37 protein-coding genes, 1 tRNA gene, 2 rRNA genes and 2 pseudogenes (1 of these 42 cut by a window edge) are annotated in these 46,515 nt (G+C 60.4%); 19 read left to right on the forward strand and 23 right to left on the reverse strand.

Features of this window, described 5'->3' with window-relative positions; genetic code table 11:
* Positions 1-13 precede the first annotated feature (13 nt).
* The 4 genes from ACST81_RS01640 to ACST81_RS01655 form a co-directional block, all read right to left on the reverse strand.
* On the reverse strand, positions 14-1,450 hold the full coding sequence (locus tag ACST81_RS01640; protein ID WP_438751068.1) for a GntP family permease: 1,437 nt from the start codon (positions 1,448-1,450) through the stop codon (positions 14-16).
* A 348-nt stretch (positions 1,451-1,798) separates the two neighbouring features.
* Positions 1,799-2,440: a ThuA domain-containing protein gene (locus ACST81_RS01645; protein ID WP_438751069.1), complete on the reverse strand. Its 642-nt coding sequence runs from the start codon at positions 2,438-2,440 to the stop codon at positions 1,799-1,801.
* Between the two features lie 23 nt (positions 2,441-2,463).
* Positions 2,464-3,564 carry a Gfo/Idh/MocA family protein gene (locus tag ACST81_RS01650; protein ID WP_438751070.1) on the reverse strand — a complete coding sequence of 367 codons (1,101 nt, stop codon included), beginning with the start codon at positions 3,562-3,564 and terminating at the stop codon, positions 2,464-2,466.
* 41 nt (positions 3,565-3,605) lie between these two features.
* Positions 3,606-4,811: an ROK family protein gene (locus ACST81_RS01655; RefSeq protein ID WP_438751071.1), complete on the reverse strand. Its 1,206-nt coding sequence runs from the start codon at positions 4,809-4,811 to the stop codon at positions 3,606-3,608.
* A 205-nt stretch (positions 4,812-5,016) separates the two neighbouring features.
* Here ACST81_RS01655 and ACST81_RS01660 point away from each other — a divergent pair, with 205 nt between their 5' ends.
* The 4 genes from ACST81_RS01660 to ACST81_RS01675 all read left to right on the forward strand — a co-directional run bounded on the left by ACST81_RS01660 (position 5,017) and on the right by ACST81_RS01675 (position 9,261).
* Positions 5,017-6,321, forward strand: coding sequence for an ABC transporter substrate-binding protein (locus ACST81_RS01660; protein WP_438751072.1), 1,305 nt, complete (start codon positions 5,017-5,019; stop codon positions 6,319-6,321).
* Positions 6,322-6,433: 112 nt separating this feature from the next.
* Entirely contained in the window at positions 6,434-7,333 is a 900-nt protein-coding gene (locus tag ACST81_RS01665; RefSeq protein WP_438753322.1) for a carbohydrate ABC transporter permease, read from the forward strand.
* Positions 7,326-8,174, forward strand: a complete 849-nt coding sequence (locus ACST81_RS01670; RefSeq protein WP_438751073.1) for a carbohydrate ABC transporter permease — start codon at positions 7,326-7,328, stop codon at positions 8,172-8,174. The genes ACST81_RS01665 and ACST81_RS01670 overlap by 8 nt, the downstream gene beginning before the upstream one ends.
* A gap of 19 nt (positions 8,175-8,193) precedes the next feature.
* Positions 8,194-9,261, forward strand: coding sequence for an ABC transporter ATP-binding protein (locus ACST81_RS01675; protein WP_438751075.1), 1,068 nt, complete (start codon positions 8,194-8,196; stop codon positions 9,259-9,261).
* 429 nt (positions 9,262-9,690) lie between these two features.
* On the opposite strand, the gene ACST81_RS01680 is transcribed toward ACST81_RS01675, so the two are convergent.
* The gene (locus ACST81_RS01680; RefSeq protein ID WP_438751076.1) at positions 9,691-10,737 is read right to left on the reverse strand and encodes an NAD(P)-dependent alcohol dehydrogenase; all 1,047 of its coding nucleotides are present in this window, start codon (positions 10,735-10,737) and stop codon (positions 9,691-9,693) included.
* Between the two features lie 471 nt (positions 10,738-11,208).
* Here ACST81_RS01680 and ACST81_RS01685 point away from each other — a divergent pair, with 471 nt between their 5' ends.
* From ACST81_RS01685 to dhaL (ACST81_RS01720), 8 genes are all read left to right on the forward strand, one after another.
* Complete coding sequence (locus ACST81_RS01685) at positions 11,209-12,687, forward strand: sugar ABC transporter ATP-binding protein (protein WP_438751077.1); 1,479 nt, start codon at positions 11,209-11,211, stop codon at positions 12,685-12,687.
* A gap of 54 nt (positions 12,688-12,741) precedes the next feature.
* Positions 12,742-13,746 carry an ABC transporter permease gene (locus ACST81_RS01690; RefSeq protein ID WP_438751078.1) on the forward strand — a complete coding sequence of 335 codons (1,005 nt, stop codon included), beginning with the start codon at positions 12,742-12,744 and terminating at the stop codon, positions 13,744-13,746.
* 84 nt (positions 13,747-13,830) lie between these two features.
* Positions 13,831-14,820, forward strand: a complete 990-nt coding sequence (locus tag ACST81_RS01695) for a substrate-binding domain-containing protein (protein WP_438751079.1) — start codon at positions 13,831-13,833, stop codon at positions 14,818-14,820.
* Positions 14,821-14,880: 60 nt separating this feature from the next.
* The gene (locus tag ACST81_RS01700) at positions 14,881-15,654 is read left to right on the forward strand and encodes an SDR family oxidoreductase (protein ID WP_438751081.1); all 774 of its coding nucleotides are present in this window, start codon (positions 14,881-14,883) and stop codon (positions 15,652-15,654) included.
* A 32-nt stretch (positions 15,655-15,686) separates the two neighbouring features.
* Positions 15,687-16,679, forward strand: a complete 993-nt coding sequence (locus ACST81_RS01705) for a dihydroxyacetone kinase subunit DhaK (RefSeq protein ID WP_438751082.1) — start codon at positions 15,687-15,689, stop codon at positions 16,677-16,679.
* A gap of 12 nt (positions 16,680-16,691) precedes the next feature.
* Positions 16,692-17,333 (forward strand): dihydroxyacetone kinase subunit DhaL, encoded by a 642-nt coding sequence (gene dhaL / locus ACST81_RS01710; protein ID WP_438751083.1) that lies wholly within the window; start codon positions 16,692-16,694, stop codon positions 17,331-17,333.
* Between the two features lie 168 nt (positions 17,334-17,501).
* Complete coding sequence (locus tag ACST81_RS01715) at positions 17,502-19,601, forward strand: bifunctional sugar-binding transcriptional regulator/dihydroxyacetone kinase subunit DhaK (RefSeq protein WP_438751084.1); 2,100 nt, start codon at positions 17,502-17,504, stop codon at positions 19,599-19,601.
* A 42-nt stretch (positions 19,602-19,643) separates the two neighbouring features.
* Positions 19,644-20,297: a dihydroxyacetone kinase subunit DhaL gene (gene dhaL, locus ACST81_RS01720; protein WP_438751085.1), complete on the forward strand. Its 654-nt coding sequence runs from the start codon at positions 19,644-19,646 to the stop codon at positions 20,295-20,297.
* Between the two features lie 63 nt (positions 20,298-20,360).
* Here dhaL (ACST81_RS01720) and ACST81_RS01725 read toward each other — a convergent pair whose 3' ends face one another.
* From ACST81_RS01725 to ACST81_RS01755, 7 genes are all read right to left on the reverse strand, one after another.
* On the reverse strand, positions 20,361-21,350 hold the full coding sequence (locus ACST81_RS01725; RefSeq protein ID WP_438751086.1) for an FAD:protein FMN transferase: 990 nt from the start codon (positions 21,348-21,350) through the stop codon (positions 20,361-20,363).
* The gene (locus tag ACST81_RS01730; protein ID WP_438751087.1) at positions 21,343-21,912 is read right to left on the reverse strand and encodes a nitrous oxide reductase accessory protein NosL; all 570 of its coding nucleotides are present in this window, start codon (positions 21,910-21,912) and stop codon (positions 21,343-21,345) included. Before ACST81_RS01730 ends, ACST81_RS01725 begins: the two co-directional genes overlap by 8 nt.
* Complete coding sequence (locus ACST81_RS01735; protein ID WP_438751088.1) at positions 21,909-22,736, reverse strand: ABC transporter permease; 828 nt, start codon at positions 22,734-22,736, stop codon at positions 21,909-21,911. Before ACST81_RS01735 ends, ACST81_RS01730 begins: the two co-directional genes overlap by 4 nt.
* On the reverse strand, positions 22,733-23,653 hold the full coding sequence (locus tag ACST81_RS01740) for an ABC transporter ATP-binding protein (protein WP_438751089.1): 921 nt from the start codon (positions 23,651-23,653) through the stop codon (positions 22,733-22,735). The genes ACST81_RS01735 and ACST81_RS01740 overlap by 4 nt, the downstream gene beginning before the upstream one ends.
* Positions 23,650-25,020 (reverse strand): nitrous oxide reductase family maturation protein NosD, encoded by a 1,371-nt coding sequence (locus tag ACST81_RS01745; RefSeq protein WP_438751090.1) that lies wholly within the window; start codon positions 25,018-25,020, stop codon positions 23,650-23,652. Before ACST81_RS01745 ends, ACST81_RS01740 begins: the two co-directional genes overlap by 4 nt.
* Complete coding sequence (nosZ, locus tag ACST81_RS01750; RefSeq protein ID WP_438751091.1) at positions 25,020-26,936, reverse strand: TAT-dependent nitrous-oxide reductase; 1,917 nt, start codon at positions 26,934-26,936, stop codon at positions 25,020-25,022. The genes ACST81_RS01745 and nosZ overlap by 1 nt, the downstream gene beginning before the upstream one ends.
* Positions 26,937-27,009: 73 nt before the next feature.
* The gene (locus ACST81_RS01755; protein ID WP_438751092.1) at positions 27,010-29,271 is read right to left on the reverse strand and encodes a 4Fe-4S binding protein; all 2,262 of its coding nucleotides are present in this window, start codon (positions 29,269-29,271) and stop codon (positions 27,010-27,012) included.
* 140 nt (positions 29,272-29,411) lie between these two features.
* On the opposite strand from ACST81_RS01755, the gene ACST81_RS01760 reads away from it, so the two are divergent.
* The 6 genes and pseudogenes from ACST81_RS01760 to ACST81_RS01785 all read left to right on the forward strand — a co-directional run bounded on the left by ACST81_RS01760 (position 29,412) and on the right by ACST81_RS01785 (position 35,999).
* Entirely contained in the window at positions 29,412-30,260 is an 849-nt protein-coding gene (locus tag ACST81_RS01760) for a ferritin-like domain-containing protein (RefSeq protein ID WP_438751093.1), read from the forward strand.
* Positions 30,261-30,453: 193 nt separating this feature from the next.
* Positions 30,454-31,200, forward strand: a complete 747-nt coding sequence (locus ACST81_RS01765; RefSeq protein ID WP_438751095.1) for a GntR family transcriptional regulator — start codon at positions 30,454-30,456, stop codon at positions 31,198-31,200.
* A 138-nt stretch (positions 31,201-31,338) separates the two neighbouring features.
* Positions 31,339-32,828 (forward strand): annotated as a pseudogene (locus ACST81_RS01770) (putative N-acetylmannosamine-6-phosphate 2-epimerase).
* Positions 32,825-34,153, forward strand: coding sequence for an ABC transporter substrate-binding protein (locus tag ACST81_RS01775; RefSeq protein WP_438751097.1), 1,329 nt, complete (start codon positions 32,825-32,827; stop codon positions 34,151-34,153). The pseudogene ACST81_RS01770 and the gene ACST81_RS01775 overlap by 4 nt, the downstream one beginning before the upstream one ends.
* Before the next feature lie 146 nt (positions 34,154-34,299).
* A complete protein-coding gene (locus ACST81_RS01780; protein ID WP_438751098.1) occupies positions 34,300-35,181 on the forward strand; it encodes a carbohydrate ABC transporter permease in 882 nt (293 codons plus the stop codon).
* A complete protein-coding gene (locus ACST81_RS01785) occupies positions 35,178-35,999 on the forward strand; it encodes a carbohydrate ABC transporter permease (RefSeq protein ID WP_438751099.1) in 822 nt (273 codons plus the stop codon). Before ACST81_RS01780 ends, ACST81_RS01785 begins: the two co-directional genes overlap by 4 nt.
* Positions 36,000-36,073: 74 nt before the next feature.
* Here the strand turns inward: ACST81_RS01785 and ACST81_RS01790 are convergent, their stop codons facing one another.
* From ACST81_RS01790 to gdhA, 4 genes are all read right to left on the reverse strand, one after another.
* Positions 36,074-36,604, reverse strand: coding sequence for a transcription elongation factor GreAB (locus ACST81_RS01790; RefSeq protein WP_438751100.1), 531 nt, complete (start codon positions 36,602-36,604; stop codon positions 36,074-36,076).
* 410 nt (positions 36,605-37,014) lie between these two features.
* Positions 37,015-37,311, reverse strand: a complete 297-nt coding sequence (locus ACST81_RS01795) for a hypothetical protein (protein ID WP_438751101.1) — start codon at positions 37,309-37,311, stop codon at positions 37,015-37,017.
* 184 nt (positions 37,312-37,495) lie between these two features.
* Complete coding sequence (locus tag ACST81_RS01800; protein ID WP_438751102.1) at positions 37,496-37,897, reverse strand: GreA/GreB family elongation factor; 402 nt, start codon at positions 37,895-37,897, stop codon at positions 37,496-37,498.
* A gap of 310 nt (positions 37,898-38,207) precedes the next feature.
* Positions 38,208-39,554, reverse strand: a complete 1,347-nt coding sequence (gdhA, locus tag ACST81_RS01805; protein WP_438751103.1) for an NADP-specific glutamate dehydrogenase — start codon at positions 39,552-39,554, stop codon at positions 38,208-38,210.
* 360 nt (positions 39,555-39,914) lie between these two features.
* Here gdhA and ACST81_RS01810 point away from each other — a divergent pair, with 360 nt between their 5' ends.
* Positions 39,915-41,039: a Fic family protein gene (locus ACST81_RS01810; RefSeq protein ID WP_438751104.1), complete on the forward strand. Its 1,125-nt coding sequence runs from the start codon at positions 39,915-39,917 to the stop codon at positions 41,037-41,039.
* An 88-nt stretch (positions 41,040-41,127) separates the two neighbouring features.
* Here ACST81_RS01810 and ACST81_RS01815 read toward each other — a convergent pair whose 3' ends face one another.
* The 7 genes and pseudogenes from ACST81_RS01815 to ACST81_RS01845 all read right to left on the reverse strand — a co-directional run.
* Complete coding sequence (locus ACST81_RS01815; protein WP_438751105.1) at positions 41,128-41,643, reverse strand: hypothetical protein; 516 nt, start codon at positions 41,641-41,643, stop codon at positions 41,128-41,130.
* 181 nt (positions 41,644-41,824) lie between these two features.
* Positions 41,825-42,962 (reverse strand): annotated as a pseudogene (locus ACST81_RS01820) (IS3 family transposase).
* Positions 42,963-43,197: 235 nt separating this feature from the next.
* Positions 43,198-43,545 carry an IS66 family insertion sequence element accessory protein TnpB gene (tnpB, locus tag ACST81_RS01825; RefSeq protein ID WP_438751106.1) on the reverse strand — a complete coding sequence of 116 codons (348 nt, stop codon included), beginning with the start codon at positions 43,543-43,545 and terminating at the stop codon, positions 43,198-43,200.
* A gap of 157 nt (positions 43,546-43,702) precedes the next feature.
* Entirely contained in the window at positions 43,703-43,951 is a 249-nt protein-coding gene (locus ACST81_RS01830) for a transposase (RefSeq protein WP_438751107.1), read from the reverse strand.
* 185 nt (positions 43,952-44,136) lie between these two features.
* Positions 44,137-44,213, reverse strand: a tRNA-Met gene (locus ACST81_RS01835).
* A gap of 389 nt (positions 44,214-44,602) precedes the next feature.
* Positions 44,603-44,717 (reverse strand): 5S ribosomal RNA (gene rrf, locus ACST81_RS01840).
* 273 nt (positions 44,718-44,990) lie between these two features.
* Positions 44,991-46,515: ribosomal RNA gene (locus ACST81_RS01845) — 23S ribosomal RNA — on the reverse strand; it runs 1,360 nt beyond the window's last position.

Consider the following 46,515-nt stretch of genomic DNA (forward strand, 5'->3'; position numbering starts at 1 on the left):
CGCTGCAGCCAGTTCAGAACGAACCGAACATCGACCCCAGCACAAAGACCGCGACCAGAGAGATGATGACGCTGACGATGACCGTCATCACCATGTCGAAATAGCTTCCGGCATGCGTCTGTTTGCTGATCTGCAGGAGCAGGAGCACCGTGCCGTTGTGCGGCAGGGCATCGAGCGTACCGGCGCTGATGGTCGTCAGGCGGTGCATCAGCGCGGGATCGATGCCGTATTGCGCGGCAAGGCTCATATATTCGGCACCGAGCGCATTGAGCGCGATCGCCATGCCACCCGAAGCAGTTCCCGTGAGGGCGGCCAGTGCGTTCATTGCGACGACCAGCGAGACGAGAGGGCCGCCCGGCATCTGCAGCACGGCATCCCGGACGACGTTGAAGGCCGGCATGGCCGCGACGACCGCACCGAAGCCGACGAGGCTTGCCACGGTCAGGATTGGCAGGACGGAGGAATTGGCGCCCGCATCGAGGGTTTCGCGCAGTTTCCCGAACCGGCCGTAATTGACGGCGATAACGGTGACGATTGCCGCTGCCAAGGCAAGCAAAACAGCCCAAACGCCGATCGCCGAGGCTATGTTGATGCCAAGCGCGGCTTCGGCGGCGGAAAAATCGATACGGGGCAGCACCACCAGCGCCATCAGGAAATTGACCGAGATGACGACGATCAACGGCAGGACCGCAAAAAGGAAGGATGGACCGCTGTCGCTGCGTTTTCCATGGTTCAGTTCATTCGGATCAAAATCGCCGGAGGTCGTTGCCTGTTCGCGCACCTTTTCGGTAAGGACGACGGCGGCATCGTCATCCGTGTACCCTTCCCCGGCAGCGCGCGCCTTCGCCTCGATGCGCGCCAGCCACCACATTCCGAAAGCGAAGGTGATGATCGACGCGATAATGCCGAGGCCCGGGGCGGCGAAGGTGGTCGTGCCGAAATACGGCATCGGAATGGCATTGTTGGTCGAGGGTGTACCCGGCATCGCCGACATGGTGAAGGTGAATGCGCCAAGACCGATCGCGGCGGGCATCAGCCGCGCCGGGATGTTCGCCGCGCGGAACATTTCCCGCGCCATGGGCACCAGTACGAAGAATGCAACGAAGACGCTGACGCCGCCATAGGTGACGACGGCGGAGGCAAGAACGACCGAGAGCATGGTCCGCTTGGTGCCCAGCCGTTCCGTGAGGAAGCGGGCGATCGAGGTGATGGAACCACTGTCATCCATCATCTTGCCGAAGATGCCGCCTAGCAGGAACAGGGGGAACCACTGCCCGACGAAACGCGCAGTGCCGTTCATGAAGGTCGAGGTCCAATGCGGCAGGAGCGGCTCACCCGAGATGCTGGCGGCGATGAGGGCGGCCGCAGGTGCCAGGAGCAACACGCTCCACCCGCGATAGGCGAACCACATCAGCAGGCCAAGCCCCAGCAGAATCCCAAACAGCCCCATGCCCGCACCTCACCCTGATCTGTTCAGCTGTGCTTCAAGTACGACCGCATGAAACCCAGCCGAGAAAGACCGAAGCGGCGAGCCATGCCATCCCGGCCTCTTACCGTTTTCATGAACCACGCCTGACGACTAGTCGACCGGCCGCGCGTGCAAAATCTTTGGGAAGCATGAGAAATGGACGCAGTGCCCATTTCTGGGATTCCTTGACTTGATTTGGAGCGCAAGGCCCAAGTGACACACCAGATGACGATGGCCACGGTGAGGATTGCAGTTCTGAACTTTGCGACCAAGACATAAATTTCGGATGGGTCCAGGCACTCTATCAAAGGGGCGGCCGACGCGGGTGAATCACCGCGCTGCCCAGTTGGCGCCACGGCGGAAGATCGTGCGCATCTGCGGCACGTCGAATTCCTTGGCAACGTGGCCGAGCGACGAGTAGAAAACGCGACCCTTGCCGTAGTTGCGCTTCCAGACCACCGGCATCACCACGCCATCGATCCAGTAGGCGTGGTCGCCGGTGAACGTCGTCGTCGCCAGCACCTCGTTGGAAGGGTCGACATGCATGTAATACTGCTCGGACGTGTAGGGAAAATCGACGATGCCTTCCATCACCGCATCGTCGGGACGTGTGACATTGACCGTGTAGTCGATAATGTTGCCCGGATGGGCGACCCATTGTCCGCCGATGATGAACTGGTATTCGACGCATTCCCGGAAGGCGTCACCAGCGCCGCCGTGATAGCCGGCGATGCCGACGCCGGTCTCGACGGCGGCAGCCAGGTTTTTCGCCTCCTCCTTCTCGATCTTCGACATGGTCATGATCGGCACGATCAGCGACAGGTCGTGGATCGACGGGTCGGCGAAGGCTTCCGTGGTGTTCTCCAGATAGACCTTGAACCCCTCCTCCTGGAGAATGTCCTTTATGATGTGGGCGCATTCCTGCGGCTCGTGGCCGCTCCAGCCGCCCCATACGATCAAAGCTTCGCGCATGTCAGTCTCCTCTGAAATCTCTTCTAGCGGGCCAGACGGCCGTCGATCAGCGATTGCGAGAGCGGCGCCGGCCGCTCCGGCCTGGTGGCGATGGTGACCGTTTGCCCCGTTTCCGCCGCGGTGCCGAAGGCTTCCATCACCTCGAGCACGTGCAGAGCGAGGTCTCCATTGGCCCGATGCGGACGGTTCGATAAAATGGCATGTGCCATGTCGGCAACGCCGAGCGAGCGGTAATTGCCGTCGGCATAGGGTTCCGTGGTCGGCTGCGGCTCGAAAACGCCGCCCTTCTTCAGGAGCGCGATGTCGCCGCCGAAATGGTTCGGATCGGGCACGATCAGCGTGCCCTCCGTGCCGTAGACTTCCAGCGGAACGTGCTTGTGGCCAGCGACGTCGAAGCTCATGCCGATCTGCACGACGGCGCCGTTGTGGAAAGCCATCACGCCCGAGACATGCGTCGGAATGTGAACGGGGATCGTCTGGCCATTGCGCGGTTCGCTGGTGATGATGCGCTCGTTGCGCGGCGTCATCGCGAAGCCGGCGACCTTCGCCACCGGTCCGAGCAGGTTGACGAGATCGGTGATGTAATACGGGCCCATGTCGAGCATCGGCCCGCCACCGGCCTGATAGTAGAAGTCCGGATTGGGGTGCCAGCGCTCGTGCCCTGGGCACATGAAGGTGGCGGTGCCACCGACCGGTGTGCCCAGCACGCCGGTATCGATGATCGATCGCGCCGTCTGATGTGCCCCGCCCAGGAAGGTATCGGGTGCCGCGCCGATGCGCAGGCCACTCGCCTTGGCGGTTTCGGCAAGCTTGCGGCCCTCGGCGAAGGTAACGCCGAGCGGCTTTTCCGAATAGGTGTGCTTGCCCTTGGCCAGCGCCTGCAGGCCCACCTCGACATGCGCCTTGGGCACCGTCAGATTGACGACCAGCTGGATGCCCGCATCGCCGAGCAGTTCGTCGATGCCGCGGGCGGCGAGATTGAATTCGCCGGCCCTCTGTTCGGCCAGCCCGCGGTTGAGATCGGCGATGCCGCGGATGTCGAGAACCGGAAACGAGGCCATCGCCTTCAAATAGGCCGATGAGATGTTGCCGCATCCGATGATGCCGATACCGAGCTTGTCCATGGTTCTCCTCCAAGACCGAATGATGTCAGATGGCCGCGCCGCTAGAGGCTCGAGGCCGGGCCCGTGGTTCCCCAGGGCGATTCATAGAGTTCGCGCAGCGCCACAACCGCCGCCCCTTGCGCCCAGGCCTCGTCCGGCGATGGATCGAACACCAGTTCGGCGACCTCGCGGATCGAGCGGGGAATGGCGCGGGCATAGGATTGTCGCAGGCTGTCGATGAAGACGGCACCCAGCAACAGCGTCGATCCGACGATGATGACGCGCGGCGGCCCGAACAGGGTGACGATGTTGGCGACCGCCAGGCCGACTGCCTCACCGGCCCGCATGGCGGTGGCCGACAGCGGGTTGTCGTCGGCGGAGATCAGCGTTTGCGCATGCGCCATGCCCCGCCCGACGCGGACGGCTTCGGCGAAATGGCCGACCAGCTGCTGCTCGCCGAAGATCGCCGTCTCGCCGGCGATCTCCGACAGGCGGACCGTCTGGTCCGAGACGTTTCCAAGCACCAGGTCGCCGAGATTGTGGCTGAGGCCGCCGGCGCCGCGAAACAGCTGGCCGTTGTGAAGAAGCCCGAGCCCCAGCGTCTGCTCCAGCGAAACGACGACGAAATCGTCCAGGTCGCGGGCATGGCCGAACCAGTGATGCGCCAGCGCGATGGCATGCGCGTCGCTTTCCACGATGGTCGGGAGATTGAGCCGGCTGGTCATCTCTTCGGCGAAATTGACGTCGGTCTCCCGGAAGACGGGGCTGGAGCGAACCCTTCCGGTCCGATGCTCGACGACGCCGGGAAGCCCCAGGCAGACGGTGTCGATATCGCTCAGCGACAGGCCGGCATCGACAACGCAGCGGCGCACGCCATCCTCTACCAGATCGCTGATCACGCCGATCGGCAGGCGATCGACGCGCACGGGAATGGTGAGCTTGGAGAGCACCTCGCCGCAGAAGTTCGTGAGCGCGAAGACGATGCGGTTGGTGGCGATCTTGGCGCCGACGACGCGGGCAGCGTCCGGGTTCAGCTCCAGCATGACGCGCGGCCGCCCGCGGGCCGCGGTATTGCGTATATCGCCCTCGTGGCGGGTGAGGATCAGTCCATCGTCGAGCAGTGACCCGGTGATGGCGGAGACCGTGGTGGTTGACAGCTGGGAGCGCTCGCTGATCTCGACGCGCGATATCGGCCCGCGTCGACGGATCTTGTCGAGCACGGTAAAGCGGTTGATTGCGCGCATCAATTCTGGGTCTGCAGTCTTCATGGAGGGCCGTATGTTCGCAATCTGTCGGGCAGGTTGAAGCCCTGATTTAAGCCGGGCAGCGAATTAAATAACGGCGATACCGACCCCATTGTCAAGCGGATGTGCCGAGAAAATCAACAATTACGGTTGACAACGCGGAGAATGTCGTTTGAATTAATCCGCATAAGGGAAAAATTGAGGATTGTTCCCTTTGGAGGAGGAACAAATGACCGATCATGACAAGACGACGTCCCTGTGGGGCGTCCGGCTCACTGCGCTTGCCGCTGCCACGGCGCTGACTTCACTTCTCGGGGTCCAGACGGCGGCGGCTCAGACCGTCGTCAAGTGGATGCATGTGGAAACGGTTCCGGCTTACATCGAGGCCTGGGAAGGCATAGCCAAGGACTATGAGACACAGCACCCGGATGTCGATATCCAGCTGCAGTTTCTCGAAAACGAGGCGTTCAAGGCGAAGCTGCCGACGCTGCTCCAATCCGATGCGGCGCCTGATTTCTTCTACAGCTGGGGCGGCGGCGTGCTGCGTCAGCAGGCACAGACGGGCGCACTGATGGATCTGACCGCGGCGATGAATGCCGACAACGGCGCCTGGGCGAAGACCTACAAGCCGGCTGCGGTCGCAGGCCTGACCTTCGATGGCAAGATCCACGCCGTTCCTTACCGCATGGGCACGGTCAGCTTCTTCTACAACAAGGATCTTTTTGCCAAGGCCGGCGTCAAGGCCGACGATATCAAGACCTGGAACGACTTCCTCGGCGCCGTAAAAACGCTGAAGGCGGCCGACATCACGCCGATCGCCGGCGGCGGCGGCGACAAGTGGCCGCTGCACTTCTACTGGAGCTACCTGGTGATGCGCAATGGCGGCCAGCAGGTGTTCGAAGCGGCCAAGAACAAGCAGGGCGAAGGCTTCATGGACCCGGCGGTGATCAAGGCTGGCGAGGAACTGGCCGAACTCGGTAAGCTGGAGCCGTTTCAGAACGGCTATCTCGGAGCAAACTGGTCGCAGACGCTCGGCACGTTCGGTGATGGCAAGGCAGCCATGCTGCTCGGCTTCGAAAACACCGAACCGAACCAGCGCAAGAACGCGGGCGACGGCAAAGGCCTCGCCTCCGATCAGATCGGCCGTTTCGCGTTTCCCATCGTCGAAGGCGGCGCCGGCAAGGTGACCGATACCCTCGGCGGCCTGAACGGCTGGGGGGTGACCAAAGGCGCCTCTCCGGCAGCACTGGATTTTCTGCGTTTCCTGACCAGCCAGGAAACCGAGCGGGAGCTGGCGGCCAAAGGCATGATTATTCCTGCCGCGGCAAACGCCGAGGAAGGCCTGAAAGATCGGCTGATGCGTGAAGCGGCGGACCAGCTTGCCGCATCCACCTGGCACCAGAACTTCTTCGACCAGGATCTCGGCCCGTCGGTCGGACGCGTCGTCAACGACATCTCCGTGGACATCCTGTCCGGCCAAATGTCACCCGAGGAAGGTGCGCAGGCGATCCAGGACGCCATCGAACTCGAGTAAGCCCAAGGGCCGGTGGCAATCCGCCACCGGCCGACCGGCCGCTGCCGGTTGCGCGTCGACGATGAACCATGGGATGAGCCATATGACTGCCAGCGTTGGTGACGCATCCAGCATGGATGCCGTGAGGAAAATCCGCTACAAGAGCCCGACCGCGCGCGGCCGTTTGCCGGCGCTGATCATCTTCCTGCCGCCTGCCATCCTTCTGTTCACGTTGTTCGTCATCCTGCCGATGGGCGAAGCTGCCTGGTACAGCCTCTACCGCTGGAACGGCTATGGCACGCCCACCGAATTCGTCGGGGTCCGCAATTTCGAGGTGCTGTTCAACAACGCCGCCTTCTCGCGGGCGCTGGTCAACAACGGCCTGATCATCGTCGTGTCGCTTCTGTTGCAGATTCCCCTGGCGATCTGGCTGGCGGTGATGCTCAGCCGCAAGATGGCCGGGGTGGTGGCCTTCCGCCTGGTGTTTTTCCTCCCCTACGTGCTGGCCGACGTCGCGGCCGGCCTCATCTGGCGCTTCGTCTATGACGGCGACTACGGGCTGTTTGCCGCGATCGCCGGCTTCTTCGGCGTCGCGACACCCTACGTGTTGGCGGACAGGGACCTGGCCATCTATGCGGTGCTCGCGGTCATCATCTGGAAATATTTCGGCTTCCACATGATGCTGTTCATCGCCGGGCTGCAATCGCTCGACAAGAGCATCATGGAAGCCGCCGAGATCGATGGCGCGACCGGCTGGCAGCGGTTTCGCTACGTGACCCTGCCGCTGCTCGGCTCGACGGTGCGGCTGTCGGTGTTCTTCGCCATCATCGGCTCGCTGCAACTGTTCGACCTGATCATGCCGCTGACCGGTGGAGGGCCTTCCAACTCGACGCAGACAATGGTCACCTTCCTTTACACCTACGGCGTCACCCGCATGCAGGTCGGGCTCGGCAGCGCCGTCGGCGTGATACTGTTCGTCATCTGCGTGACGATTGCCTTCGGCTACAAACGGATTTTCATGCGCCATGACTGAAACATCCTCTTCCGTCCGCGCCTCGGCCGGCACGCGCATCTATCTCTATCTTTCGCTGTCGCTGGTGGCGGCGGTTGTGCTGGTGCCGCTGGTGACCACGGCGCTCGGTGGCTTCAAGACGCTGGGCGACTTGCGGCTCAATCCATTCGGGCTGCCCAGCGAATGGGTGTGGTCGAACTACGTCGATATCCTGCTGGGCGAACGCTACTGGCATCAGATGATGAACTCGCTGATCATCGCCGCCGCCACAGTGTTCCTGACACTGGTCGTGTCGTCGATGGCGGCCTTCTGCTTTGCCCATATCCGCTTCTTCGGCGCCAACCAGCTGCTCAATTATTTCCTCATCGGACTGATGTTTCCGGCAGCGACCGCCATCCTGCCGCTGTTCATCCGTATCCGCGACCTGGGCCTGCTGGACAGCCACTGGGGGGTGATCCTGCCGCAGGTCGCCTTCGGGCTGGGCATGAGCATCCTGCTGTTTCGCAACTATTTCCGCAACCTTCCGGAAGAGCTGTTCCAGGCGGCCTTCGTCGACGGCTGCGGCTATATCCGTTTCTTCTGGTATATCTCGCTGCCGCTTTCGCGACCGATCGTGGCGACCGTCGGCATCGTCACCTTCGTCAGCAGCTGGAACAGCTACATCCTGCCGCTGATCATGCTGAACACCGAAAGCAAGTATCCCTGGCCGCTCGGCATCATGGTCTATCGCGGCGAGTTTGGCACCGATTGGCAGCTGGTGCTGGCCTTTATCACGCTGACCATCCTGCCGACGATTGTCGTGTTTTTTCTCGCCCAGAAACATATCATTGCAGGTTTGACGGCCGGCGCCGTCAAGTCCTGATCTCCAAGGAGCAACCATCATGGCATCGGTCGGTCTTCGTCACATCCGCAAGAGCTACGGCGCGCTGCAAGTGGTGCACGACGTGTCGCTCACCGTCGAAGATGGCGAATTCATCGCGCTGGTCGGCCCCTCCGGCTGCGGCAAGTCGACGCTTTTGCGGATGATCGCCGGGCTGGAGGACATAACCGATGGTCAGGTGACGATCGGCGGCACGGTGGTCAACGCTATGACGCCCCGCGAGCGTAACATCGCGATGGTCTTCCAGTCCTACGCGCTCTACCCGCACATGACGGTGGGCGAGAACATGGGCTTCAACCTGAAGCTTGCCGGCGTCGCGAAGTCCGAGATCGCCAGCCGCGTCGGCGAAGCTGCCCGCATGTTGGCGCTCGAGCAGCTGCTCGACCGCAAGCCGAGCCAGCTTTCGGGCGGGCAGCGGCAGCGCGTCGCCATGGGTCGCGCCATCGTGCGCGATCCTGCCGTCTTCCTGTTCGACGAACCCCTTTCAAACCTCGACGCGAAGCTGCGGGTACAGATGCGCACCGAGATCAAGTCGCTCCACCAAAAGGTCGGCACAACCTCCATCTATGTGACGCATGACCAGATCGAGGCAATGACGCTGGCCGACCGTATCGTGGTCCTCAATGCGGGCCGCATCGAACAGGTCGGCACGCCGATGGAGCTCTACAGGACGCCCGCAAACCTGTTCGTCGCCGGCTTTATCGGTTCCCCGGCGATGAACCTGATTGAGGGAACGGTCGATGGAGAGACCGACAATCCAGTGGTGCGCTTGGGAGAGGGTGCTGCTATCGCCATCTCACCCGATCGTAAAGTGCGCCGGGGCCAGAGCGTCAAGATCGGGTTGCGCCCCGAGCACTTGACGGCCGGCGGCGACGACAGCATCACAGGGCAGACATTGCTGGTGGAACCGACGGGAGCGCAGACGCATGTGCTGTTCGAATTCGCCGGGCAGCAGATGACCGCCGTCGTCGATGGCGATCATCCAGCCCGTCACGGCACGCCGTTTCGCGCCGGCATCGATCACAACCTGGTCTACGTGTTCGACAGGGAAAGTGGTAAGAGCCTGTAGATCCGCTGCGGCGTACACCGATCGCTCTCATCTGAGACAAGGTTGCGACCGGCGATGGTCATCGGTTTTTCCACGGAGAAACCGGTTCGGTCGCGCCGCACGTCGTGCAGGATAACCGGAGACATTTTTGCGCAGCTCTTTTCGGGTACTTAGAGCATCGTTCCCTTAATACGCCCCATTCTGCTGGAAGGAATTTTGGCCAGAAGCAAGGCGGCTGGCGAAAAGCGCAGCAAAAGCTGCGGTTGAGACGGCCACCGCCGGTCGTGGCCAAAATTCATCCAGCCCTTCGGGTTGGCTGAAAACGGTCGCCCACTGCGGCGGATGGCTGGACCGATGGATGTCGCATCGCTCTGCGCCATCCTTCTTGTGGATCGGCCGTTTTGAGCCAACAGAATGAATCGTATTAAGGGAACGATGCTCTAAAATCCGTCACCCGTCCAATACGATCTGCAGCTTGACATCGGAGGGCCGCGCCTCGACTGCACGGTCGAACGCCGCAATCGAATTCTCAAACGTGAAAGTTTCCGAGATCAGCGGGTTGAGATCCACTCGACCCGAGGCAAGCAGCGCGATCGAACGCTCGTACTGGTGGGCGTAGCGAAATACCGTCTCGATCCGCAGTTCCTTGGTGGTGGCGGTCGAAACATCGAAGGCGACCGGATTGACGGGAAGGCCCACGGCGACGATCGTCCCACCTGGGCGAACGAGCTGCATGAGCGTCTCCCAAGCCTTCGGCGAACCGGAGCACTCGAAGATCACGTCCGCGCCCCAGTCATCGGTCAATCGGTTGACTTCGGCGGCGAGGTTCGTCTCGCTGATGTTGACGGGAATGACGCCCTGGTACCGGGCGGCGATATCAAGTTTCGGCTGGGCAAGGTCCGCCACGATCGCACGTGCGCAACCTCCGGCGAGAGCGGCGATCGCCACCATGGTCCCGATCGGTCCGGCACCCAGGATGACAGCCGTATCGCCGGGCGCGATCTTTGCCTTGGTGGCCGCCTGCATGCCGACAGCAAAGGGCTCGACCATCGCGCCCTGAGCAAAGCTGACATTGTCAGGCAGCTTGAAAGTGTAGTTGGCCGGATGAACGACTTCGGGTGTCAGCACCCCGTGGACAGGTGGCGTCGCCCAGAAGGCGACGGCAGGGTCGATATTGTACATTCCAAGCCGGCTCGCCTTGGAATTCGGATCGGGAATACCCGGCTCCATACATACGCGATCACCGACTTTCAGGTGGGTGACACCCTCCCCCACCTCGATGACCGTGCCAGCGGCCTCGTGTCCGAGCACCATGGGCCCGTTGACGACAAAGGGGCCGATCTTGCCATGGGTGTAATAGTGAACGTCCGATCCACACACGCCAACGGTATGGATCTTGATTTTCACCTGGCCCGGCCCGGTGTTTGCCGGCAGGTCGATATCACGAAGTGCCAGTTCGTGCTGACGCTCTAGAACAAGTGCACGCTGCATTGCCATTTTCATCTATCCATTGATCTGTATCTGCTTCCAAACCCGAGGATCTCCCCCGGATTGCGACAAGGCCAAAATCGGCCGTAGGCATCGTCGACCATCGCCGTAAGCAACAAGACGATGGAGTTTTGACAACTTACATGGCTCGGAGAAGCATTCGGCCGTGATCGGCCGCGATGAAAACACCATCGATCCCGCTCCGGGATTTGCAAGCCCGGCTGACCATGGAAACTCCATAAACGGCTAACACACGGCGATCGCCCTCATTCATGCGCATTTCCTTCAAGCCCGATCATCGATGCGTATCAAGCGAACGTTCGCGACCAAATCATCCTCGGATATCCTTACCAGATCAAACCATATTGACAAGTGTCGACATCTAACTGAATAATGTAAGAAACGATATCTGGTCGGAGCTGGGACGCTGCATCATCCGGACCTCGAAAAGAGACCACTGGTCAGCAGGGAGGGCGACACATGAATTATCTTCTCGATGTCGAGGGTTTGAAAAAGTCTTTCAGCGGCGTCTCGGCGCTCAAGGACGGTCGCTTTCAGCTGACAGCCGGCTCTGTTCATGCACTGTGTGGCGGCAATGGCGCCGGAAAGTCGACTTTCCTCAAAATTCTGATGGGTATCCACAAGCGGGACGCCGGCGCCATTCGTCGCAACGGTCTTGACGTTGATTTTTCTAGCCCCGGCGATGCGTTGGCATCTGGTATCGCCATCATCGAGCAAGAACTCAGCCCTGTTCCCCATATGACCGTCGCCGAGAACATCTATCTGGGTCGCGAGCCGTCGGGGCGGTTTGGCGGCATCGATTTCAAGACCATGAACCAGAACGCGCAGCTGCTGCTCGATCAGCTCGAATTCGACATCCGCGCCAACCAGTACATGATGAACCTCTCGGTGGCGCAGATGCAGCTGGTCGAGATTGCCAAGGCGCTCAGCCATGATGCCGAGGTCATCTTCATGGACGAGCCGACATCCGCGATCGGCGAAAAGGAAGCACAACAGCTTTTCAAGACCATCGTTCGTCTGAAGGCCGCAGGAAAGGGTGTCGTCTACGTCTCGCACCGGCTCTCGGAAATCTTCCAGATCGCCGACGCCTATACGGTGTTTCGCGATGGCAGCTATGTCGGCAGTGGCGAGCTCGCCCAGATCGACCGGCAGAACCTGATCCGAATGATCGTCGGCCGTGACCTCGGCGAAGAATACATCAAGACCAACGTGCCCACCGACGACATCGGCTTTGAAGTCTCGGGGCTGACTGCATCCGGCAAGATCGAAGACATCTCCTTTTCTGCCAGAAAGGGGGAGATATTCGGGATTTACGGGCTCATGGGCTCGGGGCGCACGGAAATCTTCAATTGCCTGTTTGGCCTCGACAAGCCCGACACCGTTTCGCTGCGGTTGCATGGTGAGCCGATCACCGTTTCCAAGCCGGCCGAAGCCATGAAACATGGCATCGCCTTCGTGACCGAGGATCGCAAACTCACCGGCCTCAATCTCGATGACAGCGTGCGCGGCAATATCGCCATGGCGAGCCTGCCGGAGATGAGCCCCAATTTCGTGATGCGCCGACGCGAGGAGCAGGCGGCAAGCACGCGCATGGTTTCCCATTTCGGCATCAAGGCAGCCCGGGACACGATGCCCGTTTCGGGCCTGTCAGGCGGCAACCAACAAAAGGTCGTGCTTGGAAAATGGTTTCTGCGCGATCCGAAAGTCCTCCTGCTCGACGAGCCGACACGGGGCGTCGATGTCGGCGCGAAACGCGAAATTTACCGGATCATCTGCGATTTTGCGGCCGCGGGCGGCACGGTCATCATGATTTCATCCGAAATCGATGAGGTTCTCGGAATGTCCGACCGCATTCTCGTGATGCGTGACGGTCGCTCCACCGGTATCTGCGAGCGCGCTGAGGCCAATGCCGAAACGCTTGTCCACATGTCCACATAGATCGCGTCCCAGGCAAACCAGCGCAGTCGATCGGTCCGTTAAAAGGTAAGAAAAGTGTCCCTCTCAGATAACAAGACAGCCACCAGCTGGTTCAGCTCGGACCGCCGCAGATTGCTCATCCAGGAATACGGCATTTTTCTAGCCTTTCTCCTCTTGTCCTTCATTCTGTCGCTATCGAACGAATACTTTCTGACATCCGGAAACATATCGAACATTCTTCTGCAGACTTCGATCAACGGCGTGCTTGCCATCGGCATGACATTCGTCATCCTGACACGCGGCATCGACCTTTCCGTCGGCTCGGTCGTGGCGCTGGCCGGGATCGTCAGCGGCAGCCTCGCAACGACCTCTGCGACAGCCGGCGTGTTCGGCGCACCCTACCCCGCGCCCGTCGCTCTTGCCGCCGGCATTCTCGTCGGTCTCGCCTGCGGCACGATCGTCGGCATCATCGTCTCGCGTTTCGCGGTGCCTGCCTTCGTCGCGACGCTCGGAATGCTGTCGGCCGCCCGCGGCATGACCCTGATCTACGGTGGCGGCAAGCCGGTTCCAGGCCTGATACCCGATTTCCGCTGGATCGGCACCGGCAACATCATCGGCATTCCGATGCCCGTCATCATCCTCGCCGTCGTGTTCTTCGTATCCTGGTGGGTGCTCAACCGGACCCGGTTCGGACGCTACATCTATGCCGTCGGCGGCAACCCGCATGCGGCAAAGACCTCCGGCATCAACGTTACCCGCATCCGTTTCCTGGTCTACACGATATCCGGCTCTCTTTCCGGGCTTGCAGGCATGATGCTGTCGGCCCGCACGGGATCGGCACTGCCGCAAGCCGGTGTCGCCTACGAACTCGATGCGATCGCAGCCGTCGTCATCGGTGGAACCAGCCTGTCCGGCGGCGTCGGGCGCGTGACCGGTACTTTGATCGGCGCGCTGATCATCGGCGTGATGAACAATGGCCTCGATCTGCTTGGTATCCAGTCCTACTACCAGCAGGTCCTCAAGGGCGCACTGATCGTCGGCGCCGTGATGCTCGATCAAAAACGAAATCATGGTCAGTGACCTTAAAATTCGGGCTGCAGACGCAGCTCGCAATGAAGCGGCGCACCATAATGGTGGCCGGAACTCTCAATGGAGGAGAACGAGATGAAGAAACTGCTGATTGGCCTGCTTGCAAGCGCTGCGATTCTCGCTGCACCGGCGGCAATGGCGCAGGACAAGAAACTCAAGATCGGTGCCACGACCTACGGTCTCAATGCCGAATTCATGCAGCTCTGGTCGGCCGCGCTGAAGGAACATCCCGCCGTCAAGAACGGCGATGTCGAACTGACCGTCTTCGACGGCCGCTACGACGCGCTTGTTCAGCAGGAACAGTTCAACACGATGATCACGCAGAAGTTCGATGCGATCATCTTCGTGCCGATGGACGTCGAAGCCGGTGCAGCAGCCGTCCAGGCAGCCCATGACGCAGGCATTCCCGTCGTCGGCTCGAACGCCCGTGTCAACTCCGACCTGCTCACCTCCTATGTCGGCTCGAACGACGTTCTGGCCGGCGAAATGGAAGCCAAGGCCGTTCTGGACAAGATGGGTTGCAAGGGTAACCTCGTCATCCTCGAAGGACCGATCGGCCAGTCCGGCCAGATCCAGCGCCTTGAGGGCAACCAGATTGCACTGAAGGCCTGCCCGGACGTCAAGGTTCTCGAAACGCAGACGGCGAACTGGTCGCGTGCGGAAGCACAGACGCTGATGGAAAACTGGCTGACGGCTCACCCCGGCCAGATCAACGGCGTCATCGGCCAGAACGACGAAATGGCACTGGGCGCGATCGAAGCCATCAAGGCTGCGAACCTGAACGTATCCGACTTCGCCATCGCCGGCGTGGACGGCGTGACGGACGCGATCAATGCCGTCAAGGAAGGCCAGATGGCATCCGTTCTTCAGGACGGTATCGCCCAGGCTCAGGGCGCGCTCGACGTCGCGATCAAGGCCGCCAAGCCGGACTACGAACCGGTATCGACAGTCTGGACGCAATATCCGGAAATGAAATGGGCCGACGGCAAGGAAAAGATCTATCTCGTTCCGTGGACGCAGGTCACGACGGAAAATGCAGACAAGCTGCTGGAAACGCGTAAGTAAAGACGAGCTGACGGGGGCGGCGATGCCGCCCCCGATCTCGACAGTCCCAGAGTGGAAAAGATGACAGACACAGCTCCCCAGATTGACCTCAATTTCCCGCTGACGGGCCAGATCGCACTTGTGACCGGCGGCGCTTCCGGTATCGGCGCAGCCATAGCCGAAGCCTTCGCTTCGAAGGGCGCCACCGTTGCGGTTCTCGATATCAATGCCGATGTCGCGAAGCTGAAAGCCGACGCGCTGGGCAACGGAGCCAAGCCCTTCGTATGTGACGTTTCCAATGTGGACTCCGTCAACAAGGCAGTGGCGGATGTTCTCGCTGCCTTCGGCCGTATCGATATTGCCGTTAACAGCGCCGGTGTCGTCTATCTGGCCCCGGCTGAAGATCTGTCGCTCGATTATTGGGACAGAACGATCAATATCAACCTGAAAGGAAGCTTCCTTGTGACCCAGGCCGTCGGGCGCGCGATGATCGCTGCCGGCAAGGGTGGCAAGATCGTCAACATGGCCTCCCAGGCCGGCACGGTTGCGATCGAGGAGCATGTTGCCTACTGCGCTTCAAAGTTCGGCGTTATCGGCATGTCCAAAACCTTTGCCGCCGAATGGGGCAAATACGGAATCTGCGTCAACACCATATCGCCGACCGTGGTGCTTACGGAACTGGGCAAGAAAGCCTGGGCCGGCGAAAAGGGCGAAGCTGCGAAAAAGAGAATTCCGACCGGTCGGTTCGCATATCCGGAGGAAGTCGCGGCCGCCGCCGTTTTTCTGGCTTCGGCTGGCGCGAACATGATCAACGGCGCTGATCTGCTCATCGACGGCGGCTATACCATTCTCTGAGCGACGACGCCTCGGATTTCCAAGGAGACATTATGCAACGTTTTATCAACGATCCGGATCTCGTCGTCGAAGACACCGTGAAAGGTTTCGTCAAGGCGCATTCCGATATCCTTCGCCTGGGCAAGAATCCGCGGGTCATCGTCGCCAAGGACGCGCCGGTCGCCGGCAAGGTCGGTGTCGTCACCGGCGGTGGCTCCGGTCACGAGCCCGGTTTCATGGGATATACCGGCAAGAACATGCTCGATGCGGTCGCCGTCGGTGAACTGTTTTCCTCCCCGACTGCGAAGAGCTTTCACGACGCGATTCATGAGGCCGATGGCGGCGCTGGCGTCGTCTGCCTTTACGGCAATTATGCCGGCGACAACATGAACGTCAAAATGGCGGTCAGGCTCGCTGCCAAGGACGGCATCGAAGTCGCAACCGTTGTCGCCAACGATGACGTATGTTCGGCACCACCGCACGAAAGAGAGAAGCGGCGCGGTGTCGCCGGCGAAATATTCATGTGGAAGATCGGCAGTGCCAAGGCATCGCTGGGCGGTAACCTCGAAGAGGTCAGGGCCGCCGCCCAGAAGGCAATCGACAATTGCCGCTCGGTGGGTGTCGGCCTCGGCCCCTGCACCCTGCCCGCGGTCGGACACCCAAATTTCCAAATTGAGCCCGGCACGATGGAAGTCGGTATCGGTCATCATGGAGAGCCGGGTGTGCGTGTCGAGCCGCTAAAGACAGCCGACGCTATTGCCAAGGACATGTGTCAGATCGTGCTGGACGACCACGACCTGGCTGCCGGGACAGAGGTTGCCGTTCTGGTATCGGGTCTCGGCGCCACGCCCCTCAATGAACTCTATATCCTGCACGACACGATCGAGGCGGAGATCGTCGCTCGCGGCCTGATCATTCACAAGACGTATATCGGCAATTATTTCACCTCGCTTGAGATGGTTGGTGCGACACTGACGGTTTTCGCGCTCGACGAAGAAACGAAAGCGCTTCTCGAAGTCGAAACCGACTGCACTGTGAAGCTTTGAGAGGAGCCGGTCATGCAAACATTCAAGAATACCGCGGCCGCGCCGATCGTTCTCCAGATCGCCGACCGCATCGTTGAAAATCGCGCTTACCTGAGCGAGATCGACGGCAAGATCGGCGACGGAGACCACGGCGTCAACATGGCGAAGGGTTTCGGTATCGCCGCGGAGCGGTTGAAAGGCCAGGATATGACCCTGGGAAAATCTTTCGACCTTCTTGGCTCCGTCCTCATGAACGAAATCGGTGGCTCCATGGGGCCGCTCTACGGCGTCATGTTCACTGAATTTGGCGAGAAACTGGAAGGGCAGGACGACATCGGCCCGGACACGTTCAGCGCCATGCTGCATGCCGGCCTCGAAGGCATCCAGTCCATCGGCTCCGCAAAAGTCGGCGACAAGACCCTTCTCGATGCTCTGGTGCCCGCGATCGAGGCATTCGACGGTACGATCGCATCGGGCGCATCCTTCGGCGAAGCGCTCGACAAACTTGTCGAGGCCGCAGAAACGGGTCGGGATTCGACGCTCAATCTGGTCGCAAAAATCGGCCGTTCGGCGCGTCTCGGCGATCGCTCGCTCGGTGTTCTCGATGCCGGCGCAACGTCGTGCGCGATCATTCTGAAAGAGCTGTCTCTCGCGACGAAAGACAGGCTGCACTGATCTGATATTGAAGGATTTGGAAAGATCCTCAGTTGCTCCCAAGGCCGGGCGATCGGATTCCTCACGGGCCGATCGCCCGCCGCACTGCCGAGATGGGTGGCGGCTCTTGCAAAGTGCTGATATTGCTTCCATCCTCGCGATCAGACAGTGGGGCGACGGCGCGTTTAGATGACGGTGAAACCATCACAGCAACGAAAGAACGCAGCAGGCAAGAACAACCTGTCCGAAACGTTTGACGCAATGCCGTTGCGTTACGGTGACGATCCTTATGTCTGGGCTTGCTGGCTGTATTATGAAGACGGCATGACGCAAGGCGACATCGCCGATGCCATGGGCATCTCGCGCGCCACGGTCAACAGCTACCTTGCGGAAGCCCGGGAAAGAGGCATCGTCAATATTTCCATAGAACCGGCGCGACTGGCCTCGTTGACCGTTGCGCAGGAGCTCAAACGTCACTTCAATCTGGTGGACTGCCTTGTCGTCCCAAGCGACGACAACGCCCGTCCGCTGATTGAACGCCTGGGCGGCGCTGGCGCACAGGCACTCCAGCGTCTTCTCAAATCGGGAGATACGATCGCGGTCGCTTGGGGCCGTACGGTACTTGCCGTCGGGGAGCGCACGATCGCTGCAGGCCTGCAGGATGTGACAGTGGTTCAGGCGACCGGCGGCACGCGGGCAAGTTTCGTCTATACACCAGAGCTCTGCGCATCCTCGATCGCCGATGCCGTCACAGGCAAGTTGATCAACATTTCGGCACCGGCCATCGTATCGTCGGCCGATATCCGCGACATGCTTCTGCGCGAACCGTTGATCGAAAGTCAGTTCGAGATCCTGTCACGGGCAAACAAGGCGCTCTTCGGCATCTCGTCGCTCCGTCCCAACTCAACCATCCATACAAGCGGATTTTTCGAGTCCGTTTCCCTGCAGGACTATCTCGCCAGAAACGCCGTCGGGGTTGTCGCCGGCCGTTTCATCGATGGCCACGGCCGCCCCATTTCCGGACCTCTCGATGACCGGACCATCGGCATTTCCCTGGATATGCTCAAGAACATCAAGCTGCGTATCGCGGTCGCGGGCGGTTTCGACAAGGTCCCGGCAATCCTTGCAGCGCTTCGCGGTGGATATGCCAATGTGCTGATTACCGATGCAGCGACCGCGCGCGGCATTCTCAATGCCGATGGGGCGCCCGAAGTTGATCGGAGAAGCGTGCATCGTGCGAAAGCCGACGATCAATCGGTCACCCCGCCGGCCATCCACCGGACCCATGTCAAGAAGTTCCTCAACATTCCGGACAACGTCGTCGATGAAATGCTTGACGGGATCGTCAAGGCGCACGCGCATCATCTCCATCCGATCGATAAATCTCGTCGCGCCCTGGTTGCTCGCAACGGACCAAGACCGGGCAAAGTCGGCCTCGTGATCGGTGGTGGCGCCGGCCACGAACCCGGGTTCTACGGTTACGTCGGAAAGGGCCTGGCCGATGCAGTCGCCATCGGGAATATTTTCTCGTCGCCACCGCCGGGCCCTATTCTGCGATGCACGGAAGCGGTCTCCGGCGGAGAAGGCGTGCTTTTCGTCTATGGGAACTATGCAGGCGACGTCATGAACTTCGAGATGGCGGCCGAAATGGCGGAAGCCAAGGGCATTCCGGTCCGAACGGTGCTCACAACCGATGACATCGCCTCATCATCGCTGGAGGATCGCGAGGGTAGGCGCGGTGTCGCCGGCAACCTTTTCGTCTTCAAGATTGCCGGTGCTGCCTGCGATCTCGGATTCCCGCTCGCCAAATGCGAGACTCTGACCCGCAAGGCCAATGCACGCACCTACACTGTCGGGGTTGCTCTCGAACCATGCTCGATGCCGCAGACCCGACTGCAGAATTTCGCCATCGGTCCGGACGAGATCGAGTTTGGCATGGGTATTCATGGTGAACCCGGCGTCGTTCGCGAGAAGATGATGACAGCGGATGCCATCACGGACAGGGTCATCGATCGCATCTTTTCCGAAATGAAACCGGTCACGGGCGATCGCGTCGCGGTCCTCGTCAACTCCTTCGGAGCCACGCCGCTCATGGAACTCTATATTCTATTCAGGAGAGTGGAGCAGCGACTAGGCGCGAAGGGCATCACCATCGATGCGAACTGGGTGGGACATTATTGTACTTCGCTCGACATGGCGGGTGCATCGATCTCGATATTGCATCTCGATGACGAATTGACCACGCTTCTGAACCATCCCTGCGATGGTGCCACGCTTAAAATCAATTGATCAGGGGATCGGGTGAAATACATCTGGTCCAGGGAGGATGTCATGACGGTAGATGCGGCGCGTGTTCTAAGTCGAATGTTCAGCGATATCTCCGTCGCAATTGATGCGGAGAAGGATCGCCTGACGGCTCTGGACGGCGCGATCGGCGATGCGGACCATGGAATCACGATGTCGCTCGGGTTCAATGCCGTGAAAACCGAATTATCGGGCATGGACCTCGACATTGCGACGGCTTCTTCCGTGTTTACGTGCGCCGCTTCGGCATTCCTGAACGCAGTGGGCGCATCAACCGGTCCTCTTTATGCAAGCGCTTTTCTAAAGGCAGCGAAAATTATGGAAGCCGATCAGTCGCTGTCGCTGGCAAACCAGGTTGCCGTGATTGAAGCAATGACAGCCGGCATACAGGAACGCGGAAAAGGACAGCGTGGCGACAAGACCATGCTGGATGCATGGTTTCCGGCAACCGAGGCGGCTATGAAAGCACAATCGGGCGGCGCGGATGCTCTCACCATGTGGACCGATCTTACGGATGCAGCGGCGGCCGGCGCCAGTGCAACACGTTCGATGGTCGCGGCGAGAGGAAGAGCAGCCCGGCTTGGCGAACGCTCGCTCGGTCACATGGATCCGGGAGCAGCGTCTGCGGTGATCATCCTGCAGGCCATGATGAAAAGCCTCGTCGATGCCTCTTCTCGCTAAAGCATGTCGCGCAATGTGTGCAGCGGCGTGTCGATCATCGACGCTTGAATCAATGCCGGACGCTCAACTCCCGTATCGTCTGTGCTCGCCTGACGCCAGAACGAGGTCCACCATGATATCGGGCTTTCCGTCAAGGCTTGAACGGATGCTCTCTGGATCCTCAAGGCTGAAGACGGTCGAAAGCGCGTCCGCCGTCGTGGCATCCGGCGCAACCACCGTCAGGCGCCGATAGGACGCGCTGGCATGGCCGTTGCGCGGGTCGAGAATATGGCTGAACCGGCGGGCGGTATCGAAATGGAAGCCGGCCGGGCTGGATGTTGCGACCGCCCGGTCGATGAGAGCAAGGACACTGTCGGGCCGCTCGGCGTCCTGGAGATCGGCAAGACCGATGCGCCACGGCGTGCCATCGGCCCGCCGGCCGATCGCCCGACCTTCCCCCATGTCCACCATGCTGCTGGTGATACCCGCATCCCGCAACATGGAAACCACGCGGTCTGTGACATAGCCTTGGGCGATGCCGTTCAGCGTCAGCGCCATGCCGGGCCGCGTGAACACGATGCGGCCGCGGTTGAAGCGGACCGCATCGAAGCCGACCCGCCCGACCGCCTGCGCGATTTGTTCGGGCGGGGGGCCGTCGGGATCCGCTCCCGGCGCCGAGAAGTGATCGCGATAAAGCGCCCAGAGCGGCTGTATGGTCGGGTCGAAAGCGCCGCCGCTCCGACGCCAATGGTGGCGGCAGGCTTCGAGCAGTGCCACCAGGTCGCCGGGTGGTGCGGCCAGCCCGCCGACCCGGTTCAGCTCGCTGATAGCGGATGTGCTCCTGTAAAGGCTGAAAACCTCTTCCAGCCGCGACACTTCCGTTACGACGCGGTCGATCAGCAGACGAGCCTTGTCCCTGTCCTCGCAATGCAGGGTCAGCGTCGCGGGCGCACCCAGCGCCTGTCCTTTCCAGGTGACCGCATGGGTCGCCGCCCGCGCGGGCCGTATCAGGGGTAGGCCGGCGGCCGCGGCGAATATCGCAATGGCGCGGCGGCGGGTGACGACACTAGCCATTTGCCTGTCCTTTCCCGGGTTCTTCCACATCTGCCGGCGTGCTCTGTATCTCGGGATCGTCCGTCGACGAACCCAGCACATAATCGCGTGGGACCTCATCGAAGCTGACAACGCGGCCGCCATGCTCACCGGCGAATTTGTCGGCGGCCTCGCGCGTCGAGAACGGCACCGCTTCGTCCGTGCCCATGCCGCCGCGCAGCCCGCTGCCGATCACGAAGAGGGCCGTGCGCGCATCGATCCAGTTGTCCGCTCCAGGCTCTTCCCATGTGGTTGCCTTGGCCATGTCCGATACATAGATGGCCGCGATATCCTTGGGTTCCTCCGGCAGCATCGTGAAGGCGAGCGTATCTCGCGCCGAACTGAACCAGATGGGCTCTGGGATTTGGGACATGATGACCTGACCCTTGGGGCCGGGATGTTCCAAAACATTCATGCCACAATAACGACCCATCGCCTCCTCGGTGAGCGCGTAGGGCGCTGGTGGCGCTGCGTCCTTTTCTTCATTGCAGCCCGATACGAGAAGGCCACAGAGAAAGAGTGCGATGATGGGAGCGGTCTTCATAGCTCTCTCCTTGAGAATATCCTGAGCGTCAGCGCCAGCGGCGCGGCGATCCAGGCGACGAGAGCGGCAACCAGCATCGGCCCATTGAGCCCCGTATGTCCGGCGATGCCGCCGAGACCCGAAAGCGCGCCCGCCTCTCCCGCGCCCAGATTGAGCAGTCGGTAGGCATCGGTCGGGTTGAGGACGAGCAGGCCGTCGAGAAGACCCGTCGGCAGTGCCCGGCCCTCGGCCGCCACCAGCACCGCGAGCAGGGCCATGTCGTAGATCAGCACGAAGAACAGCCAGACGCCGATCGCGATGCCGCCGGCCGTGCTCCGCTCGCTGGAAAGCGCGCTCGTTACATAACCGATGGCGATGAACACCATGCCGAGCAGGATCGATGAAGCGATCATCGCCAGGAAGGCCCACCAACTGGCCAGGCCGATCTCGGTTCCGGTCATCGCCAGTGCCGCAGCCGCCGTGCCATAGCCGAACAGGGTGGCGAAGGCGAGGATCGCCAGATGGCCGAGAAACTTGCCGAAGATGATCTGTCGCCGGCCGATCGGGTAGCTGATCAGCAGCAGCATCGTGCCGCGTTCTATTTCGCCGACGATCGCATCGTGCGCCAGCAGCAGTGCAATCAGCGGCACCAGGAATATGGTCAGGCTCGACAGGCTGACGATGACGACATCGAGCTGGTTGACGCCGACATTGCCGGTCGGCGCGCTGCCGAGGAAGGACAGGGTGAGCGCCAGCGCCGCCAGCAGCAGCGTCGTGGCCAGCACCCAGCGGTTCCGCAGGCCTTCCTGGATTTCCTTGCGCGCCACGATCAATATATTGTTCATCGCATCATCCCCCGCCCGCCGAGGAAATGGGCGTAGAGTTCATCCAGCGTCGGCTCCACCACATGCAGCGCCGCAACTGCGGCGGGATCGGCTGTGACGTCCCGGAGGATCGAGATCTTGTTTTCGGGCGCGACCTCCGCCTCGAAGGTCCGGTCCCTGACCGCCTTCCAGGCGACCTGCCCGCCGTTCGGGGTGGCTGTCCCCGCGCCGTCCGTCAGCGTGACGCTGATCCGGGTCGGCAGGCGGGCGATGCCCCGCAGTTTCTCCAGCGTGCCGTCGGCGATCGCCACGCCCTCGTTGACGATGATCACCCGGTCGGTGCGATCTTCGAGTTCCGTCAGCGCATGCGAGGAAAGCAGGATCGTTGTACCTGCCGAGCGCAGGCCGGACACCAGTTCATAAAAATTTCGTCTCAACGCCGGATCAAGGCCGCTGGTGGGCTCGTCGAGCAGCAGCACGCGCGGTGCGCCGAGCAGTGCCTGGGCCAGCCCGAGCCGTTGCCGCATGCCCTTGGAATAGGTCCGCACCGCGCGGTCGGCGGCAGCCGGCGCAAGCCCGACGCGCTCGAACAGGCTCGCCATGTCAGACACATCCACACGTTTCAGCCGTGCATAGAAGGCAAGCGTCTCCCGTCCCGTCAGCGCCATGTGGAAGGAGACGCTCTCCGGCAGGTAACCGAGCCGCTGGCGCACGGCGAAATCGCCCCGGGCTGGGTCTTCGCCCAGCACCTGCACTGTGCCTCGCGTCGGCCGGATGAGGCCGAGCATCAGCTTGATCAGTGTCGTCTTGCCCGCGCCGTTGTGGCCGACGAGGGCTACAGTCTGTCCTTGTTCAAGTTCGAAGGAGACATTCTTGACCGCCTCGATCCGGCCGTAGCGTTTCGCCACGCCTGATAATGTGACCGTGGGTGCCGTCATTGCAAACCATCCTTCTGTCTTGTCGGTGCCATCAACGGACGGCTGTCCACCACGCCGCCCGGCAACAGCGCCGGAAACTGGACCTGCGCCCAGCGGATGATCTGCACGGCCGGGCTCGATGTGAGTATCTTGGCCTGCGGCGAGGTCCACAGGACCTTGTCCATCAGGTCGTTCGGGCGATAGGCACTGTCGCCGATTCCGTCGCCATCAAGGTCAAAAGCCGGGTTGTCGCTCCAGTAGTTGCCGCGCCCATTCACCGACCAGTCGAGATAGCGGGTGCCGACATATTTCACCTGGTTGCGATTGTCGATGAAGGCATTGCCGGTCATCGTATTGCCTTCCGATCCGGCGGTGAAATGGATGCCGATGGCGCAACCCCGGAATTCGTTGCCGCGCAGCTTGTTCCGGTTGGCATTGTAGATGAAGACGCATTTCTCGGGCCCGAGCCGCATGCCGCCCTCGACGGCGCCCGTCGTCCCGGCATCATCCTTCACGCCATGACCGGAATCCTGGATTCCCGCCATCGTCCAGCGGTCCGCCGGTTGCAGCCGTCCGCGTACGATGTTGCCGGATATCGTTGAACCGTTGGCCGAATTCAACAGCAGGCCGTGGTCGCGATCGCCGTCGGAGATATTGTCGATGATCTTCAGCCGGTTGGAGAACATGATGGCGTAGCCGACGGAATTGCCGGTCGAGACATTGCCGCTGATCACGCTGTCATTGGTATACATATAATGGATGGCGAAGCGCAGGTCGCGGAAGCGATTGCCGCTGAAGACATTCTTCTTGCTGGCCATCGTGGCGATACCGTCGCGGCCGAAGCTGATGTCGTTGTCGATAACCTTGCCGCCCGGCGCATTCCACACCGATATGCCGCTGCCGAACTCGCTCATCCGGCCATCCTTGAGGCCGACGATCACATTCTCCCGGGCCAGCGAGTCCTTCGCGCCGTGGAGATAGATGCCAAACAGATTGCCGGTGAGGGTATTGTTCTCGATGATCGCGCCGGTCGCCGTCCGGGCTGCGAAGATGCCGGAATCCAGCGTCGACAGGTTCATGCCCGATCCGGTGACTGCGATGCCGCGCACGGCAACCTGCGCCGCCTTGATGGTGACGACGCTGCCCTTGCCGTTGCCGACGATGCTGGCTCCGTCCTCGCCGTCCAGCGTCACCGGCTTGTCGATGACCAAAGGTCCGTCGTGCCGGCCCGCCTTGAGGCGTATCTGGTCACCCGGAGCCGCCGCTTCGAGAACGGCCGACAGCGCCGGCCCGTCGGAGGGTGTGACGATCCATTCCGCGGCCAGCGCAGCCGAAGGAATGGCGGCCAGCAGGACCGCCATCCAGAGTTTTGCCAGTCTGTACCGCATCAGGCCGATTTAGGCTCCACCAGCATGCGGCCCTTCATTTCCATGTGCATGGCATGGCAGAACCACGAGCAATAGTACCAGTAGACGCCGGGCCGGTCGGCCTTGAACGTCACCGAGGCGGTCGCCTGCGGCCCGATCTCCATGTTGATGCCGTAGTTGACGATGCAGAAGCCGTGGGTCAGGTCCTCCACTTCGTCGATATTGGTCACATACACCGTGACTTCGTCGCCCTGCTTGACCGTGAAGGACTCGAGCCCGAACGCCGGCGCCGCCGAAGTCATGTAGACGCGCACCTTGTCGCCGTCGCGAATGATCTCCGAGTCGATGAGCAGGTCGATATTGTCCTTCTTGGCCTGTTCCACGGCATCGGCGAAGAAGACATCGTCACGGCTCCAGATGCTGACCGGGTTGATCTTCGAGGCATGGACGATCGTCGCGTCATGCGGTTCGGCGAAGGTCGGATTGTCATGGACAAGCACCATCTGGTCGCCGGAAATGTCGATCAACTGGTCGCATTCGGGCTTCAGCGGGCCGACGTTGAGGAACCGGTCCTTCGAGAACTTGTTCAGCGATATCAGCCACTTGCCATCTGCTTCCTTGGTCTGGCCCATGGAGGTATGGTTGTGGCCCGGCTGGTAGTGGACGTCGAGCTTCTGGCGGATCGGGTCGACCTTCTCGCCGGCAAATGCGCGTTTGGCGTCCTCAATGTTCCACTTGCAGATCTGGCTGTCGATGAACAGCGTCGTATAGGCGTTGCCCTTGTCGTCATAAGCCGTGTGCAACGGACCGAGGCCAAGTTCCGGCTCGGCGACCACCACATCGCGCGGCTTGATCTTGTCGTCGAAGAGATCGTCGAACTTGCGCACGTCGAACACCGTGACGGTCGGGGACAGCTTGCCGGCGGCAACGACATGGATGCCGTCGGGGGCGGTGTTCATGCCGTGCGGGCCGTTGGAAACCGGGACATAGCGGGTGTAGACGGATCCCGCCCGACCGTCGATCACCGGTACGCCGTTCATTTCCTTGAAATCGCCCTTGGCGACGGCTTCCTCGATCCGTTTGATGTTGAAGATGACGACCCAGTCCTGCTCCTTCGACATCATCTCCTCGAGCGTGACGCCCTTTTCGGAATTGTAGCAGGTCGCAAAGCAGTATTTGCCCTGGTAGTCGGCATCGACATTGTCGAGGTTGCCATCGACGATCACCTGCCATGCAACCGTCATGGTCTCGCCGTCGACCGCGGAGAAGATCGAGAAATATTCGCTGGGCTTGTCGAGGATCTTGCCGTCGTTCGGCAGCGGCACGCCGTCCTCGCCGTTGCAGAACACATAGCCGGTCTTGGGATATTTCTGCACGCGCAGGCCATGCACGGTGTGCTGGTTCGGCAGTTCGATGATCTTGTCGCATTTCATGACGTCGAGGCGGATGCGGCAGACGCGGGTATTGGACTTGTCGTTCGCATAGAGATAACGGCCGTCATAGGTGCCATCGGTGAAGGACAGATGCGGGTGGTGCAGGTCGCCGTTGTGGTAGACGCCGCCCTTGTCCTTGAGATACTCGACCGTTTCGGGACGCAGCCCTTCGGTCATCACCTTCAGGCTTTCGTTGGTCTGGCCCCAGCCGGTGGCGCTGCATCGGTTGAACACCGGAATGCGCATGAATTCGCGCATCGACGGCAGGCCGACGATGCGGACTTCGCCGCTCTGGCCGCTGGAGAAGAACGTGTAATATTCGTCCAGTTCGCCCGGCTTGACTTCATAGGGCAATCCGCCGTCGGTGGCGGCCTTTGCCGGCGTGGCGCTGCCGGCAAAGGTCAGCGCACCACCGGCGGTGGCGGCACCTGCCGCCGCGACGGCGGCGGTTGATCCCAGAAGCTGGCGTCTGTTCAGCCGCGGCTGCGTATCGTCCTTGGACATGGTGTCTTCCCTTGTTGTTTGTATTGCTGGGTTGCTGGTGTTGCTGGCGTGGGCAGGCTGCCCGGTGCCGAATTCATGTTTTCTTTATGGCTTCGCCATTGTGGGTGACGACGGTCCTGGGCGGGCTTTCGCCGCGCGAGGCCGGGGTCGACAGAGCCATGAACTTCTCGCGTTTCAGGCGGACCTGGATCATGTGCGGGCAGCGATGGTCATCGTGATAGAGTTCCTGGCAATGCATGCAGTAGATGCACTCGTTGACGTTGATCTGGCCTTCCGGATGAATGGACTGCACCGGACATTCCTTGGCGCAACGCTGGCATGGCGTGCCGCATTCGGGCCAGCGCTTCAGCCATTCGAACATGCGGATCCGGCCGGGAATGGCCAGAGCCGCGCCAAGCGGGCAGAGATAGCGGCAGTAGAAACGCTCGATGAACAGGCCGGCGGCCAGAAGCGTCAAGGCGAACAGGACGAACGGCCATTCGCGGGCGAACTTCAGGATGATCGCCGTCTTGAACGGTTCCACTTCGGCCAGCATCTCGGCATAGGCCATCGAATAGAAGGACAGTCCGAAGAGCCCGAGGAAAATGATGTACTTGATCGGCCAGAGGCGTTCGTGCAGGCCCCACGGCACCTTCACCTGCGGAATCCTCAGCTTTACGGCAATCTTGTTGAGCAATTCCTGAAGCGCGCCGAACGGGCAGAGCCAGCCGCAGAAAGGGCCACGTCCCCAGAACAGCAGGCCGGCGGCGACCGCGGCCCAGAGGATGAAGATCAGCGGCGCCGCCAGGAAGAATTCCCAGCGAAAGGACGTGACGAGCGAATTGATGAATGTCAGGACATTGACCACCGAAAGCTGGGCATTGGCATACCAGCCGAGCCAGACCAGCGTGAAGACGAGATAGCTGGTGCGGACCCAGGCAAACAGTTTCGGCCGCTTTACCAGCCAGTCCTGGAAGAAGAAGATCCCGGTGAGCACGAGAAGGGCGGCCACGGTGATGGCCATCGTCACGCGGTTCATGTCCCAGATGCTGACCCAGAGCGGCGGCGCGTCCGGCAGTGGTTCGGTCCGGGTCGCCGCCGCCGGTTCTTCGGCGGACGTTTCCGTCCTGGCGGCCGCGACGGGCGTCACCGCACGGGTGACGGTGTAGTAGGAAGACGGCAGCGTATAGCCAAGATTGAAAGCGATGGCGGCCTTGTCGCGCGCCACGGTGTTGCGTTGCGCGAGCAATTGCAGTTCGAAGGGTTCGGTTACATCGAGCTGGAAATCGGTGGGCACGACGAAAAGCGCGATCTCCCGCAGTCGAGGGGCGCCGTCCGTTGCGAAAGTCGAAATCCTGGTGTGGTTGCGATCCCTGAAACGCAGGCCCTGGCCGTTCTGCAGCAATTCGATGCGATCGAAAATGCCACCACGGACATAGCCGGAACCCTTGAACGAATAGGCGCCGTCACCCGCGACGAGGAGAGCCGACTGGCCCGGCTTCAACCGGGACTGGAGCCGCTGGTAGCCCGCCTCGCCCAGCAGCGTCTTGCCGATGACCGGCACGCTGACAGGAGCGATGTAGAGATCGATGAACCTGTCCTCGGGCTGTGGTGTTTCCGGCTTCTTCGCCGCCTCGGCATGGCCGGCATCCGCAAACGCTTTCGAGACTTCGCCGACCGTCAGGCGCAGACCGCGGATCGATCCGTCGCCGAGCAGCGTCTCCCAGTCGCTTGCTTCCGTTCTCGAAAGATCGAGCGCCCGCTTCTCGGTTGCCGCCTGTGTGTTGGCGACGCCGTCGCCGCTCAGACGATTGCTGCGGATCAGCGCCACTGCAGACCGCACGACGCTGTCGCTCATCACCAGAACGGTCACGGTGGCGCCGCTGACGATGTCCACCTGCGGCGGGCGCTCCTGACCGGCGGCGACGCGACCGAGATCCTTGCCGATGATCGAGTTCAGGCCGGCGACGACGTCTTTCTCGGGAATGCCGATCAGCACGATCGGCTCCTTGTGATCGACGAGCTTGATGCCGCGAATAATGCCCGATCGCTCGATACCAACGACGATATGGATGGGCTTGCCCGAATAGCCGATGGAGCTGGTGAAATCGGAATTCAGATAGGCATAGCCGAGAAGTTCGTCTCCCCGGTAGACAGGCGCGATGGGCGGGTCGCCCTCGACGTCGCCAAAGCGGTCGGCACCTTCGAACAGTTCAGTCGGCTGGACTTTTTCGAGAAAAGTCGGCAGCTGACCGTCAGCCATGGCCGGGGAAGCGCTTATCACCGAGAGACAGATAGCCACCAGCCAAAAGACGCTCAGCAGCCAGGCGGCTGGGCTATTCCCGTTAGATTCCATTGCGATGCGTCTCTCTTGTGGTAAATCGCTGGGCCAGTTTACTAGATGGGCTGACGCAGTCTTTGATTGAAATCAAACAGCTTTGGCCAAACTGTTGCAGACTGTGACGCGGCACGTAATCGTCCGTCGAGGAGAAGATGATGGCTAGGACACAGAGCGATCCGTGGGAGATCGCGTCGATGAATGAACTGCTGGGGCTTGCACGGACGATGGAGCAGGAGGCGATCGACGGCTATGTCGCGCTGGCGAGGCGGATGCAGGAGATGGGCCAACCTGACCTTGCCGGTGTCTTCGAAACCCTGATCGCAGAGGAAGAAGGCCATCTGGCCAAGGTGAACGACTGGCAAACGGCGACCGGACAACCGAAATCGGCAATCGTGCATCCGCCGGAAGCGCTGTTCGATGACGAGGGGGCGGGCATCATCGCGCCGGAGATGCTCAGTGCGTACCGCGCCTTCTCGATGGCGGTGCGCAACGAGGAGCGCGCCTTTGTCTTCTGGACCTATGTCGCCGCGCACGCGAAGTCTGCGGAGATCGCCAAGGCCGCCGAGCGGATGGCGCATGAGGAACTGGGCCACGTCGCGAAGCTGCGCAGCGAACGCAGGCGTGCCTTTCATCTCGAACGGCGCACCTCTACCGACGCCGCCAAAGCCGACCTGTCACGGCTCGAGACACGGCTCGCCGATCACCTCCAGATGCTGGCGGCCATTGGCGAAACGGATGATTCAGACAGATTGCGGATGCTGGCGGAGGAGGCACGGATCAGAGCCGAAAAGCTTGTCCAGACCCCGTTCTCGTCCACGCCGCTTCTCGATGCGGTGCCGGATACGGTCGTCGAACAGGTCTTGCCGCTTTGCGAACTGCTGACCGACTGCTACATCGATCTTGGCCAGACCGCGCCGGACGAAAGCCAGCGCGACCGTGCGCAACGTTCTGCCGCGGAAATGATCCATTGCCTCAGGGGCGTCCGCATCTGGCTGGCGCGCTGAGAACGATCACCGCGACGCTCGGCAATGCCTGCTCTCGCCGCCGGTCGGCTGAGGCGGCTACCACAATGCCGCCGGCGAACGCACGGATTGCGATCGACATTACCAGTTTCCCGATACTTCGTGGAGGAACAATACCAGTTTACCTGTTGAAAAAAAATTCGCATAAGGAATCTCCTCTTAAACAGGTGCTTCGATGAGCGATCAAGCGGTCCTAAACCTCCTCAAAAATGCTCTGGCAAGCCAGAGTAGCGAACCGCTTTACCGCAGGCTTGAAGACGCGATCAAGGCGGCGATCGGTGCGGCACACGTCAAGCGGGGCGCCGTCATACCCAGTGAACGCACCTTGTGCGAGACACTCGGCATCTCCCGCGTGACCGTACGCAAAGCGATAGACAGCCTGGTTTCCGACGGCTTTCTGGACCGTCGCCAAGGCGCCAAGACCGTGGTTTCATCGCGTCTTGAGAAATCGCTTGCCACCATGACCAGCTTTTCCGAGGACATGCGCTCCCGCGGTCTGGAACCCGGCTGCATATGGATTTCGCGCGATATTTCTCGGCCTTCACCCGCTGAAATGATGGCTTTGGGGATTTCAGGCAGCGAAAAGGTTGTCCGGCTCAAGCGTTTGCGGACAGCCGACAATACCCCCATCGCCATTGAAATCGCGACCTTGCCGGCACGTTTCGTGCCGGACCCGCAGGCGATCCAGGCCTCGCTATACGAATATCTCGAAACAAGCGGAGCCCTGCCCGTTCGCGCATTGCAGCGCATGCAGGCAAAGCCTGCAAGCGAAGATGAGCGCCGACTTCTCGGCACGCCCGAGGATACCAGCTTGCTGATCATGGAGCGGCGCTGCTTTCTTGCAGACGGCCAGATCGTCGAGTTCACTCGAACCAAATATCGCGGCGACGTCTATGACTTCGTTATCGAGTTGATGCGATAATACCAGTTAAAGTCCTGTTGCAATCTGGTCTTGGCCTGTTACCGTGATGGCGCAACAGGAGAGCCGGGCGTGCCGCTTGATATTCAGGCCTTGAAAAATGGACTCATCGTATCGTGCCAGCCGGTGAAGGGCGGCGCGATGGACAAGGCCGGCATGGTCGTCGGCTTCGGGCTTGCGGCACTGGATGGTGGCGCGGCCGGACTGCGCATCGAATCCGCAGACTACGTCCGCGCCGTTCGTGCGGCCACCGACAAGCCGATCATCGGGCTGGTCAAGCGCGACCTCGACGATAGCCCGGTGCGTATCACGCCATGGCTCGAGGATGTCGATGCGCTGGCTGCGGCAGGCGCGGATATCATCGCCTACGACGCAACCCAGCGTATCCGCCCGGTCGAGACCAGGGCGCTGATCGACCGCATCCATGCACATGGCCGCATCGCGATGGCCGATTGCTCGATCCTCTCGGACGTCGAGCAGGCGCTGGCGGAAGGCGCCGAGGTCGTCGGAACCACACTGGCTGGCTATACCGGGCCTATCGAACCCACAGAGCCAGATTTCTCGCTGATCACTGCTGCTTCAAAACTCACGCCTCTCGTTATCGCCGAAGGCAATGTCCGCACACCCGAGCAGGCCTCGAAAGCTCTTGCCGGCGGCGCTTTCATGGTGGTGGTCGGCTCCGCGATCACGCGACCGGAATTCGTCACCTCCTGGTTTCGCGCCGCCCTCGACGACACCCTCGCTTCGGTCGGGGCATGACCGATATGGCCGACCCGGACACTGTTCTCGCACTCGACATCGGCGGCACCAAGATGCTTGCCGCACTGGTGCGCGGCGACGCGGTGCTGGATACCCACAAGATGCCGACCCCACGCAGCGGCAATCCCGCACAGTGGCTTGAAGCGCTGTTTGCGGCGATCGCTTCGTGGCAGGGCCGATACGCCACTGCCGGCGCTGCCGTCACCGGTATCGTCGATCAAGGGTTCTGGTCGGCGCTGAACCGTAATACGCTCGACCTTCCCGATCGGTTTCCGCTCGCCGAAACGATCGGCCGTTTTTCAGGGGTGCCGGTCCTCGCTGCCAACGATGCGCAGGCAGCAGCCTGGGGCGAACACCGTTTCGGCGCCGGCCAGAACGAAGACATGGTCTTCCTCACCATCTCGACCGGCATTGGCGGCGGCATCGTCGTCAACGGCAAACCGATGTTCGGCCTTGCCGGCCATTTCGGACAGTTCCGCGTCGCAGAAGATGTTGCCGGTACGCTGGAAGACCAGGTTTCCGGCCTTTGGATAGCCGGCCAGGCCGAAGAACATCAGACAGGCGCCTCCGCGCGCGACGTCTTCGAGGCGGCAGCCGCCGGCAAGGCGTGGGCCAAAGACATCATCGACGCGTCGGCGCGCCAGACTGCCCAGCTTTGCCGCAATATCCATCTCGCACTCGATCCCCCGCGCATCGTCATCGGCGGCGGCATCGGGCTTGCTCCCGGTTATCTCGACGCCGTGCGCCAGGCACTGGAAAGCCTGCCGTCCCGGCTCAGACCGAAAATCCACGCCGCCGCCCTTGGGGAAAGCGCTGGCGTCGTGGGCATCGCCGATCTTGCAAGAAATCATCATAGAGGAGAACGGAAATGACATTTACGAAGATCAGAAAAGGCGGCCTTCTCGCCGTCGCCATCGCCAGCCTGCTGGCGAGCCCCGCATTCGCCAAGGTGACTGTGCTCGGCTGGCCCGGTGGCCCTGAGGAAACGGCGCTTCGCGCCGCAGCCGACGTCTACAATGCCAAGGCCGATGTCGCCGAAAACGACAAGGTCGAACTCTTGTTCTTCAACCGCGACGGATTCTGGGACAAGCTTCAGGCAGACCTCGCTGCCGGCTCCAAGGCCTTTGACGCCAATCTACTCGCAACCTATTCCATCGGCCGCTATGCGCCGTTCATGGAGCCGGTCGAACTGTCGGACGAGGCGGCCTCGGTCTACGGCGATTCCGTGCTCAAGACCATGCAATACGAAGGCAAGCAGTTCGGCGTTCCGACCGACCTTTCGCTGCACTTCATGTATTATCGCAAGGACCTGATCGATGCCCTTCTGAAGGACGACGCCGCCAAGGCGAAATATGCCGAAATCTCTGAAAAGCATCTCGGCAAGAAGCTTGAGCCGAAGAGCCCGGACGAATGGACGTGGGACGATTACGCCGCCACAGCGCTGTATTTCACCCAGGCCGTCAATCCTGAAAGCCCGACACGCTACGGAACCGTCCTGCAGCTTAAGAACCTCCTGTTCAACATGATGGTCTTCCAGTCGCTGCCGCGTGCCTATGGCGGCAACTGGATGGATGAGAGCGGCAAGATCACGGTCAATTCCGACGCCTATCGCAAGGGCCTCGAGACCTACAAGCTGCTCTACGATGCCGGTGCGACGCCGCGCGATTCCCTGTCGTACGAATTCCCCGAAGCCAACGCAGCCTATGCGTCGGGCCAGGTTGCCGCGATGATGCAATGGAATGCCGCCGCATCCGACCTGACCAGCAAGGAGAAGTCGCCGACCGTTGCGGACGTCACCGAAACGGTTGCCCCACCCGCTGGCCCCGAAGGCCGCTTCACCCATATTCACGGTCTCGGCTTCGGTCTTAACAAAAACGCTGAAAACAAGGCCGGCGCCCAGGCCTTCATCAAGTGGCTTTCCTCGAAGGAAGCTGCGCTGACCTACGCCAGGAGCAACGGCGCCCCGGCACTGACGCCGGAAGTCGTCGCCGAAATCGCTAAGGAACGTCCCGATCTCGTGAAGCTCGGCGAGTTCTCATCCAAATACGGGTACGTCATGAACGGCGGCACCTCGGCCAAGGCCCTGTCGGTCTACGAACTTCAGGCCAAGGAGTTCACCGGTTACTGGTCGGGCCAGCAGTCCCTGGACGACGCGCTTGCCAATACCGAAAAGGGCATGGCCGAACTGCTCAAGTAACGCGCCTTGCTGGCGGCGGCGTGACCGCCGCCAGCATCTCCGGCAACGACCTGGCGTAGCGACGTCGGCGCACAAGCAATCCCTTAACCGAACGGACAAGCCCGGATGATCGCTTACCCAGTCGCCACCAGAAGGAGAGCGGTTCGATGAACACACAGCGCGCCCATTCCTCGGAGTTTCGGCTGCTGGCCATGCCGTTGGTCCTGTTTCTGCTGGTCTTCCTCGGTTTTCCGGCGATCGTCAACCTGATCTATTCCGTCTCGGACGTATCGTTCGAGACGCTGCGCCAGCCCCGGATCACCGGCCTGTCGAATTTTGCCGCCGTCTGGAACGACAGCGCCTTCTGGCAGGCCAGCTGGTTTTCGCTGCGTTTCGGCGTCATCACCGCCCTGCTCGAATGCGGGCTTGGGCTGTTCCTCGCCATCTTCCTGTCGCCGCTGATCGAGAGACGCAGCTGGCTGATGGCGATCCTGATGCTGCCGCTGATGGTGGCACCGGCCCTTGTCGGCCTGATGTACCGCCTCGTGCTGCACGAATTCGCAGGCCCGGTGCCCTACTATCTTTGGGCATGGTTCGGCACCAGTGTTTCCTTCCTCGGCCCCACCTCCGCATTCTGGACGCTGATCGCCGTGGAAACCTTGCAGTGGACACCGTTTGCCCTGCTGCTGTTCTACATGGCCTATCGGGCGATCCCCACCGAGATCGTCGAGGCATCTGCCATGGACGGCGCCCGGCGATGGCATCTGTTGTGGTTCATCGAATTGCCGTTGATGGCCCCGACGATCGTCGTTGCCCTGCTCATCCGCTTCATCGACGGTTTCCGCGTTTTCGACAACGTCTACGTTCTGACCGGCAGCGGCCCCGGCGGCTCCACGGCCTCGTTGTCGATCTATATCTACGAGGCCTTCTTCAAACAGGGCGCCATCGGCAAGGCGGTCGCGGCGTCCGTGATCCTGTTCGCAGCCTCCTTCACCGTCCTCTATGGCCTCAATTTTATCGCCAGCCGCCGCAAGGGAGCAGTCAAATGATCAATGCCCTTCGCTGGCTTGTCTTCGCCGTTGCTGCGCTGGCAATGAATTTTCCGATCCTGGTAACGCTCGCCACCTCCTTCAAGAGCGCACGCGAACTGTCTACCAACCCGGGGCTATGGGTGGAGGCCCCGACGCTCGACAACTATTTTGCGGTCTTCCAGGTTTCCGACAGGCTGAACATCTTCCTCTACCTGTTCAACAGCATCACGGTTGCCTTGATCGGAACTACCCTCGCCGTCGTCCTGGCGCTTCCGGCAGCCTATGCGATTGCCCGGGGCAGGCTTGGCGAACGCACACTTTTGCCCTTTATCGTCAATCTGCGCGCCGTGCCGCTGATCATTTTTGCCATCCCGCTCTACATGATGTTCCAGTGGCTGGCGCTGCTCGACACCCGCCTCGGCCTCGGCCTGATCCTTTCGATCGTCAACCTGCCACTGGCCCTCGTCATCCTGGTCAACGCCATCCGCGACCTGCCCGCCGAACTTGACGAAGCTGCCTTGATGGACGGCGCCAGCCGCAGGCAGATCCTTCTGCGCGTCATTGCGCCGGTCTGCCGCCCGGCCATCGTCACCAGCCTGATCTTCGGCTTCATCACCGCATGGAACGAATTCCTGTTCGGGCTGATGCTGACCACATCGAAGGCGGTGCCGATCACCGTCGGCGCTTCCTTCTTCTTCGCCGCCAGTGGCGGCGGCGTGCAATGGGGCGTCGCCTCAGCCGTCATGGTCGTCGGCGCGCTGCCGCCGGTTCTGCTCGGTCTCATCATGTATCGCCAGATCAGCGGATCGATGACGGCCGGCGCGGTCAAGGGCTGATCTTATTTCAGGAGAATACCATGGGTAAGATTTCGCTGCGCAAGGCAGGCCGCACGGCGCTGTAGACTACTCGATCAGGCAGCCGTTGGACCCGGGTCGTCGTCGCCGGATGACACGAGCCGAAATCTCGGCCGCGACGGGAAGCTGATCACCTGCGGCGCCTTGTCAATCAGTTCGGCGGGGCGCTGGCATGGTGGCTTCAGGCCCGGCTCAGCCTCAGGCTGGAAGAACACCCGCTGAACCGAAAGCACCTCGGCTTCGCCGCCCACTCCCGGTATTTCGATTTGTTCACCGACCGCCAGTCCCAAAAGGGCCAGGCCACGCATTGTCCAAAGCGAAAGAGCGAAACTGGGACGGTCGTCAGCAAGGTCACGGACAAGAACAACTGGTCCAGAACCGACACCGTTGACGGTGTAACTGAAACGAGTATCGATCGTCACCACGTTCGAAGGCACGTCCTCGCGGAAGAAGACGCTCGAATGATTGAGCTTCTCGCGCAGCAAAGTCTCAAAAGCCGCGGTAGGGTTGGCTTCCTCCTCCTCCAGCATGGACATCAGCACATTGGCGTCACCAGCAGTGAGCTGGCAAAAGGCTTCCCTGGACATGGTTTTCTCCGATTGTAACTTTCTAAAGCAAGGTGGGGCCGCTTAACGCCTCACCCCAATGATCTCGGACAGCTCCGCGCAAACCGGAGACTGTGTGCGTATCACCGCAGCCAGATCCGTATGTCCTTCTCAGACGTATCCGGAAGTTTATCGCGAACGGTGTCTGCGATTGCGACGCGAGCCGCATCCGCTGCGGCTTCGCGAGTTCGGTAGAGGGACGGCAGCACCCCCCGGAATATCGGAGAGCAGGCGTAGGCAGTGCCGCTCATATGATCGTAATGGAGCTGAACATCGATGGTTTCGCCTGATCGGTGACATGGGTAGGGACAGTAGGTCATCACGTTGCCTCATGAGCAAAGAAGGGAAAAGCCGTCGCCGCGAAGAGTTTGACGAAGGACTGGCACGCCGTTTCAAACAGAGAAACCGGGCAGCAAGCGCAGCCGGACACAGCTTCGATCTCGCGCGTTGGCCGGTGCCACGCGCGCCTGACGGTGATGTGCAGGAGGGAACGGCGCAACGCCACTGGCCGGCCGGTACGTGATACGATTGTCGATCATCGCAACGTTGCCGGAAACATTCGCGGCGCCGTCGAGCTTGGCTCGGATCATGACTTTCGCGCGACCGGCAAGCGTTTGGTCGGCGAGAAGGCGCCTGAGGACGACAGCGTCCTCGTCGAAGAGGATGTGAGGCGGATTGGCCGTGATCATCGTAGGTCTCCTTGGATATCCGGTTGGTTCAACAGGAACGCCTGTGCCGATCCAAAGAGCGACACAGGATTAGGGACCTGCGGTTAGGCAACCTCCGCGGTGCTTCCGTGTAGAACGCATCGACATTCTTTTCCTCATCGTGACGTTTTTGCTGGCGCTCAGGTCAGAGCGCCATATCGGCGTTTTACTCGTCGACAACGTAAACGACTGTTAATTCATTTGACTGGCCGTCTCGGGAAAACCACTGACCGCGCTGTCCCGGACGAAGGCCCAAAAGCGCGACACCTATGGGTGCCAACGCGGAAATCCGCCCCTTGTCGGCGTCCAGTTCGTCAGGATGTACGAGCGTCATGATACGACGGGGCGCACCTTCGACATCATAGGTCACGGTGGACCCGAGCCGGACGACGTCACGTGTTGATTGCCCATCAGGCACGACGATGCTCTTGTCGAGCCTATCGATCAGTTCGGTCGCGACATCGAAACCCTTGATCAGGGCCTCATACGCCAAATCGTTCAGCGTTGCGTAGTCGGATACTTCAATAACGGGCGGCGTCTGCTTCAACGGGAAACTGTCGGACATCATGTCGCAATACCTCCTGCCAAACATGGCTCTGCCATGCATGATCACTGTTCTGGAAGGATTGTCGCACTGTCAGCAGACGTGGATGCTGACTGCATTCACCCAGGATCCGGCGGGCGACGATGGCCGGACCCGGGCTAATATCCTGCGATCGGGCAAACCCGGAAGACTCCGTTCGGGAGCATGTCATGGTTGATCAACATGACCTAGAGATTGTCATTGAAAGCTAGGAAGTCAAGCTGTGCGCCAGCATAGTCAGGGTGCGGCCCTCCGCCGCACCCCTCCAGATGGCCTGCCTGAACCGGAGTCCGGTTCATATCACGCCGAGTGCGTCCATGGCTTCCGCGACACGGACGAAGCCCGCTATATTAGCGCCCAGGACATAGTCGCCCGGAGCACCATAGTCCTCGGCCGTTTCAGCGCAGCGGTCGTGGATTGCATGCATGATCGTCGCGAGGCGCGCTTCGGTCTGCTCGAAGGTCCAGCTGTCGCGGGAGGCGTTCTGCTGCATTTCCAAAGCGGAAGTCGCAACGCCGCCCGCGTTTGCTGCCTTGCCGGGAGCAAACATTGTGCCCGCCTCCTGGAAGTGCCGGACAGCCTCGGGAGTGGACGGCATGTTGGCCCCCTCGCCTACTGCCACGACGCCGTTCTTGACCAGAGTGCGTGCGTCCTTGCCTGTCAGTTCGTTCTGGGTAGCCGAAGGCATCGCCACATGGCATGGAACATCCCATATGGAGCCGCCTTCGATGTAGCGGACACGCGATCCCTTCAGCTTGGCATACTCCGAGATCCGCGCCCGCCTGACCTCCTTGATCTCCTTGACCAGGCCGAAATCGATGCCGTCGTCATCGACGACGTAGCCGTTCGAGTCGGAGCACGCGACGATGCGTCCGCCAAACTCGGTGACTTTCTCCATCGTGTAGATTGCTACGTTTCCGGAGCCTGAGACCGTCACGCGCCTTCCGTCGAAATCCAGTCCACGGGTTCCGAGCATCCGCTGGACGAAGTAGGCCGCTCCGTAGCCGGTTGCCTCCCTGCGGGCTCGCGACCCTCCATGGAACAGCGCCTTGCCCGTCAGAACACCCGCCTCGTAACGATTGGTGAGGCGCTTGTATTGGCCGAACATGTAGCCGATCTCCCGGCCTCCCACGCCGATGTCACCCGCCGGGACATCGGTGTATTCACCGAGATGTCGGTGAAGTTCGGTCATGAAGGATTGGCAGAACCTCATGATTTCGCCATCCGAACGACCTCTCGGGTTGAAGTCGGACCCACCCTTGCCGCCGCCGATCGGCATTCCGGTCAACGCGTTTTTGAAGGTTTGCTCGAAGCCAAGAAACTTGATGATCCCGACATTGACCGAAGGGTGAAAACGGATGCCGCCCTTGTAAGGGCCGAGAGCCGAGTTGAACTGCACCCGGAAGCCTCGGTTTATCTGCACTTGTCCCGTATCGTCCACCCAGGGCACGCGAAAGATTATCTGCCGCTCCGGCTCGCAGATGCGCTCGATCAGAGCGTTTTCGGCGTAGCGGGGATGTTTGGCAATTACCCGTCCCAAGCTCTCGAGGACTTCCCGCACCGCTTGATGAAACTCGTGTTCACCGCCGTTGCGCCGCAGGACCTCGGTCAGGATGGGTTCCAGCTTCTCATCAACATTCAAGATTTTTCTCCTAAGCCGCATCGACATGATTGAGATCGGCGCGGGCGCCATAGCGGAATGACCGCATTAAGTGAACCCCCGTTTTAGCAGATTATCGACCGTCCGCCTGATTGAATCGCCTGCGCCTTGCCTTCCGCTTCAGCAATGGCATGACTTGCGGGCTGTGACGACGATCTCAAACTTGTAAGACCGCCGCATTGGCATTCGAGAGGGACAATCATTCGAGTTGCCGCCCCCAGGCCTGTCGGCCACTGAATGTCCGCCGCCGGCTTCGCTTATGAATGATTTGATGGATAGAACGATTGCGATAAACCATTTATATGCAGTATTATGAGGCATAGAAGGAGATTCCTATAACTCATGATTTGGAACTGGACACAAAAAGGCTGGCCGCAATTCACCTACGACGCTGTGCAACTCACGCCCTTCGAAAACCGGTTTCTTGCATCCTCCGGCGAAATAATCGGTGCGGTCCGTCATCTCAGCGATGAAGAACGTGACCTCCTGCGGATTGAACTCCTCAGCGACGAGGCAGTGAAGACGTCGGAGATCGAGGGTGAGATGCTCGACCGTTTGAGCGTGCAGTCCTCCCTGCGTCGCCAGTTCGGTCTTAATGTCGACACTCGACCGGTCAAGCCGCAAGAGCGCGGCATCGCTGAAATGATGATTGATGTTTATCGTTCCTGGAGCCATCGTCTCGATCACGAAACCATGTTTCGTTGGCACGGCATGTTGATGAGCGGAAACCGCCATATCGGCACGATTGGTGGATACCGGGTTTATGACGATGCCATGCAGATTGTTTCGGGTCGTCACGACAAGCCGACAATTCACTACGAGGCTCCACCGTCCCGGCAGGTGCCTGAGGAAATGACGACTTATGTCGAATGGTTCAACAGGTCGGCTCCGGACGGCGCCACTCCCCTGCCCGCTGTGACACGCGCTGGTCTCGGTCATCTCTATTTCGAGAGCATCCATCCATTTGAAGATGGCAACGGACGACTTGGCCGGGCGTTGGCGGAGAAGTCGCTGGCTCAAAATCTGGGGCGGCCGAGCCTCGTTGCCCTCGCGCACACGCTTGAGAACGGCCGCAGGACCTATTATGACCAGTTGGAACGAAATCAACGCACCCTCGATGTCACCGAATGGCTTGTTTACTTTGCCGAGACGGTGCTGGAGGCATTGGAAACCACACTAAAGCGGGTCGCATTCTATATTGCCAAGGCGCATTTCTATGACCGGTTCCGCGGCCAGTTCAACGACCGTCAGGAGAAAGCCATCGCCCGCATGTTCCGGGAAGGGCCCGCCGGGTTCCTCGGTGGACTGAGCGCCGAGAACTATATCGCGATAACACGGACGTCACGCGCAACGGCGACGCGCGATCTTGTGGACCTGGTGACGAAGGGGGCGCTTTCGCGAAAGGGAGAACGCAGGCACACACGCTACGCTCTGAACCTGCGTTACAGCGCCGCGCCTCGAATATGACGCGTAAAGTCGCTGTAACACTTCAAATATGCTGCATATTTTACCCTTGAATCGATTCCGATTTAAGGAATTTGCAGGCCCCCTCCCCTTATTTCCACTCATGGGCCTTCGCGGCGGCGTGCGGGCGCTGCGTTACGAACATGGACGGGTCGTCCAATGTTGAGACAAATTGCAACGCATCAGCTTCGTCATTGAATCCAACGAAGACCATCAGCATGGAGTGCGCAATGGGTTGGCCTTTCTTGCGATAGGAAAAGTTGACGGCGCAGTGCGGATATTGCGCGTCCACCGATTGCGGCTGTGAGGCACTGCCGGTCGCCATCAGGCCGCTCAACGCAGCAAACTGTCCGAGCGCGAAAAACCGGTCGATGGCTGAGAACGCCGCTGCCTGTGAAATCTGCTGGTTCTGGCCAGTGGCGGAACGACCATAATAGAGACTATCCGTCTGGCCTTTACGCCGTTTTGTCTCATAGACGACGAGGCTTCCGGCTGCGGCTAGTTCCAGGCGCACATCGAATGTCTGGAACCGCTCTGGCGTCTGGTCCAGTTCGGCAAAAAGCACCCTCAGGTCGGCGATGGTGTCGGCGTAACGCGCAACGTTCATGGAGTTTTCCGTCAGTATATTTGTGTGGCGGTCGCCGCTTTTGGCGCCGGTGCAAAGGAGAGGATGCAGCCTTTCCTGTCAACCTTGCCGTTGCTTGCATGGCCCGATCAAGATGAGTTGAGAGGTGGCTCGGTTTGTCTGAACAGTTTCGGTCGTTTTGCTAAGTGGATTTCCGCCTCGATTATGCCGCCACCCTCATTGGTGTCAGCGCATTGAAGTAGCGCCTGATCCGGCGTCTGCCGGTCAAGGGATGAATGTGGGCGTCGGCTATTGTAAAAGGTCAGATATCAGCCAATGCCGACGCGGGCCTCGGACACGGTCTTGTAGGCGTGGAGGTAGACTTCCTCGTATTTGATCGAACGCCAGATCCGCTCGACGAAGACGTTGTCCCGCCACGCCCCCTTGCCATCCATCGAGATGGCGATTTCCGCCTTCTTCAGCACCGCTGTGAAGTCCATCGAGGTGAACTGCGAGCCTTGGTCCGTATTGAATATGTTGGGTTTGCCATAACGGGCAAGCGCTTCCTCGACCGCTTCGATGCAGAAGTCCGCCTCCATCGTGATTGACAGGCGCCACGACAGAACCCTCCGGCTGAACCAGTCCACGACGGCGCAGAGATAGACGAAGCCGCGAGCCATCGGGACATAGGTTATGTCCATTGCCCAGACCTGGTTGGGTCGGGTGACCGCCAGCTTTCGCAAGAGATAGGGATGGATTTTGTGATCAGGCGCTGGTTTGGAGGTGTTCGGGCGACGGTATATCGCCTCGATGCCCATCTTCTTCATCAGCGTGGCGACGTGAAGCCGCCCGGCATTCAGCCCTTCTCCTCTCAAAGCCATTGCAACATTCGACTTCCGGCAAACGGGTAGTCGAGATGCAGTTGGTCGATCCGGCGCATCAGGGCAAGATCGCCGTCAGGCACTGGACGAGGCAGATAATAGACGCTGCCACGGCTGAAGCCGAGAAGTTTGGCCTGGCGCACGACGGATAGCTTATGCTGGCGGTCGATCATTTTCTTCCCCCCAGCAATCCCGCCTTGCCGAGCGCTCCGGCTAAAAAATCGTTTTCCAGCGTCAGCTCCCCGATTTTGGCGTGCAGCGTTTTGACATCAACCGTTGGACCCGCCGATTCTGCCTTGGCTTCATCACCGAAAACGCCTGTTGCCCCTCAAGGAGCTGCTCTTTCCACTGCTTGATCTGGTTGGTGTGCACGTCAAACTGCTGGGACAACTCCACCAGCGTCTGTTCGCCCCGGATGGCGGCAAGTGCCACCTTCGCCTTGAAAGCCGGGCTATGGTTCCGGCGCGGTCGTCTTGTCATGGTATCTCCTGTTCCCGGCACCTAAGCCGAAGTCAGGCAGAAATTCCACTTATCCCCGCTGTGCAGATTTCCGAGCCACCTCTGCGGTCGCCGCGTCCACCTCCGCAGCAACACGCCGCGCACGCTCTTCGACCAGCAGCGCCAGCGCACTCGCAAGATCGTCCGGAAGCTGGTCGGCGGGATGGTTCATGGCGAGATGGAATCATATTTGACCCCGCCATTCCAGCGTTTTTGGTCATCCGGCCGAGGTCGGTCGCCAGGTCTTTTGCGGCATCCGCCAGTCGATACCTTCCAGCAAATAACCGAGCTGCCCAGGCGTAATCACGACCGTCCCATCGGCCGCCGACGGCCATATGAAGCGTCCACGTTCCAACTTCTTCGTGAACAGGCAGGCACCCTGACCGTCATGCCAGATGACCTTGATCAGGCCGCCGCCGCGACCGCGGAAGACGAACAGGTGTCCGCACATAGGATCGCGCTTCAGCGTCTCGTGCACCATCAGCGACAGACCGGGGAAACCCCTGCGCGTGTCTGTATGGCCGGTCGCCAGCCAGACCTTCACACCAGCAGGAACCGGGATCATCGCCGACCCAGCACACAATCGAGAATGCGGCCAAGTGCGTCCGTGTCGATGTCGCTGTCCACACGGACACGACGACCGCGACCCAGATCAATCGTTACGTCGCTACGCTTCCGGCGGGGATGCGATGGGGCCGGCGCTTCCGAGGCAGTGGGCTGGGCTATCGGCGCGGACTCCGACACGATGACTGGCACCAAAGTGTTCGCCGTCTCGGCCCTGGGTTCCTCGATTTGGCAGAGTCCTTGCGCCACCGAAAGAGCTGGCTCACGTGGATGTCGGCCGATCGCGCTATCTCCGAGAGAACGGCATCTGGCTCAAGGCATGCTGCCACAAGCCGCTCCTTGTCCTCTCGAGACCAGCGCCGCCGGCGCTCCACAGACGTGATGACTTCAATTGGATGCTTGGTCATAGGACTACTCCTAGTGTTTGCACTAGGACTTCCGATGTTCGCATCAACCTCGCAAGACGGCCCTCACCGGGGGCTTACGAAGGAGCGGGAAATTCTTGAACAGCTTATGGGCCGGGCTGAGACGTTGGGTGAACAGAAACGCAAAAAGCCCCGCGGAGGGGTCTTTTGTGGATCGCAGGGATCGTTGGTTGCGGGGGCAGGATTTGAACCTGCGGCCTTCAGGTTATGAGCCTGACGAGCTACCGGGCTGCTCCACCCCGCGTTACCAGCGTATTCGGCGAAGCCGAATATCGCGTCTGTGCAAGTCCTATGGACTTGTCGCATCCGTGCAAATCCCTCCGGATTTGTCGCGACCGTGCATTTAGCGCCGCTAAATGTCGCGTCATCAGCGCAAATTCGCAGAATTTGTCGCCTTGATGTACCGTATCAGGCAGGGCCCTTTAGCGGATTTGGCTGCTTTCGAGCGAGAATGCAGCCATTTGTGTTTATTTTCCGGCTTGATTGTACCGAAGCAAAAAAGCCGCTTGAGGGCGGCCCGTTGTTTTCGGCTAGGCCGGAGGTGTTTAGAGAAGATAGATTTTGTTTGATCATGCAGCTTTCCTTCGCCTTTCGGCTTCGGGCGCATGATTTGGTATTTCTTGCCATTACTAGACCTGGCAGCGACCTACTCTCCCGCGTCTTAAGACGGAGTACCATTGGCGCAGGGGCGTTTCACGGCCGTGTTCGGAATGGGAACGGGTGCAGCCACCCCGCAATAACCACCAGGTCAAGTAAGGGCAAGAATGTCACCGGCGACGGTGACAAACCAAATGAGAAGCTGGTTCACTCGTGAGAGTGATTAGGGATTAGTCGTTAGTGACTAGTCATTTGAACACGTCTTTTTCTAAGCTGCTTGAGGCACTTATCGGAGCAGAGCTCCGCAAGGCCAAGCGGCCGTCGCGCTTAGTTAGCGCGGCCCGTCCGGAGCGCATTGCGCGTCAGGACAGAAGAAAGGATCATTGAAGCGCCCTTGGCGCTTCGATGAGCACGAGCAATGAGAACAATCAAGCCAATCGAACGATTAGTACCGGTAAGCTTCATGCGTTGCCGCACTTCCACACCCGGCCTATCAACGTGGTCGTCTTCCACGGTTCTCAAGGGAATACTCGTTTTCAGGTTGGTTTCCCGCTTAGATGCCTTCAGCGGTTATCCATTCCATATATAGCTACCCTGCTATGCGGCTGGCGCCACAACAGGTCCACCAGAGATATGTCCATCCCGGTCCTCTCGTACTAGGGACAGATCCTGTCAATATTCCTACACCCACGGCAGATAGGGACCGAACTGTCTCACGACGTTCTGAACCCAGCTCACGTACCGCTTTAATTGGCGAACAGCCAAACCCTTGGGACCTGCTCCAGCCCCAGGATGCGATGAGCCGACATCGAGGTGCCAAACAACCCCGTCGATATGGACTCTTGGGGGTCATCAGCCTGTTATCCCCGGCGTACCTTTTATCCGTTGAGCGATGGCCCTTCCACACGGGACCACCGGATCACTATGACCGACTTTCGTCTCTGCTCGACTTGTCAGTCTCGCAGTCAGGCGGGCTTATGCCATTGCACTCGACGACCGATTTCCGACCGGTCTGAGCCCACCATCGCGCGCCTCCGTTACTCTTTCGGAGGCGACCGCCCCAGTCAAACTACCCACCATACACTGTCCCGGATCCGGATAACGGACCGCGGTTAGACATCCATGACGATAAGGGTGGTATTTCAAGGATGGCTCCACGAGAACTGGCGTCCCCGCTTCAAAGCCTACCACCTATCCTACACATGCCGACACGAATGCCAGTGTAAAGCTATAGTAAAGGTGCACGGGGTCTTTCCGTCTGACCGCAGGAACCCCGCATCTTCACGGGGAATTCAATTTCACTGAGTCTATGCTGGAGACAGCGGGGAAGTCGTTACGCCATTCGTGCAGGTCGGAACTTACCCGACAAGGAATTTCGCTACCTTAGGACCGTTATAGTTACGGCCGCCGTTTACTGGGGCTTCAGTTCAAAGCTTGCACCTCTCCCTTTAACCTTCCAGCACCGGGCAGGCGTCAGGCCCTATACGTCGTTTTGCAACTTCGCAGAGCCCTGTGTTTTTGATAAACAGTCGCTACCCCCTGGTCTGTGCCACCCCACCATACTTGCGTACGATGAGGTCACGCTTCTTCCGAAGTTACGCGTGCAATTTGCCGAGTTCCTTCAGCATAGTTCTCTCAAGCGCCTTGGTATACTCTACCTGACCACCTGTGTCGGTTTCGGGTACGGTCTATACGGTGGAGCTATTTCCTGGAACCGCTTCCCCGCCCAGACAATCCAATAAGTCTGAACAAGTTACGCAATCCGTCACTACCACCAGGCCCACGAATATTAACGTGGTTCCCATCGACTACGCATGTCTGCCTCGTCTTAGGGGCCGGCTAACCCTGCTCAGATTAACTTTAAGCAGGAACCCTTGGTCTTTCGGCGAGGGAGTCTCTCACTCCCTTTATCGTTACTCATGTCAACATTCGCACTTCCGATACCTCCA

The sequence above is a fragment of the Pararhizobium sp. O133 genome (genome assembly GCF_051669845.1).
In the GTDB taxonomy this organism is placed as follows: domain Bacteria; phylum Pseudomonadota; class Alphaproteobacteria; order Rhizobiales; family Rhizobiaceae; genus Pararhizobium.

What these genes read in the sequence shown, in the direction of transcription:
- ACST81_RS01640 (WP_438751068.1), bottom strand. Translation starts at nt 1,450, where the DNA reads ATGGGGCTGTTTGGGATTCTGCTGGGGCTTGGCCTGCTGATGTGGTTC.
- ACST81_RS01645 (WP_438751069.1), bottom strand. Translation starts at nt 2,440, where the DNA reads ATGCGCGAAGCTTTGATCGTATGGGGCGGCTGGAGCGGCCACGAGCCG.
- ACST81_RS01650 (WP_438751070.1), bottom strand. Translation starts at nt 3,564, where the DNA reads ATGGACAAGCTCGGTATCGGCATCATCGGATGCGGCAACATCTCATCG.
- ACST81_RS01655 (WP_438751071.1), bottom strand. Translation starts at nt 4,811, where the DNA reads ATGAAGACTGCAGACCCAGAATTGATGCGCGCAATCAACCGCTTTACC.
- ACST81_RS01660 (WP_438751072.1), top strand. Translation starts at nt 5,017, where the DNA reads ATGACCGATCATGACAAGACGACGTCCCTGTGGGGCGTCCGGCTCACT.
- ACST81_RS01665 (WP_438753322.1), top strand. Translation starts at nt 6,434, where the DNA reads ATGGATGCCGTGAGGAAAATCCGCTACAAGAGCCCGACCGCGCGCGGC.
- ACST81_RS01670 (WP_438751073.1), top strand. Translation starts at nt 7,326, where the DNA reads ATGACTGAAACATCCTCTTCCGTCCGCGCCTCGGCCGGCACGCGCATC.
- ACST81_RS01675 (WP_438751075.1), top strand. Translation starts at nt 8,194, where the DNA reads ATGGCATCGGTCGGTCTTCGTCACATCCGCAAGAGCTACGGCGCGCTG.
- ACST81_RS01680 (WP_438751076.1), bottom strand. Translation starts at nt 10,737, where the DNA reads ATGGCAATGCAGCGTGCACTTGTTCTAGAGCGTCAGCACGAACTGGCA.
- ACST81_RS01685 (WP_438751077.1), top strand. Translation starts at nt 11,209, where the DNA reads ATGAATTATCTTCTCGATGTCGAGGGTTTGAAAAAGTCTTTCAGCGGC.
- ACST81_RS01695 (WP_438751079.1), top strand. Translation starts at nt 13,831, where the DNA reads ATGAAGAAACTGCTGATTGGCCTGCTTGCAAGCGCTGCGATTCTCGCT.
- ACST81_RS01700 (WP_438751081.1), top strand. Translation starts at nt 14,881, where the DNA reads ATGACAGACACAGCTCCCCAGATTGACCTCAATTTCCCGCTGACGGGC.
- ACST81_RS01705 (WP_438751082.1), top strand. Translation starts at nt 15,687, where the DNA reads ATGCAACGTTTTATCAACGATCCGGATCTCGTCGTCGAAGACACCGTG.
- dhaL (WP_438751083.1), top strand. Translation starts at nt 16,692, where the DNA reads ATGCAAACATTCAAGAATACCGCGGCCGCGCCGATCGTTCTCCAGATC.
- ACST81_RS01715 (WP_438751084.1), top strand. Translation starts at nt 17,502, where the DNA reads ATGACGGTGAAACCATCACAGCAACGAAAGAACGCAGCAGGCAAGAAC.
- dhaL (WP_438751085.1), top strand. Translation starts at nt 19,644, where the DNA reads ATGACGGTAGATGCGGCGCGTGTTCTAAGTCGAATGTTCAGCGATATC.
- ACST81_RS01725 (WP_438751086.1), bottom strand. Translation starts at nt 21,350, where the DNA reads ATGGCTAGTGTCGTCACCCGCCGCCGCGCCATTGCGATATTCGCCGCG.
- ACST81_RS01730 (WP_438751087.1), bottom strand. Translation starts at nt 21,912, where the DNA reads ATGAAGACCGCTCCCATCATCGCACTCTTTCTCTGTGGCCTTCTCGTA.
- ACST81_RS01735 (WP_438751088.1), bottom strand. Translation starts at nt 22,736, where the DNA reads ATGAACAATATATTGATCGTGGCGCGCAAGGAAATCCAGGAAGGCCTG.
- ACST81_RS01740 (WP_438751089.1), bottom strand. Translation starts at nt 23,653, where the DNA reads ATGACGGCACCCACGGTCACATTATCAGGCGTGGCGAAACGCTACGGC.
- ACST81_RS01745 (WP_438751090.1), bottom strand. Translation starts at nt 25,020, where the DNA reads ATGCGGTACAGACTGGCAAAACTCTGGATGGCGGTCCTGCTGGCCGCC.
- nosZ (WP_438751091.1), bottom strand. Translation starts at nt 26,936, where the DNA reads ATGTCCAAGGACGATACGCAGCCGCGGCTGAACAGACGCCAGCTTCTG.
- ACST81_RS01755 (WP_438751092.1), bottom strand. Translation starts at nt 29,271, where the DNA reads ATGGAATCTAACGGGAATAGCCCAGCCGCCTGGCTGCTGAGCGTCTTT.
- ACST81_RS01760 (WP_438751093.1), top strand. Translation starts at nt 29,412, where the DNA reads ATGGCTAGGACACAGAGCGATCCGTGGGAGATCGCGTCGATGAATGAA.
- ACST81_RS01765 (WP_438751095.1), top strand. Translation starts at nt 30,454, where the DNA reads ATGAGCGATCAAGCGGTCCTAAACCTCCTCAAAAATGCTCTGGCAAGC.
- ACST81_RS01775 (WP_438751097.1), top strand. Translation starts at nt 32,825, where the DNA reads ATGACATTTACGAAGATCAGAAAAGGCGGCCTTCTCGCCGTCGCCATC.
- ACST81_RS01780 (WP_438751098.1), top strand. Translation starts at nt 34,300, where the DNA reads ATGAACACACAGCGCGCCCATTCCTCGGAGTTTCGGCTGCTGGCCATG.
- ACST81_RS01785 (WP_438751099.1), top strand. Translation starts at nt 35,178, where the DNA reads ATGATCAATGCCCTTCGCTGGCTTGTCTTCGCCGTTGCTGCGCTGGCA.
- ACST81_RS01790 (WP_438751100.1), bottom strand. Translation starts at nt 36,604, where the DNA reads ATGTCCAGGGAAGCCTTTTGCCAGCTCACTGCTGGTGACGCCAATGTG.
- ACST81_RS01795 (WP_438751101.1), bottom strand. Translation starts at nt 37,311, where the DNA reads ATGATCACGGCCAATCCGCCTCACATCCTCTTCGACGAGGACGCTGTC.
- ACST81_RS01800 (WP_438751102.1), bottom strand. Translation starts at nt 37,897, where the DNA reads ATGATGTCCGACAGTTTCCCGTTGAAGCAGACGCCGCCCGTTATTGAA.
- ACST81_RS01810 (WP_438751104.1), top strand. Translation starts at nt 39,915, where the DNA reads ATGATTTGGAACTGGACACAAAAAGGCTGGCCGCAATTCACCTACGAC.
- ACST81_RS01815 (WP_438751105.1), bottom strand. Translation starts at nt 41,643, where the DNA reads ATGAACGTTGCGCGTTACGCCGACACCATCGCCGACCTGAGGGTGCTT.
- tnpB (WP_438751106.1), bottom strand. Translation starts at nt 43,545, where the DNA reads ATGATCCCGGTTCCTGCTGGTGTGAAGGTCTGGCTGGCGACCGGCCAT.
- ACST81_RS01830 (WP_438751107.1), bottom strand. Translation starts at nt 43,951, where the DNA reads ATGACCAAGCATCCAATTGAAGTCATCACGTCTGTGGAGCGCCGGCGG.